Here is a 54,384-nt window from a genome sequence, read left to right as displayed (position 1 = left end):
CGGGTCGGCCGCGGGTGCGGGCTTGCGGCGTCGCCCGGTCAGGAGGGTGGCCAGGGGCTCGGTGTAGCGGGCGGTGAGGGGGCCGACGATGACCAGGATCAGCACGTACGCCGTGGCCAGGGGGCCGAGGGAGGGTTCGATGCCGGAGGTGACGGCGAGGCCGGCGATGACGATCGAGAACTCACCCCGGGCGACCAGCGTGCCGCCCGCTCGCCAGCGGCCCTTCACCGAGATCCCCGCGCGCCGGGCCGCCCAGTACCCCGTGGCGATCTTCGTGCCGGCGGTGACCACCGCCAGGGCCAGCGCGGGCAGCAGGACCGGCGGGATGCTCGCCGGGTCGGTGTGCAGGCCGAAGAAGACGAAGAACACGGCGGCGAACAGGTCCCGCAGCGGGGAGAGCAGGCTGTGCGCACCCTCCGCGGCCTCGCCGGACAGGGCGATGCCGACCAGGAACGCGCCCACGGCGGCGGACACCTGGAGCTGCTGGGCGAGACCGGCCACCAGCAGGGTCAGGCCCAGGACGACCAGCAGCAGCTTCTCGGGGTCGTCGCTGGAGACGAAGCGGGAGATGTGGCGGCCGTAGCGGACCGCGACCAGCAGGACGAGTGCCGCGGCGCCGAGCGCGACGGCCAGGGTGAGACTGCCCGCCGCGAGGCCCGTGCCGGCCAGCAGGGCGGTGATGATCGGCAGATAGACGGCCATGGAGAGGTCTTCCAGGACCAGGACGCTGAGGATGACGGGGGTCTCGCGGTTGCCGAGGCGGCCCAGGTCGCCGAGGACCTTGGCGATGACACCCGAGGAGGAGATCCAGGTGACCCCGGCCAGTACCACCGCGGCGACGGGTCCCCAGCCGAGCAGCAGCGCCATGGCGGCACCGGGCAGCGCGTTGAGGGTGGCGTCGACGAGACCGGCGGTGTACTGGGTCTTGAGGTTGGAGACGAGATCGCTGGCCGAGTACTCCAGGCCGAGCATCAACAGCAGCAGGACGACACCGATCTCGGCGCCGATGGCGACGAACTCCTCGCTCGTGCCCAACGGGAGCAGCCCGCCCTCGCCGAAGGCCAGTCCGGCCAGCAGGTAGAGCGGTATCGGGGAGAACTGGAAGCGCGCGGCGAACCGGCCCAGCAGTCCCAGGGCCAGGATGATCGCGCCGAACTCGATCAGGAACCGTGCGGATGAATGCATCGGGGTCACTCCCGCCCGAGTATCGCCGCGGCCGACTCGACGCCCTCGCGCGTGCCGATCACGATCAGGGTGTCCCCGCCGGCCAGCCGGAAGTCCGGCGTGGGAGACGGCACGGCCTCGGCCCGGCGCAGTACGGCCACGATCGAGACGCCGGTCTCCGTGCGCATCCGGGTCTCGCCCAGCACCCGGCCGTTCCAGTACGAGAGCGCCGACAGCGCGACGCGCTCCGCGACCAGCCCGAGTTCGGTCGTGGACAGCAGGTTCGGGCTGTGGTGCGAGGGCAGCAGGGCGTCGATGAGCGCCGTCGTCTCCCCCGCGGTCAGCCGTACCGACAGGGCGCAGGCGTCCGGATCGTCCGTGCGGTAGGCGTTCAGCGTGCGCTCGCCGTCCCTGTGCGCGACCACCGACACACGGCGCCGCTCACGCGTCGTCAGGTCGTACCGGACACCGATCCCCGGCAACGGCGTACTGCTCACGCGTGGAGTACCCATGTGTGTCTTCCTGTCCTCTGTCTTTGTCATCTCTGTCCGATGTCGGTGCGGTGGTCCTGTTCAGGCCAGGGCGAAGTAGCGCAGCCACACGTAGGCGAGCGAGATGGCCACGGTGACGGCGGTCACGACGAGGCCGTACTTGGTGAACTGCCAGAAGGTGATGGGCTGTTGGTTGCGTTCGGCGATGCCGAGGACGACGACGTTCGCGGAGGCGCCGATGGCGGTGGCGTTGCCGCCGAGGTCGGCGCCGAGGGCGAGGGCCCACCACATGACGTGGTCGCCGGCGCCGCCCATGTTGTGGACCAGGTCGCCGGTGATGGGCGCCATGGTGGCGACGTACGGGATGTTGTCGACGACGCCGGAGAGGACTGCGGAGGCGCCCAGCAGCGTGAGGGAGCCGCCGAGTTCGTTGGTGCCGATGGCGTCGGCGAGTGCTTTGGAGACCTCGTCGATGACGCCGGTGTCGATCAGGCCGCCGATCATGATGAACAGGCCGGCGAAGAAGGCGAGCGTGGGCCACTCGACCTCGGACAGGACCTCGCTCGTCTCGGCCGTGGAGACAGCGATGAGCAGTCCGGCGCCGAGCAGCGCGACGATGCTCGGCTCGTAGTGCAGTACCGGGTGCAGGACGAAACCGGCCACCACCAGGGCCAGGACCACCAGCCCCTGGACCAGCAGGCGCGGGTCCTTGATGGCCTCGCGTTCCTCCAGGGCCATGATCTCGGCGGCGCGGTCCTCGTCGTACACGAACGTCTTGCGGAACATCACCCGGCACAGCAGCAGGAGTACGACGACCAGAACCGCGGACAGCGGGGCGAGGTGGACCAGGAAGTCGTTGAAGGTGATCCCGGCCCGGCTGGCGATGATGATGTTGGGCGGGTCGCCGACCAGGGTCGCCGTGCCGCCGATGTTCGAGGCGAACACCTCCGCGATCAGGAACGGGGCCGCGGACAGGCCGAGGCGTTCGCAGACCAGCAACGTCACCGGGGCGATCAGTAGGACCGTGGTCACGTTGTCCAGCAGTGCCGAGGCAACCGCCGTGATGACGATCAGCATGGCCATCACCCGGAAGGGTTCGGCCTTCGCCTTCTTCACGGACCAGATAGCCAGGTACTCGAACATGCCGGTCTTCTTCAGCACGCCGACGATCATCATCATGCCCATGAGCAGGAAGATGACGTTCCAGTCGATGCCGGAGTCCTCGGAGTAGAACGCCGAGACGTCGTCGGTCGCCCCGATCGCGAGCATGAGGCCCGCGCCGCCCAGGGCAACGGCGACGCGGTGGATCTTCTCGCTGATGATCAGGGCGTAGGCGCCGACGAAGACGACGATCGCGGCCCAGCTGTGCCAGTCGTTCACGATCCTCCGAGGGGGTCTGCCAGGGGTTTCGGGATGGGCTGCGGGGCGGTGCCCCGGGTGACCACACCGTCCGGACGGGGGTCATCGCGGGCCGGGATGCCCGCGAGGTCGTCCACGTCGAAGGCGCGGGCGATCGGTACGTCCGTGGAACTGTGGGCGATGATCGAGAAGGCGATGCAGACCGAAATGAGGGTGAACGCCTTCTGGGCCTGCGGGATGCCGGACTGCAGCACCAGCAGGCCGTAGACCACCGACGCGAAGCCTTTCGGCCCGAACCAGGCCGCCACCAGCCTCTCCTTGCGGGAGATACGGGTGCCGAGCAGCGAGATCAGCAGCGACACCGGGCGGATCAGGACGATCGCCAGGACCACGGCCGCGTAGCCGCCCAGGGACAGATCACCGAACAGCTTCGGGGTCAGCAGCGCGCCGAAGACCAACAACGCGGCGAACTTGGCGAGTTCCGCCAGTGCCTCGCCGAGCGGCTCGAAGGACGCCTTCGCCTCCGGGGAGGTGTGCGCCAGCACGGCTCCTGCCGAGAACGCCGCCAGGTAGGGGTTGGCGTGGGTGAGGTGGCAGGCCGCGTACAGGATGATGCCGCTCGCCAGCGGCAGCAGGGGCTGCAGCTTGGGCTCGGCGCCCAGCAGCCGGAAGCGGACGAGGCCGTTGACGATCAGCGGCAGGACGATACCGAACGCAAGGCCGAGGAACAGCTCAAGAACGATCGTGGAGCCGGAGGATTCCGCACTGCCCGCGGTCGGGCCCGCGGCGGCGATCAGGACCAGCACGACCGGCAGAGCGAGCCCGTCGTTGATACCGCTCTCCACGTTCAGCAACTGCCGCAGCTTGGCCGGGACTTCCCTCCGTCCCACGATCGCCGAGGCGAACACCGGGTCCGTGGGAGCCAGCACCGCGCCCACCAGGAACGACGTCGTCCAGTCCAAGCCCACCAGATAGCGGGTGACCAGGGCCATGAAGACGAACGCGAGCGGCATACCCAGGCCCAGGGCGCGCGCCGGGTTCTTCCAGTGGGCGCGCAGCGTGGGCAGGGAAACGTGCATGCCGTCGGTGAACAGCACCGCGAACAGCGCCAGATCGGCCGTCACGGACACGATCTCGCTGTCCGGAGTGATGTGGATCAGGCCGAGAAACCCGTCACTGACGAGCGCTCCGCCGACGAGGAAGAGGAGGGAGGTGGAGAGCACCGTCCGCGCCGCCAGGCCCGACAACAGCACCGCCACCAGCAGTGCGGCCCCGAACACCACCACGAGCACCATGGCTTACGCCCCCGATCGGAAGAGAGAGTGATCCCCTACTCGCCGACCAGGCTTCCCGGCACACCACAGGGAACCTTACAGGTTCTTGACGCGTCTTTAACAGTTTATTGGTGTGCACAGTCGGGGCGGGAATTCTGCCGGGTTCCGGCAACCGAGCATCACCGTCTCTTCTCGGCCGGGGAACTCGATCAGTCCAGCCAGGAGCCTCTCGGACGGCGGCCGGGGCAATCTCTGTCTAGGGTGACGATCAGGTGCGCCGGGAAGTCTGGTCGGCAATAAGCTGTCCCCTGCCCTGGAGCCCCGGATGCCAGAGTCCTCTCCCGCCCGTAGGCCCCACGAGCACCGCCGACTGCCGGGAATGGGCAGCCGCATACGGCATCCGTTCCGCCGCAGCGCCGGCAGCAGGGCTTCGGACGCCGACCACGTCGTCGTCCGGCTCTCCGGGGAAATCACCTCCAAGAACGCCCGGGCCATCGGCGCGAGCCTGCGGGAAGCCCTCCGGGCGCCGCCCCGTGTCCTGGAGGTCGACCTCGACCGGGTGACCTACCTCAGTTCCGACGGCGGTGCGGCCTTCTTCATGGCCCTCCTCGCGGCACGGCCGCACGGCACCCGGATGATCGTCACCCACGCCGGTGCCCAGGCACGCGCCACCCTCATCCAGCTGGGCCTGCCCCTCGCCCTCGACATCTACGAGGGCGACGGCGACGACCCGGACAACACCTGACACCGCCGGTCAGGGTGTGGCGGCCAGCAGCCGTTCCAGCAGGTGCGAGGCCGTGATCACACCGAGCAGCCGGCCACCGGCCGTGTTCTTCTCCACGACCGCCACCAGGGGGCTGCGCACCTGCGCCATCTGCGCCGCCACCTCCAGCACGGTGTCGTCCGGGGCGGCGACCGGCGGCGCGGGCACGGTCTTCGACAGGCAGTCGCGCACCTTGCGGCCCTTCAGTGCCTGGCACAGCCGGTCGGCGTGACGTTCGTCGACCACCGCGGCGAGCGTCGGGTCCTCGATCACGTACACCGGCACCAGGATCTTGATCATCTGCGAGGCGGGCAGAATCGCCTTTGGCGTCCCCCGCTCGTCCACCACCAGCAGTGCCGGCAGCCGGTGTTCGGCCATCAGCCGCGCGGCGTCCATCGCGTCGCTGTCGAGGCCGACCGTCTCGTACTCCACCGCCAAGTCACGCGCACGCACGCCCGGCTCCCGTCTCGCTCTCCAAGTCCCGGCTGCCACCGTCATGCGGATGATGCAGATGCGCTGCCGGGACGGCACTTCGCACGATACAACCGGCCTGCCCTGCGGCCTACGACGCGGAGAGGAGACCGGTCGGGGGCACCCGCCGCGGACCGTGGCACGATGCGACAGTGACTCGGTCCCGGGCAGGAAACGGCTCCTTCGACGACGGCGCCCGCCTCGGATCCCGCGGGGCTCGCTCGGGCTCGGCCGCATACGCCCCTGGTCGGGGCGAGGAGCCGTCGTGACCAGCGCCCACGAACACGGACTCGGCGAACACCCCACTGAGCTGGTCGAGTTGGCCGCCGGGCCGGTCGAGTACCGCTTCGACCGACGTGGCCCCGTCACCGTCGTGGTTTTCTACGGCGGGCACATGCGCGCAGGGCTCTCACTGGGCGAGGAGGTGTTCGCCGAAGCCGGATGGTCGGTGCTCGTGCCGTCCCGCCCGGGGTACGGCCGCACGCCGGTCTCGACCGGAGGATCGGCCGGCGGGTTCGCCGGTGTCACCGCCGCACTCTGCGCACACCTGGGCATCACCGATGTCTCTGCCGTGGTCGGCGTATCGGGGGGCGGACCCACCGCGGTGGCGATGGCGGCACGCCACCCGGCCTTGGTGTGGAGGCTGATCCTGCAGAGCGCCGTCGGACCGCTGCCCTGGCCCGACCGCCGCACCCGCCTCGGCGCCCAGATCGTGTTCGCACCGCACACGGAACGCGTCTCCTGGGCACTCGTGCACTCCCTCGTGCGGTACGCGCCCAACGCCGGCCTGCGGATGCTGCTGCGCGACCTCACGCTCCTGCCCGTACGGGATGTGGTCTCGGGTCTTCGGCCGGAGGACCGGGCGAGGCTGGTCGCACTGTTCTCGCGGATGCGGTCGGGGCGCGGGTTCACGCGCGACCTCAAGGAGGTTGGGACCACCGGAGACTTGGCCGGTCATGCGGGCCAGGTCTCCCAGCCCGCTCTGGTGATCGCCACCCGCCAGGACGCGGCGGTACGGTTCGCGCACGCCCAGGCGCTCGCCGCCACCCTCCCGCACGCCGAACTGCTCGAAAGCCTCGCCGACAGCCACCTCATCTGGTTCGGCCGGGACTGGCCACTGATCGCCGAACAGATCCACGCCTTCCTCAAGGACGGTCCGTCACGAACTATGCAGCGGCACTGAGGGTTGACGAGCAAATGACGGGACGGTAGCTCGGGTGATCGCCCATTCGACGTCAGTGGCGACGCGGTCGACCAGTTGGCAAAGGGCGGCCACGGCGCGGGCGGGCCGATCGCCGCGCCCGCTGTCCCGTTGCCGGGCACCTGCTGATACCCGGCAACGGGATCATCCATCGTGCTCCCCTTGAGCCATCGTGCACGTCAGGCGCGTCCCCGCGCATTGCCCGTTCCCGGCAGTTTTCACTAGGGTCTGGATGCCGGTCGCCGCTAAGAAACCGTCGCTGGCGCGTCAAGAAAACGAGAGGTGCCGTGAAGGGGCAGGAGATACCTGAGCAGTATCTGGACGGCTATGCCCAACTCCTGGCGGACGTCTCCGCCACCGGCCGCCGCCTCACCCGGGCCGAGTTGGAGACCCGCCGCGCCCTGGGCGAACAGGCCGCCGAGGCCGGCCACGGACTCCGCTCTCTCGTCAACGGCCATCTCGCCGCGACCCGTGCCACCTGGCCCGAGACCCCCGGCTCGGCGGACAGTGCCCTGGCTGCGGTGCAGCAAGTCGTCGATGCCTTCGCCGAGGGCTACGAACGCGCCCAGCGCCTCGCCGTACGACAGGAAGAAGCCGCCCGGCGGGAGTTCATCGACGACCTCCTCCACGGCCGCAGCGACCTGGGCCACCTCGCCGAGCGTGCCGAACGCTTCGGCCTGCGCCTCTCCCACGCACACGCCGTCGCCGTGGCGCAGGGGCCGACGGCGTACGACGAGAGCGCCCCGGTGCCACGACAGGTCGAGCGCTCCCTCATCGCCCGCTTCGGCGACCGCAACATCCTGCTCACCACCAAAGACGGCCGGATGCTGTGCATCGCACCCGGTGACCAGGACGAGGTCCTCACCCATTTCGCCAGGCAGGCGTATGCCGCCACCGACGGCGGACACGTCGCGATCGGCCGCGCCCAGCCCGGCACGGGCGGGGTCGTCCAGTCGTACAAGGAGGCTCTCAACACCCTCGAACTGGCCGAGCGCCTGGACCTCGACGACCCGGTCCTGCGCGCCGCCGACCTGCTCGTCTACCCCGTTCTCACCCGCGACCGCCAGGCCATGGCCGACCTCGTCCTCGACACCCTCGGCCCGCTCACCGCTGCCCGCGGCGGCGTCCAGCCCCTCCTGGACACCCTCAGCGCGTACTTCGACTACGGCTGCGTCGCCGCCGAAGCCGCCCGCCAACTCTCACTCAGCGTGCGCGCCCTCACCTACCGCCTGGAACGCATCCACAAACTCACCAGCGCCAACCCCGCCGACCCGGCCCACCGCTACATGCTCCAAACCGCCGTCATCGGCGCCCGACTGCTGGACTGGCCCACCAAGGAACTCTGAGCAACCCGCACCGCAGTAGTCGCGGTCAGGACTCGCCGAATCAGGCAAACGGGTCACAGCCGACCGTCATCCGCCCCCCGACCGGCAAGAACACGGGTCTTTTCTGCTTCTGGTGGATCCGTCGCCGCGCCGCCTGACAAGCCCCCTGGGCAACCGACGAGCTGTCGTCCAACGAATGAGGAGATGACGGCCAAGACAACGAGAACTGCGAGAGCGGAGCCCCCAAGCCGACCCCGGTTAGCTGGCGAACTCTGTTCCATGGGCATAGGTCCGGATGGACATGCAGCGCGCTGATCTCCTCTAGGACCCGGACAGTCGCTCCACCTCGGCATGGGCACCGCTCAGCAGCCGCCCGAAGAGGGCCACGCTCGCCTCGCTGTCCTCCAGCAGAACGTGCCGCAGGTAGCCGCGCAGGACCGGATCGGCGCCGAAGACCTTGGCGGAGACCTCACCGAGCGAGGTCATCACGCCCTTCTCCGGGTCCAGGGTGCGGAGTTGCTCCCCGATGTGGTCCAGGACGTATTCGTCCACGGCCTCCCGCAGCCCCTGCTTGGAACCGAAGTGCCGGGTCACCAGCGCCGGCGAGAGCCCCGCCGCAGCCGCCACCGCCCGGGTCGAGGTCGCCTCGAACCCGTGCTCGGCGAACAGCTCCAGCGCAGCCTCACGCAGCCGTGCCCGCCCGGTCAGATCACTCTTCGCCACCGCCCGCACCATGGCCGCAGCGTAACCGCCCCCAGGACGAAGCCACGGTGGCCCTCATGGGTCACGATGCCGAGTCCTTCTTGCTGCTCGCCGCCGCGTAAGCCTGGGTCGGAGTCATCGCCACGCCGTTCAGTGACACGGTCTTGTAGGGGCTGACCTTGGCGCAGGTCTTGGACTCGTCGGCGGTCGAGGCGTTGGCGTTGGAGACAGCCGCGTGGGTGTCGGCGGGGGCGGCGGCGCTGCTGGAGTACGTCGTGCCGCTGGGCCAGTCGCTGCCGATGACGAGGGTCAGTCCGCTCTCGCTGCTCTGGGTGAAATGCGAGGCGGACAGCCCGAGGGCGGAGGCCACCGTCTGCGCCTCGGCCTTCTCGCCGGGGCCGTAGGTGAGCTTGGTGGTCGCCGACTGCTCGGGCGCGTTACCCGTGCTGGTGCCGGGGCTGAAGCCCTTGGCGATGAGCGCGTTGGCGATCACAGAGGCGCGTCCGCTGATGGTGGTGCCGTTCTCCACCCGTACGGCGACCTCGGCGGCCGGCACCGTGGCTGCCACGGACTCGGTCGCGGACGGCGAGGCGGAAGCTTTCTGCTTGCTGCTCTCGGCAGTCAGGGACTGGTCGTTGGCAATGGTCGCGAACAGGGACTTGGCACCTGCCGCCGGTACGACGCGGTTGGCGTTTGTCGGGTCGGCCCCGGTCTGCATGGTGGTGAAGGTCATCCGCTTGGACGGGACCTTGTTCAGGTCGGTCGCCAGGTCAACGAGCTTGCTGACGCTGCCCAGGCCGGTGTCGACGGTCAGGGCCTTGGTGGCGGCGTCGGCGAGCGAGTAGACCTTGGCGGGGTTGGCCAGGGTGCCCGCGCTCTTGAATTTGCGGATCATGGCGCTGAGGAAGAGGTGCTGGGAGACGGTACGGCCCAGGTCACTCCCGTCACCGAAGCCGTGCCGGGAGCGCACGAACTCCAGTGCCGCCTCGCCCTTGAGGGTGTGGGTGCCCTTGGCGAGCTTGAGGTGCGAGTAGGTGTCGTAGACGTTGTCGCTGACGCACACCGACACCCCGCCCACGGCGTCGGACATCTTCACCACGCCGGAGAAGTCGAGCATCACGAAGTGGTCGACGGTGATGCCGGTTAGCTCGTGGACGGTCTTGACCTGGCAGGCCGGGCCGTACTGCAGGGCGCTGTTGATCTGACCGTAGTAGCCGGACGTGGACTGGCTGCTGTCCGGGTCCTTGCAGGCGGGGACCTGGGTCATGGTGTCGCGCGGGACGCTCATCACGGTGGCGTTGGAGCGGTCGGCGGAGACGTGCATCACCATCTCCACGTCCGCGTTGTGCCCGACCGTCGAACTCGCGGAGCCGCAGCCGCCGCCCAGTTTGCAGTCGGCGGCGTTGTTCCGCCCGTCCGAACCGATCACCAGGATGTTGAGAGGGGTGCGGCCGAAGGCGTCGGCCTTCTCCTTGCCACCGGCCCCGTCGTCGATCGCGACACTCTTGATGTTGCCGTTGAGGTGCTGCCACAGCCAAGCTCCGGCCCCGGCGGTGACCAGGATCAGCGCCGACACGGTGATCAGGGCTATGCGGGTCAGCCGTTTGCGCCGGGCTACGGGTTTCGCCCGTCGGCCCGATTGGCGCCCCCTGGGTCGTGCGGCTTGGCGGGCGGCAGCCCTTCCGCCCGGCGGCCGGTGGGCCGACGCTCCGTCCGCTCTGGGTTGGTGGGGCACGGTGGAGCGATCTCGCGTGGCCGCACGGCCGGATGTCTCGCCCCACGGGTCGCTCATCCACCACTCCCTACACTGTCGCCGACACCAACCGCCGGCGCGACAATGAGACGGCAGAGAGCCAACCCGTACGTCAGGGCGCACCCCTCGGGCTGGATGATTGCGCAATATAGCAACTGTCGCCGTTTCCGCCGGTGACCTCTCCCACATCCGCAGTCCGCACTGCCGACTGAACGAGGTCCTGTTCGAGGTCGTCCAGTGCCCGGCGGGCCGTGGCAATGCGTGCCAGCAGCAGTCGGCGGCCCTCGTCCTCCGACGCCGGCAAAGTCTGCTGCTGCGGCTCGTCCCGCTCCGTCTCACGGGCATCGTCCAGGGACGTGAGGACCACGCCGATCAGGACATTGACCAGGACGAAGGAGGCGAGGAGCACGTACGAGGCGTAGTAGACGAGGCTCCAGCGGGAGATCTCCAGGCCGGCGTGGACGGCGTCGCCGATGCCGTCCAGGGTCATCAGCAGGAACAGGGTGAGGACCGCGCGGCCGATGAAGCCGTAGTGGTGGGGGTCCTGGTGGCCGAAGAAGACCCATCCGACCATGGCGTAGACGTACAGCACCAGCCCGCCGACGAGCAGGAAGCTCAGCGTGCCGGGCAGGCTGCGGGCCACGGCGACCAGGACGACCCGGAGTTGGGGCAGGAAGCGGGCAGTGCGCAGGACGCGGGCCAGACGCAACAGCCTTAGCACGGTGGTGTTCTCGCGTACGACGGGCAGGAAGGCGCACAGGACGACGGCCAGGTCGAAGAGGTTCCAGGGGTCCTTGACGAAGTCCCGGGGGCGGTCTGCGTGGGCGACCAGGCGCAGCAGGATCTCGACCGTGAAGGCGGCCAGGCAGGTGTGCTCGGCCAAGCGTAACCAGTGGTGCCAGTCGGCGGCCAGCCCCGGATAAGTCTCGACGCCGAGCAGGGCGGCGTTGGCGAGGATGACGGCGAAGACGGTGAGGGCGAACCAGCGGGCCTCGGTGACGGTGCGGCAGCGGCCCGCCAGTTCCTGGCGGGCGGATCGGGGTGTCGCCTCGGTTCCGTTGTCGTGCTGGTCTTGCATCCTGCTGTCTCCGCTCCCTAGCGCGGGCTCACGTCCCACCAACTGGGCTGGAAGGCGGGGTGGTTGAGCGATCACGCTTCGGGAGAGACTTCTACAGCACTGTGGATTGCAGGGTGTGGCCGGTACGCCGTAGCGGCCTGGTTCCCCGGGAGAAAGCAGACCTGATGTTCGGCTTGAGCGAACTGGCCGTGATCCTTCTCGTCGTCGTGGTCGTCCTCGGGATCAAGAAGCTTCCGGAGCTGACGCGTTCGGCGGGCAAGGCGACCCGTATCTTCAAGAGCGAGGCCAGGGCGCTCAAGGAGGACGACTCCCGGCGCCCCTGACGGCGCGGTGCACGACCGAGGTCGGGATGTGCCGGCCCGGCGATTGGCTGTTGGGCTCACTCGCATTCCGCGCCGCTAGTCCGGCTGGGCGGCGAACAGCTCCAGGTGCGCGCAGGTGGGGCAACGATAGGCGTCGATCTGCCAGCGCGGTCGGCCCATCCTCTTGGCATTGCCGAGCGGGCCTCGCTGAAGGGGGCCCGCGATCCACCGCGCGAACCCGCGAGCGCCTTGTCCGGAGTCCTCGACGAAGCCCGGCTCCAGCCCCACCGCACCGCATTGGGTGCACCGTATGTTGTTCACCGGGGGGAGTGTAGTGAGCGGCTGCGGGCGTTGGCCGTCCGGGCCGGTTCCCAACGTCCTGTCCGACGCCCGGAGTTGAGACGCCGGACAGGAGCACCGCCGTTATGCCGCCTGGGGATGCAGGAACGCGCGAGCAGGTCGTCGAGAGTGACCATGCCGGTGAGGTTGCCGATCTCGTCACGGACCACCGCGAGGGAGGCCCTGCGCCGGCGGAGTTGCTCGATGGCGTGGCTGATCGTGTCCTGCTCGGTCAGCTCCGGTATCGGACGGGCAAGGTCTCGGGCGGTGACCGTACGCCCGCGGGTACGGGCGATGAGCGCGTCACGGGCGTGCGCGGAATCGACGGTGAGCAGCTCCGAGTCGGTCTCGCTGATCAGGCCGGGGCGCTTCGACTCCTCGACGAGATGGGTGAGTTGCTCGCGGTTGTGGACCTCGGCCAGCTCGTCGCGCGGGGTGACCCGGCACAGCCGTACCGGCGCATTGCTCAACCTCACGACGACCATGGCGACGGCGAAGGAGACGCCGTAGCTCAGCCCGCTCGGCAGGCCCAGCTTGTGCAGCAGTGGGTCGAGTTCGTGCGAGATCGCGGGCTTGGACACCGAGCCGAGGCCCAACGTGCAGATCGTGATACCGAGTTGGGCGTCGGCCGGCATGAGGGACAGCCGCTCCAGCGCCTTCAGCGCGCGGGCGGCCTTCTTGTCCCCCGCCTCGGCTTCACGCGCGAGGGCGAGCCGGCCGGCGGAGACGTGGGCAAGCTCCTGGGCGACGAAGCAGCCGGTGCCGGCGGTCAGAGACCGTGCCCCGAGGGGTCCGTCGATCCGGCGGACCAGATCAGTGCTCCTCTGGTGACGGTGCGATCCGTAAAACGATTCCGGGCACATCCGGGTCCCCGGAGCCACCGGTGACCATCGCAGGTCACGCATCGAAGGCGACGATCGGACGACGCTTTCCACACCTTTCCCATAGGAAAGGTGTCTACGGTCGTGGACATGGATGTCTCCGCCCCGATCGTCGTCGCCGGAGCCCTGGTCGGGTTCGCCGTAGGACTCACCGGCATGGGCGGCGGGGCGCTGATGACCCCGATCATGGTGATGGTCTTCGGTGTGAACCCCACCGCGGCGATCGGCAGCGACCTGGCCGCCTCCGTGTTCATGAAGCCGTTCGGCGCGCTCGTGCACCAGCGGGCCGGCACCGTGCGCTGGGACATTGTGCGCCGGCTGCTGCCCACCGCCGTCCCGGCCGCGTTCGGCGGGGTCTTCCTGCTCCAGTTGTTCGGGGACGGGGACGCGCTGCAACAGCGGGTCAAGTACGTCATCGGTACGGCGCTGCTGCTCGCCGTCGCGGGCATGCTCGTACGTCTGTGGCTGGACCGCCGGCGCGGCACCATCGCCGACGAGGACGCCCACGTGCCCGTCCGGCCCGTCGCGACGCTGCTGGTCGGCCTGGTCGGCGGGGTCATCGTCGGCATGACCTCGGTCGGCTCGGGTTCCCTCATCATCGTCATGCTGATGCTGGCCCACCCCCGGCTGAAGGCCAACCACCTCGTGGGCACGGACCTCGTCCAGGCCATCCCCCTGGTGGCCGCCGCCGCACTGGGACACCTGCTGATCGGGGACGCCGACCTCGGCCTGGCCGCCACGCTGCTCATCGGCGCGATCCCCGGAGTGGTCCTGGGCGCCGTCGCCTCCACCCGCGTCACCGGACCCGCAGTGCGCTGGGCCCTCGTGGTGCTGCTGACCGGCTCCGGACTGTCCATGCTCAAGGCGTCGTCCCCCGTCATCGTGTGCGCGTGCCTGGGCATGGCGGCGATCGGCATCGTCGTCACCGCACGCGGCCGGCGCGCCACGCAGACCGCACCGAGCGCAGTCCACGAGCCGGAGCCCGAACACGCCGCCAGCTGACCCGCGCACCGCGCCGCCGCTCCCGGCGCGAGCCAGGTCATCGGCATCCCGCCGGAACGCTCAGGAGTTCGTGGTTCCATCGCAGGCGCGGAAGCGGAGTGGACCGCGAGCGCCCGGTCCAGGGGCGTGTTCGGTCCACCTCGCGGGGAAGGCGCCGGTGAGACGCTGTACACCGTCTCCGTGCGACGACGGCACTTGGCGCAGCGTCAGACGTTGACGCCGAAGTCGGACGCGATGCCTGCCAGTCCGGAGGCGTACCCCTGGCCGACCGCGCGGAACTTCCACTCGCCGCCGTGCCGGTACAGCTCGCCGAAGACCATCGCCGTCTCCGAGGAGGCGTCCTCGGAGAGGTCGTAGCGGGCGATCTCCCCGTTGTTCGCCTGGTTCACCACCCGGATGAAGGCGTTGCGGACCTGCCCGAAACTCTGTCCGCGCCTGTTCGCGTCGTGGATGGACACCGGGAACACGATCTTGTCGATCTCGGCGGGTACGCCGGCGAGGTTCACCTTGATGCTCTCGTCGTCGCCCTCGCCCTCACCGGTGAGGTTGTCGCCGGTGTGCTCCACCGAGCCGTCCGGGCTGCGGAGGTTGTTGTAGAAGACGAAGTGCTGGTCGGAGACGACCTTGCCCGACGTGTTCAGCAACAGTGCGGAAGCGTCCAGGTCGTAGTCCGCACCGGTCGTGGTGCGAACGTCCCAGCCCAGCCCGATCAGCACAGCGCTCAGCCCCGGCACCTCCTTGCTCAGCGACACGTTGCCACCCTTGCCCAGGGAAACTCCCACGGCTCTTTCCTCCCGACTGTGGGCCGTCCGCACGTCACTGGGTTCCAACGCGGAACCGACCACGACGGTTCCAACACTTGCGCAATAGTTGAAGTAATGTCATGGAGGCGGGCCCGGGCGACAGGCGAACCGGGCGGCAGGGACAGCGAGGAGCGGCTGATGTTCCCGGACGTAGGACTGCCGGAACTGGTCACCCTCGCGATCCTGGTCGTCCTCCTCTTCGGCCCGGACAAACTGCCGGAGATCATTCAGAACGCGGCGGAGTTCATCCGCAAGGTACGGGCGTTCTCCGACAGGGCCAAGGAGGACATCCGCTCCGAACTGGGCCCGGATTTCAAGGACTTCGAGTTCGAGGACCTGCACCCGAAGACGTTCGTACGCAAGCACGTCCTGGACGGCGACGGAATCGGCCTCGATCTGGGCCTGGACGAGATCCGCAGCGCCCTGGATCCCAGGAAGGACCTGGCGGAGGTGGCCGACGCCGTACGAGATGCCGCGCACGACACGGAACCACAGGCGGCGGCACCCCAAGTGACGCTCGAAAAGGCCCACCACCCCGAAGGGTCCGCGCGCTCCGTCTTCGACCCCGATGCCACCTGAGACACCTCGCCGTCACGTGATCCACTTCACGAAGATCAAGCAGTTGCGCAACCTTTAAACTTTCGGTGTGGAAAACAGCGGCACGACGAACTGGGAAAACGCGGTGCTGGACGGAGGTCCGGCGGACGGGTTGCGGACACGCGTCATCGACCGGCCTCGGGTGGTCCAGGTGACGTACCCCTGCCTCACGGACGGCCTGGAAGACGGTGTGCGCACGGAGGCCCTGTATCTCTACCGCCTCGACCCCGGGGTGACGAGCGAGCCTCTCCGCTACGGCTTCGATGTGGCGAGCCCCTGACGGCCTCGGGCCGCGCGATTCAGCCGGCAGCGGCACTCTCGGAGACCGGCCGGGCCGAGGTGGTTGAGGATGCGTATGGACTTGCCCGGTCCGCCGGTCAGCCATGATTGCTGCCTTGCGCAACTTTTCAACCATGGAGTGAGATCAGTCGTCCCCTTGATCCGCCGCAGAATGAACAGTTCCGTCGCCTGACTCCTGGGGTACATCTCCCTTCCGGGCATGTGGCGATGAGCATCAACCCGCGGGATCAAGCACAACCCTGTCCGCGCCCAGCGGGCCGATTCGAGAGAGGCAGCAGCCACTGAGCAGCGTCAGCAAGAGACTCGGGAAGGCCGAAGTGAGGCTCAAGTGGGACCCGAGTCCCTGGAGCCGGCCGCCTCACCATCTCGACATCATCGCCACCACCTACTCCGCGGACGCCCCCTACGGGCAGCCGGTGTACGTCGTCCACTACGACAGTCGCTCGCCGGACGGGACCATCAACATGCCCCGGCACAGCGAGACCGGGCTGGGTTTCGGCTACGTGGAGGTGATGGTCCTGGAACTCGACCGCCTGGCGCCTTCCTTCGTACGGGTGGTCGTAGGGGTGGCGATCCATCAGAACACCGGCCCCAAGACCTTCGGCGACATAACGAACGCGGGGGTGCTGGTGGTCGAGGGGTACCAGAAGCTGCTGGAGGACGACTTCGCTCAGGTCGCCGGGTCCACCGCTACGACGGTCGCGGAGTTCACCAGGGATTCCTCCGGTGCGTGGGAGTTCCACGCGATGGTCCGGGGATCCGACAGCGACCCGGTGGAGTTCACCGCGGAGATGGGCGGCGCAGGACAGCTCTGACCAGGAAGGAGCGGGACGACTGAAGGGATGATTCCGGCATCGGTCCGAGAAGGACGAGGGCCTCACCCGCCGACCGCTTTCCCCGCCTTGGCCCAGTTGGTGTGCAGCCGGTTCAGGTACGACTGCGCCTGGCTGCCCGGTGTCGCACCGCGCGCGAAGGCGAGCATGTTGCTCGCGCCGGTGTTGTAGCCGAGTGCCAGCAGTTCGTCCTTGCTGAGGGAGCCGTGCCAGGTCGGGGGCAGCTGTTCCGCCAGGTCGTGCAGATACCAGGCTTCGGCCTCGATGGCGAGGTCACGGTCTTCGGGCAGTTCGTCCCAACGCCGACCGGCGAAGTCCCGGCTCTTCTTGACCTCGTCGAAGGTCGCGCGATGCATGTTCGCGATGCCGAAGGCCGCGTCCGGCTTGTACTTCTGCCAGGCCCGCTCGAAGGCCGCGTCATGCGGCTTGTATGCCTCGTTGCAGAGGATCGCCATCACCAACTGGGCACTGGCGTGCGCCTGTTGGGCCCAAGTGCAGACCTGGGACGACGACCGCGAAGACCGCCGGCGCGAGCCACCGCCGCCGTGTCCGGGGTTCGGCCATCTCCCGCCTTCTCTCAGGACGGCGTGCACGTCCAGGACCCGAAAAGTACCGAGAAACCCTTCTACAGGAGGTGGACCAAGGGCTGTGTGAAGCATCGAACGCCCGGCCGCAGCGATCGGGTTCACGACTCTCACCGGTGATCGGTCAGGCGCCGTTCGTCCCGCGCCCTGACCGCCATCAACCCGGCGGTATAGAGGACGAGAACCGCGGCCAGCAGCAGGTAGTAGAGGGTCGGCAACGGTGTGAGGCCGAGCAGCGAGCCGAGTGGGGAGACCGGTAGCACCAGTCCTACGGCGGTCAGCGTGGCCGCCGCCCAGCCGATCGGCCCCGGTGTGCGGCCCTCGGCAGCGTGCCGTCCGGAGCGCAGCAGCGTCATCACCAGGGCCTGGGTGATCAGGTTCTCGGTGAACCAGCCGGAGTGGAACACCGCCGCGTCGTCCAGGCCGTCGGGTCCGTGCAGGGCGAGGGCGAGCACGCCGAAGGTGGCCAGGTCGGCGACGGCGTTGAGGACACCGAAGCCGGTGATGAAGCGCAGCAGGTCGCGGGGGCGCAGCACGGTCGGCCGGCGCAGCACCGACGGATGCGGCCGGTCGTAGGCGAAGGCGAGCTGGGCGGCGTCGAAGCACAGGTTCTGCGCGAGCACCTGGGCCGGGAGCATAGGCAGGAAGGGCAGGAGGAGGCCGGCGGCGAGCATCGCGATGACGTTGCCGAGGTTCGAGGAGAGCGTGATGCGCAGATACGTGGTGATGTTGCCGCCCGCGTACCGTCCCGCCGCGATGCTGTGGCCGATCGCGGTGAGGTCCTTCTCGGCGAGGACCACGTCGGCGCTCTCCCGGGCGACGGCCACGGCCTCGCGCGGGGCGATGCCGACGTCGGCGGTGCGCAGGGCGGGCAGGTCGTTGACGCCGTCGCCGAGGTAGCCGACGGTGTGGCCGCTCGCGCGCAGGGCGGCGGCGATACGGGCCTTGTGCTCGGGGGCGCAGCGGGCGAAGACGGTGGTGCGAGCGGCTACCGCGGCGAGTTCGGTGTCGTCGAGACGGTCGACGCGGTCGGCGGTCAGGACGCTGTCGGAGGGCGCGGCGATCCCCAGGTCGCGGCAGACCCGGGCGGCTGTGCCGGGGTGGTCGCCGGTGAGGATTTTGACGGTGACGCCCCGGTCGGCGAGGACCTTCAACGCGTCGGCGGCGGTGGGGACGAGGGCGTCCTTGAAGGTGACGAAACCCCGGAAGGACAGGCCGCGTTCGTCGGCCGGGGTGTAATCACGGGTGCGGGCGGGACGTTCCGCGACGGCGACCGCCAGCACCCGCAGGCCGTCGTCCGCCAGCTCGGCGGCGAGGGTGAGCAGCCGTTCGCGTTCCGCCCGCGCCGGCGCGCAGCGTTCCAGTACGGCCTCGGCGGCTCCCTTGACGACCAGCGTGTGCGCGCCGAGCCGGCCCGGTGTGCGGACGACGGCGGTGGCGAGGCGCCGTACCGGATCGAAGGGGAGGGCGGCCAGCCCGTCGTAGGCCATGAGGTCGTCCTCGTCGACGGCGTCCAGGATCGCTTCGTCGAGGGCGTCCGGTGTGGGCAGGTCGGCGAGTTGAAGGGTCCACCAGGCGTTCACCGCGGCCCAGCGGAGTGCCTCGGGATCGTCCTGTCCGTCCGGGCCGAGGGCACGGTGGAGGACCGGCCGATCCTGGGTGAGGGTGCCCGTCTTGTCCAGACACAGCACGTCGACCGCGCCGAGGTCGTGCAGCGCGGGCAGCCGCTTGACGATCACCCCGTGGGTGCGGGCCAGCAGCGAGGCGCCGCGTGCCAGGCAGGTGGTGACGATGACCGGCAGCATCTCCGGGGTCAGCCCGACGGCCACCGCGACGGCGAACGGCAGCGTCTCCAGGCCCCGGTCGCGCAGGGCCGCGTTGGCCATGAGGACCAGCGGCGGGGTCAGCAGCATGAACCGGATGAGGATCCAGGAGATGCCGTGCACCGAGCGGTCGAAGGCGCTCGCCTCGCGCCGGTCGCCCCCACCGCCGTGGACTGCGGCAAACCGTGTCCGCGCACCTGTGGCCACGATGACGGCGGTGGCGCTGCCGGAAGCAACACTGCTGCCCTGGAAGCAGAGTTGGGGCCGGTCGAAGTCTCCGTCGGCGGCCGCCGCATCGGCAGCGTCCTTCGCGACCGGCGCCGACTCGCCCGTGAGCACGGCCTGTTGCACCGTCAGGCCCTGCGTACGCAGCAGCCGTACGTCGGCCGGAACGAGATCGCCCGGGCCGAGACGGATCACGTCGCCGGGCACCAGCTCGTCCACGGGAATCTCCCGGGCGTCCGGCGGCGCGGCCTCGTCCGCGCGACGCAGGACGGTGGCCGTGGTGGCGACCAGGTCGCGCAGCGCGGCCATGGACCGGTCGGCCCGGCACTCCCCCGAGGCGCGCAGCACACAGCTCACCGCTACGAGCAGCAGGATCACGCAGGCGGTGCCCCAGGAGGCGACGGCCGCCGACACCAGCCCAAGACACAGCAGAACGGCAGTGAACGGATCGCGGAGACTGCGCAGCAGCACCCGCGCCCAGGAGGCGCCCCGGTGGCCCGGCAGGGTGTTCGTCCCGAAGCGGGCCTGGCGCTCCTCGGCCTCCGTCTCCGTCAGACCGCGCGGTCCGCTGTCCAGTCGCCGCAGTGTCTGCAGCACGGTCGGTACGCCCGGTTCCGGACCGGCGTCGCTGAGCACGGGCTCGGGAGCGATTGGTCCGGCGTCCGGTTCCGAGGCCGCGGTGGTGTCAGCCACCGGTCCCGCGCAGGGTGCGCACGGGTGCGTACGCCCCCTCGGCACGCGCGGCCAACTGGCCGACCATCACCCGGACCACGGTCACCACGTCGGGGTTGTCGACGAAGTAGATCTGGCGCCGGCCCTCCCTGCGAGAACGTACGAGGCCGGCGAGCTTCAGCTTCGCCAGGTGCTGGCTGACCGCGGGCAGGGCACCGCCCACCCGGTCCGCGAGGTGGGTGACATCGCTCTCGCCCTGTGCCAGCGCCCACATGAGGTGCAGCCGCGCGGCCGATGCCAGCAGCCCGAAGGAGGCTGCCGCCTCCGCCAGCACCTCGGCGGACGGATCCTCGAAGCCACCGATGCCCGCTGCCACAGCCCTCTCCCGTCCCGCCCCGATCGTCACGCGCCGTACCCGCGCGGCTTCAGTCTAGGTCTCCGGCCGCGTCCGTCCGGGCGCCCACGGGATGGAGCGGCCGGCGGAAGGACCGATGCAGTGGAGCCGCCGTCGCAAGGACGAAGAGTCCGAAGAACGTGATCGCCGACAGTCCGACCGGCTGGAGGTAGCCGAGCGGGTGGCACAGGACGTCGTCCCAGTTGTCCCACCAGTTCGCGGTCAGATCCGCCGTCATGATGGTTGCGCCGAGGGGCGGGGCCACCGGGTGCGCCAGGGCGACCCCCACGGCGGCGAGCAGGTCGAGCACGACCAGGGAGTGAAAGAGCAGTTGGCTCGGCAGGGGCCAGTAGCGATACGCGTGCAGCCCGCCCCTGATCACGTCGTAGGCGTGCGCCCCACTCCCTTCCACGAAGCCGATGACGTACACCGCCGCCACCCACCGCGCCCAGCGCGGCTGCATCCCCCATCGCATGCCGCCCACCCTAAACACATGATCCGACGCCTCGGGAGCGAGAGGCGTGGGCATCATCGGCGTCGCGGGCGCCTTCGTGGGCGGCTGGATCTCCGCCCGGTTCCTCGACCGCCCGGTGTTCGGCAACTCCCGGGACTGACCCCGCGGTCCGGCGCCACCGTCACAGGTGGGCGGCGACGGCGGGCAACAGATCCTGGAACGTCCGGCCGGCCGCGGGCTCGCCGATCGCCTTCAACTGCCAGCCGCCGCCGTCGCGGTACAGCTTCGCCATGATCTGCGCCGTGTACGTGCCACCGCCGCTGAGCGTGTAGCGGGCCAGTTCCTGCCCGGTGGTCTCGTCGATCAGACGGCAGAAGGCGTTCTGCACCTCGGCGAAGGTCTGCCCGGTGAACGAGTTGACCGTGAAGACGATCTGGTCGATGCGGGCGGGGACGCGACCGAGGTCCACCAGGATCGACTCGTCGTCACCACCGGCACCGGCACCGCCGACCAGGTTGTCCCCGGTGTGGCGGACGGATCCGTCGTCGCTCGTCAGATGCTGGAAGAAGACGACCTCGACCGGCTCACGGCCGGCGAAGAGCAGCGCCGAGGCGTCCAGGTCGATCTCGCGCGGGCCGGCCAGCTTGGCCAGGAAGCCCTTGCGTGGTGCGGCCTGCCAGCCGAGCCCCATACGTACCGAACTCAACATGCTGCCATCGGACTTGCTCAGGCTGATCTGCTGGCCCTTGCCCAGGTTGACCGACATACGTGACCTCTCCTCCTACTGGTTCTCAGACACCGACGCCGAAGTCGGTGGCGATCCCCGCCAACCCGGAGGCGTATCCCTGTCCGACGGCACGGAACTTCCACTCCGCACCGTTGCGGTACAGCTCGCCGAAGACCATCGCGGTCTCGGTCGACGCGTCCTCCGACAGGTCGTAGCGGGCGAGTTCGGCGCCGCCGGCCTGGTTGACGACGCGGATGAAGGCGTTGCGGACCTGGCCGAAGGACTGCCGGCGGTTCTCTCCGTCGTGGATCGAGACCGGGAAGACGATCTTGTCGACCGCGGCAGGTACGGCGGCGAGGTCCACCTTGATGGACTCGTCGTCACCCTCGCCCTCACCGGTGGTGTTGTCGCCGGTGTGCTCGACCGAACCCTCGGGGCTCTTGAGGTTGTTGTAGAAGACGAAGTGCTGGTCGGAGATGACCTTGCCCGAGGCGTCGAGCAGCAGTGCCGAGGCGTCCAGGTCGAAGTCGGTGCCGGTCGTGGTGCGCACGTCCCAGCCCAGGCCGACCAGCACCGCCGTAAGCCCCGGCGCCTCCTTGCTCAGCGAAACGTTGCCACCCTTGGACAGGGAAACACCCATGATTCGTCCCTCCACGCATGCCGACGGTTCGGGTCCGCGGCCCGGACCCGAACTGAAATCTACAACACTGTAGAAATAATCGACGGGGACGGCGCGGCCGTATGGCAACGCGTCGATACGATGGGACGATCACGACCCCGCAGCGGCAGTAGCGTCAGACCGGAGGGAGACGGACCGTGGCGAGACCGGATCCGCGCCCTCAGCGCCGGGCGCAGGGCGAGTTGGAGACCCAGGTGCTCACCGTCCTGCACACGGCCGACGCACCGGTGACCGCGGCCTGGGTGCAGGAGCGCCTGGACGCCGAGCTCGCGTACACGACGGTGATGACCGTGCTGAGCCGGCTGCTGGAGAAGCAGGCCGTGACCCGGGTGCGCGAGGGCCGCTCGTTCGTGTGGTCGCCGGCCGCGGACGAGGCGGGACTCGCCGCGCTGAAGATGCGCAAGGTGCTGGACCGCGAGCAGGACCGCCGGGCGGTGCTGGCCAGTTTCATCACCGCCCTTCCGGAGGACGACGAGCAGTTGCTGCGCGACCTGCTCGACCAGGCCACCGACGAGTCGGCGGGCTGACGTCCCGTGGGCGTCTTCGTCTTCCTGCCGCTCGTCCTGCCGTTGACGGCCTGGCCGATCGCCCACCTGGCCACCCAGCACCTTCATCCCCGCACCGCCACGGGCCTGTTGAGTGCCATGGCCGCCGTCATGGCCCTGTGCAGCACGCTGTGCCTGGGCCTGCTGATGGTGGTCGGCACCGCCCAACTGCCCGGTAACCCGCTGCCGGACGGCTGGTCCGACCCCGAGGTACGCGAGAGCGTGCCCCACGACGAGATCGTGGGGAGGGCCGCGATTCCCGTCCTGCTCGCCGTGGTCATGGGCTGCGGCCGAACTCTCTGGCGCCACTGCCGAGTTCGGCGACAGGCCCACGCGGCACTCGCCGGCCTACGTGCCACCTCGGTCGCGATCCTCCCCGACGACGAGCCGTACGCCTACGCCCTCCCCGCCGGCCCACGCGACCGCATCGTGGTGACCACCGCCCTGCTCGCCTGCCTCAACTCCCGTGAACGCCGAGCCCTGTTCGCCCACGAGCGGGCCCACCTCACCGCCCGGCACCACCGCCACCTGCTGATCGCCCAACTGGCCGCCCGCGCCAACCCGTTCCTGCTGCCGCTACGGACAGCCGTCTCCTACGTCACGGAGCGCTGGGCGGACGAAGAGGCCGCCCGGTCCGTCGGCAGCCGCAAAGCCGTCGCCCGCGCGATCGGCAAGGCCGCCCTCGTCTCCCGCGCCACGCCGACACCGACACTCGCGGCCCTCGCCGCGCCGGGCCCCCTCCCCCGCCGGGTCGCCGCCCTACTGGCCCCGCCACCCCCGGCACGCACCTGGCCACCGCTCTTCACCACCGTGAGCTTGGCGCTCTGGAGCGCGGCGGCGGGCGCCGCCCTGTCCGCCACGCTCTCCGCGAACTCGGCCGTGACCCTGCTGCTGCTCCTGCACGCGGCGACCCCGCTCTAGGCGGACGTTCCGCACGGCCGGCACGCGGTACGGAAGCAGGGCACCGCCGGGAGTCCGGCGCACCCGATGCGTGGCCGACAGGACTCAACCCCCGTCGGCCACAGTGCTGTTGATCTCAGCGACGGCACCGGATCACAGGTCGAACTCGTGCAGCGGCAGCCCCGGCGCGAAGCAGGCGTCGTGGACGACGGCCCGCTCTTCAGGTCGTTCTGGACGAGTTGCGGCTTACCGTGTACGTCTGAACACACCGTTGTTCGCCTGAACACACCGTCGCGGTGCAGAGGAATCGAGGAAGGTCATTGGACGCGGAACTGGTGACACTGGTCGGGACGGGAACCACGACGCTTGTCGGTCTCATGGTCACCGACCTCTGGGCGCAGACGAAGCAGCGCGTGGTTCGGCTCTTCTCGCGCGGCGGCGATGCCGACGCCGTGGCCGGGGAACTGGAGGAAACCCGCGCCGCGTTGATCGCGGCCACCGGTAGGTCCGATCAGGAAGATCTCACCTCCGATCTGACGGCGACGGTACGGCTCAGGCTCCGCCGGCTGCTTGAGCAGGACCGCGACACCGCCGTGGAACTCCGGCGCCTCGTCGACGAGTTCGCCCCCGCCGCCCCGTCCGGCACGGTGCACAACAGCATCACCGGCGGCACACAACACGGTCCGGTGATCCAGGGTCACACCTTCACCAACCTCACCTTTCACACGCGCGACGGCCGGCAGCCCTGACCCGCTGTGTTTGCGGTCCCGCAGCGAACCCCTCGCTCCACGGGGCCGCGCCCGTGAACGCCCGTCCGGACAGCCGAGGGCGACCGGATACAGTGCGCGAGACCGCAGCCTGGTGAGAGAGGGGAAGCGTGACCGACGCCAGCGACACCCGGCCCGCCGACGGTGAAGTGCAGGCTCCGCGGCGGAGCCGACTGAACCGCCTGATGCGCTACCTCCCCCTGATCGCGCCCGTCCTGCTGTGGGCCGTGCCCTGCGGGGTGCTCCTGTACACCGGCCAGCACTGGCCGCTGCCCGTCACCCTGGCCGGCACCGCCCTGTTCGTCCTCGGCCTCGTCGCCATGCCACTCGCGATGGGTCGTGGCCACGGCCGGCGTCAGCAGGACTGGGCGGCGATCATCGGTGACACGCTGCTGGGCGCCAGCTGGGTGCTGTTCACCTGGTCCCTCCTGCTCGGCGTCCTGCTGCGGCTCGCCCTGACCCTGGCCGGCGTCGGCGACGGCCAGGACCGGGCCCGCATCGTCACCTGGACGATCCTCGCCACCACCGCCGTACTCCTCTCCTGGGGCTACGCCGAAGCCCGCCGCGTACCGCGCGTGCGCCGCCTCGACGTACAACTCCCGCGGCTGGGCGCCGGGTTGGACGGCACCCGGGTCGCCCTCATCACCGACACCCACTACGGCCCGCTCGACCGCGCCCGCTGGTCGGCGCGGGTGTGCGACACGGTGAACACTCTGGAAGCCGACCTGGTCTGCCACACCGGCGACATCGCGGACGGCACGGCCGAACGCCGCCGCGCCCAGGCCCTCCCGCTCGGCACCGTGCGGGCCACCCAGGCCCGGGTCTACGTCACCGGCAACCACGAGTACTACAGCGAGGCCCAGGGCTGGGTCGACCTGATGGACGAGTTGGGCTGGGAGCCGCTGCGCAACCGCCACGTGCTGCTCGAACGCGGCGGCGACACCCTCGTGGTCGCCGGCGTGGACGACGTCACCGCGGAGTCCTCCGGCCTGCCGGGCCACCGCGCCCACCTCGCCGGAGCTCTGAACGGCGCCGACCCGGACCTGCCTGTCCTGCTCCTGGCGCACCAGCCCAAGTTCATCGACCGGGCGGCAGCCGCCGGCATCGACCTCCAGCTCTCCGGCCACACCCACGGCGGCCAGATCTGGCCCTTCCACCACCTGGTCCGCCTCGACCAGCCCGCCCTCGCCGGCCTGAGCCGGCACGGCACCCGCACCCTCCTCTACACCAGCCGCGGCACCGGTTTCTGGGGCCCGCCGTTCCGCGTCTTCGCCCCCAGCGAGATCACCCTGCTCGTGCTCCGCTCCCCCAACCCGCCCGCCTCGGCGTAGCACTGGTCACCGGCGGATCAAGAACCGCCCGGTGTCGTACCCCTCCCCCGAGGAATCCGGGCCTCTTCCAGGCCCCAGTCCGTCAAGCGGGCCACTTCCTCGATGCGGGTACGAGGGACGCCTATCCGGCGACCGAAATCGGGGAATCACAGGTGCCCCGGCCTTGATGTGACAGAAGATCCCCGTATGACTCAACATCAGAACGACCCGGCGCCGACGACCGGCGCGGCCGACTCCTACCTGGCCGGACTCCGCGAACGGCTCGCCGCCGACGGGTCGGTGGTGACCGGAACCACCTGGCACGACCGCCCGGTGACGATAGGCAGCAGATCGGACCGGAAGGCACGGTGGTTCGGCACCAAGGCGGAACTGTTCGTCCTCGCCGCCACGGTGCCCGAGGTCGACCAGGCCCTGCTGACCGAGTTCACCGGGTGGGCCCTGGACTACGCGAAGAACCTGCGGGGCGGACTGGCCGGCGCCCGCAACGCCGCGCTGATCCTGCCCGCCCTGGTCACCGGCAACGCCCAGCCGGCCGCGCGGACTTGGGCCGCCAAGGACGCCCGGGTCCTCGGAACGTCCCTGATAGGGCGGCCCGTCACGGTGGAGACGACGGGATCGGGAGTCACCCGCGTCACGATGTACCGGGGCAGGAGCATGTACGGCGGGATGTTCACGGGACACGTCCTGGAGAAAGCGGCGCTGTACTTCCCCTGACTTCCCCTGGCGACTCCCTCGCCCCGCCCTAGTAACTCCCTCGCCTCGTCAGCCAATGGGCTCCGGCATCGGCCGGACGTCGTAGGCGAGCCCGATGACGTCCCCGCCCGCCGGATCGGCCAGCTCGACGCGCCAGCTGTCGGCGAACTGGTCGACTCCGGGGGCCATGGGGATGGTGCCGGAGATCAGGACCGTCCCGGGGATCAGATCGCCTCGGGAGCGCAGGACGTCGACCCAGTAGCCCGGGGTGAGGAGTTCGGCCAGCGTGCCGGTCTGGATCTCGGTCTCCGCGCCGGCGTGACCGACCCACGCACGCAAGGTGATCTCGTCGAGGCGGGACTCCACATCGGCCAGCCGCCAGGCGCGGCGGGCGAGGACGTCGGGGCCGGCGTTCTTGCTCCACGCCACCCCGTGCACCTCCAGCTCACGGTCGGTGTGATCGCAGGCGGCGGTCAGCAGCAGCTCCCCGCCCTCCGCGACGACCAGCGCCCACTCCGCCTCGCCGGAAGTGCGCCCGTGCTGGACCGCGACGCGCTCGGTCTGCTGGGCGAGATACGGGGACACGGGATAGAGCGCGGGCGTCACGGACGGGCCCGGCACACCCAGCTCGGCGAGTTCCGCGACATGCGCGGCGACGTCGTCCTGGCTGCGCCCGGCGTACCCGGCGTTGAGGACCTGGACGACGTCGACCTCGCGCGTCGATCCGTCGGGCAGTTCGAAGGTCAGCACGGACATGAGGGCACTCCAGGGATCGGGGAACGGGAATCGGGCAGCGGAGAAGCAGGCCCGCGGAACCTGATTTCTCCACGGTTAACTTCCGGCGCAGGGCTTGCGCATACGACCTGTATACAAGAAGTATGCCGGAAGGTCGATGTCCCCGAGCAAGGATGGGCCCCATGCACGACACCCCGAAGAGCGACGCCGTCGCCCCGCGGAGCGACACCGACGCCGCGCGAAGCAGCACCGCGGCGAAGCGCTCCGGCGTCCGCCGCGCCTTCGTCGCCAGCCTCACCGGCACGGCCCTGGAGTGGTACGACTTCGCCGTCTACTCCGCCGCCGCGGCCCTCGTCTTCGGCGATCTCTTCTTCCCCTCCGAGGACCCGCTCACAGGCACCCTCCTCGCGTTCTCCACCTACGCGGTCGGCTACCTCTCCCGCCCCCTCGGCGGCTTCGTCTTCGGCCGGCTCGGCGATGTGATCGGCCGCAAGAAGGTGCTGATCGCCACCCTCGTCCTGATCGGCGTGGCCACTTTCCTGATCGGCCTGCTGCCCGCCTACGGCACGATCGGCGTGGCCGCTCCGATCGCACTGGTCGTGCTGCGCTTCGCCCAGGGCGTCGGCGTGGGCGGCGAGTGGGGCGGCGCCGTACTGCTGTCCAGCGAGTTCGGCGACTCCCGCCGCCGGGGCTTCTACGCCTCCGCCGCCCAGGTGGGCCCGCCCGCCGGCAACCTGCTCGCCAACGGTGTGCTGGCCGCCCTCGGCGCGCTACTGACCGAGGCGCAGTTCGAGTCGTGGGGCTGGCGGGTGGCGTTCCTGCTGTCCGGCGTACTGGTCGGCTTCGGGCTGTGGATCCGGGCCAAGCTGGAGGAGACCCCGGTCTTCAAGGCGATGGAGGCCGAACAGTCCCGCCCCCAGACGCCGATCCGCGAGGTCTTCACCACCCAGCCCCGCGCCCTCACCGCCGCGATCCTGTGCCGCGTCGGCCCCGACGTCCTGTACGCGATGTTCACCGTCTTCGTGCTGACGTACGCCACCCAGGAACTCGACATGTCCCGCGGCTCCGCCCTCGCCGCCGTCCTCATCGGTTCCTCGGTCCAGGTCTTCCTGATGCCCTTGGCAGGCGCCCTCTCCGACCACGTCAACCGCCGCCTGCTGTACGGCATTTCGGCGATCGCCGCCGCGGTGTGGCCGTTCGTGTTCTTCCCGATGACCGCAGGCGGCTCCTGGCTGCCGCTCGCCGCCGGAGTCCTCGTCGCCCTGGTGATCCACTGCTGTCTCTACGGCCCGCAGGCCGCCTTCATCGCCGAACAGTTCTCGCCCCGGCTGCGCTACACCGGCTCCTCGCTGGCCTACACCCTGGCCGGGCTCATCGGCGGCGCCATCGCCCCGCTCCTCTTCACCACCCTGCTGAGCGCCTACGACAGCTGGGTACCGCTGGCCCTGTACATCGCCCTCGCCTCCGCGATCTCCCTGGTGGGCGTCACGCTGGGCCGCAACCCCAAGGCCGCCGTGGACGAGGACACACAACTCGCCGCACCGAAGACCCCGGCCACGGCGGACGCTCCCCTGTCCCACTGACAACACCCACACCACCCCACCCCGGACAAGGAGTCACCGCCCCATGCGGATCGCCCTCAGCCAACTCACCACCGGCCCCGACCCCGACAAGAACCTTCGCCTCGTCGAGGAGTGGACGCGCCGCGCCGCCGACGCCGGAGCCCGCGTCGTCGTCTTCCCCGAGGCGTCGATGGCCTGCTTCGGCACACCGCTGACCCCGCTCGCCCAGCCCCTCGACGGACCCTGGGCCGACGGGATCCGCGAGATCGCCCGGTCGACCGGCACGATCGTCGTCGCCGGCATGTTCACCCCGGCCGACGAGGGCCGGGTGACCAACACCCTGCTGGCGACCGGCCCCGGCGTCGAGGAGTCGTACGACAAGATCCATCTCTACGATGCCTTCGGCTTCCGCGAGTCCGAGAGCGTGGCCCCGGGTTCGCGCCCCGCCGTGATCGACGTGGACGGTGTCCGGCTGGGCCTGGCCACCTGCTACGACGTCCGGTTCCCCGAGCTGTTTCGGGCGCATGCCGACGCCGGGGCGGTGGGGACGCTGCTGGCGGCCTCCTGGGGTGCCGGGCCCGGCAAGCTCGACCAGTGGGAGCTGCTGGTGCGGGCGCGGGCGCTGGACGCCACCGTGTGGGTCGCCGCCGTCGGCCAGGCCGACCCCGGCACCCCTCCGGGCCCCGCGCCGACCGGCATCGGGCACAGCCTGCTGGTCGGCCCGGACGGGACCGTACGGGCCTCTCTCGGCGCCGAGCCGGAGCTGCTGGTGACCGACCTGGACGTCGAGGAGGTCGGCGCGGTCCGCGAGAAGACGTCCGTACTGGCGAACCGGCGGCCGGAGATGTGGCGATGAGCGGACCCGAGCTGGAGTTCCACCGCCCCGACGGGCCCTGGGTCGGCGCGGGACCCGGTGTCGAGGAGTGCGTGCTGGCCGAGGACCCCGAGCGCGGCAGACGCACCGCGCTCGTCCGGTGGGCGCCGGGCACGGACTCCTCGGTCGCGGGCGTGGCCCGGCACGACGTTTGGGAGGAGGTGTATCTCGTCGAGGGAGCGATGCACGATCTGACGCTGGACCGCACCTTCACGGCGGGCATGTACGCCTGCCGTCCCCCTGGCATGCCGCACGGGCCGTGGACCTCGGCGGACGGCGTGACGATGCTCGTGATCACCTACCCCTGACCGCCGAGGGGTGGCTTCAGCCGTCGAGAAGCACCTTGAGGGTCGACTGCAGGTGGTGGTCGATGGCCGCGCACGCCGCCTGCGCGTCACCGGCGGCGAGGGCGTCCACGATGGCCTCGTGCTCGTCGAGCACGGCCTTCTGCCGGCCCTGCTGGTTGAAGACGGCGACCACTCCGGCGCGGACCTGGCGGCTGCGCAGACCGTCGTAGTGCCGGTCCAGAAGGGTGTTTCCCACGGCCGACACGAGGGACGCGTGGAACCGGTGGTCCACGGCGATGAACTCGTGGGCCTCCTCGGCGCCGGTGAGCGCGCGCTGCCGTTCCAGCAGGGAGCGCAGCTCCTCCAGGGGCACCCGCTCGGCCGCGACGAGCCGTTCGGCCGCGTACCGCTCGACCAGGCCGCGCAGCTCCATCAGCTCCCGGACCTCGCGCCCCGTCAGGGGGGCGACCCGGGCGCCGCGCTTGGGCACGAGCTCGACCAGATCCTCCGCGGCGAGCATCAGCAGCGCCTCGCGGATGGGAGTGCGGGAGACACCGATACGATCGGCGAGCTCCTGCTCCGACAGGAACGCCCCCTGCATCTCGGGGTCCGTCAGCACGGTGTCCTTGAGATACGCGTAGGCCTTCTCCCGACCGGACGCCACGGCAACCCCCAGACATCGCATACAGTTTGTATACAGACGCTATCACGCGCGTTCCCGCCCGGCAGAGCCGGAAGGCGCCGCCCGGCACCCCGCCGCCGGAGGCCGGCGCCGACACAAGAGCTCTGCTCTGTGGATAGAGTTCGACGGACTGGACTCCGATCAGAGCCCTTTGACGTAACGGCCTGGCGTACGGCACACGGCCACGCCGGGCAGAGGGTGCAACACACCGAAAGTGACAGAATTGACCATGAGCAACGTCTACTTCGACATCACCATCGACGGTGCCCCCGCAGGCCGCATCGTCTTCAACCTCTTCGACGAGGTCGTCCCGAAGACCGCCCGGAACTTCCGCGAGCTGGCCACCGGGCAGAACGGTTTCGGCTACGCCGGTTCCGGCTTCCACCGCGTCATCCCGCAGTTCATGCTGCAGGGCGGTGACTTCACCAACCACAACGGCACCGGTGGCAAGAGCATCTACGGCGAGAAGTTCGCGGACGAGAACTTCGACCTGAAGCACGACCGCCCGTACCTGCTGTCGATGGCGAACGCCGGCCGCAACACCAACGGCTCGCAGTTCTTCGTCACCACCGTCGTCACCTCGTGGCTCGACGGCAAGCACGTCGTCTTCGGCGAGGCCGTCGAGGGCACGGAGATCATCGACAAGATCGAGTCCCTGGGCTCGCAGTCGGGCTCCACGAAGGCCAAGATCGAGATCGCCGCGTCCGGCGTCGTCGAGAGCTGAACCCGACCCGTTTCCGGTCGTGACGGCGGGCCCCAGGGATGTTGTGTCATCCCCGGGGCCCGCGGTATGTCCGGGTCCCGGCGCACGCCCTCAGCCGTGCAGGGTCCGGCGCAGGAAGTCCGTGATCAGGTCCATCGTGCGGCGGGTCGACCAGGGCAGCCCGACCTCCTCGTCGTCGAGGACGGCCATGTCGCCGTGGCCGGCGCCGAGGAGGACGACGCGGGTCGAGTCGGCGCCGTGCGCGCGCAGGGCCTCGTGCAGGATCAGGGTCTGGCTGGGCGAGACGATCGGGTCGGCGGTGCCGTGCAGGAGCAGGAAGGCGGGCAGCGCGGGCGCGGAGTCGAGGTGGCTGATCGGGTTCGCCTCGGCGGCGGCCTGCGGGGCGTCGGCCAAAGAGGCGCCGCTGGTACGGCCGTTGACGAACATGGCGGCGATGTTGTCCGCCCCTTCGAACGACGCCTGGGTCGCCGGGTCGAAGTCGGCCGCGATCCTGGTCAGATCCGAGGCACCGAAGTTGTCCACTACGGCCTGGACGGCGGCGTCGGGGTCCGTCGTCGCGGGATCGAGCAGCGACCGCCCGCCGAGCACTCCCGCCATCGCGACCAGATAGCCCCCGGCCGACTCGCCCCACAGCGCGACGCGCCCCGTGTCGATGCCGTACTCCTCGGCATGGGCGCGCAGGTGGCGCAGCGCGTTCTGCACATCGGCGACGGCCTCGCGGAAAGTGGTGCCCTGGGGGATGGTGCGGTACTCGATGCTGGCGACCGCGAATCCCGCCTCCGCGACATAGGCCCTGGTCTCCGGGGCCAGTTCCTTCCTGGAGATCATGAACCCGCCGCCGGGGACGTAGAGCACGAGCGGCGCGGGTTCGTCCGTGTCGGGAACCAGCAGATCCATCCGTAGCGGGACCGGGTTGCCGTCGGCGTCCTGCGGGGTCGCGTACACGATGTCGTGCAGCTCGGAGAGCTTTCGTGCGCCCAGCGTGATCTGAGGTTCACCCGTGGGGTCTACGACAACGCTGGTGCTGGTGTCGCTCGCCGCCACCGACGTGGCGAACGCGAGGACGTCCCGGGGCTGCGGCGGGGCCGGTGAGGTGGGGTCGGCGGTGAACTCGGGGCGCGGGGTGGTGGGTTCGGGCATGGTGTCACGTCCTTGAGGGGGGTCGGGAAGGTCTGGAGTGGGGATCCGTGGGGCGCCGTCAGCTGGTCAGGAAGGCGTCCAGGAGGCTGTTGACCAGCTCCGGGCGAGTGGCGAAGGCGAAGTGGTCCGCGCCGGGCAGCTCGGCCAGCCGGGCGCGGGCGATGGTGGTGCGCAGGTACAGGGAGACTCCGCTGGGCACCTCCTGCCCGATGGTGCTCGTCATCAGGAGGGTCGGCGCCTCGATGGCCGGGAGCAGGGCCCGGTCGTCGTCCAGGGAGATGTCCTCGAAGAAACCGAGCAGGGTTCGTACGCCCGCGTCGCGGCTCATCTCCCGGAACCAGGCGCCGAGTTCGGCCGCTCGGGCGGCGTCCACGTCGGCGAAGACGACCTCAGGATCGAGCACGGCGTCGGTGATGCCTTCGATGCCGCCCTCGGCCGCCGCGTCGGTGAAGTGGGCGATGCCCTTCTCGTCGAAGCCGTAGGGCCAGTCGGCGGAGCGGCGGAACTTGGGCGAGCCGTTGATGACCGCCAACTTGCCCACGAGGTCCGGGTGTTCGGCGGCGAAGCGCAGCGCGACGTGCCCCGCGGAGGCGAAGCCGACGAGCAACGGGGCCGTGAGTCCCAGGTGTTGGATCAGCGCCGCGAGGTCGGCGACGTACAGGGCGGTGACGCCGGATACGTCGGGCGGAAGCTTGCTGGAGGCGCCGTAGCCGCGCAGGTCGAGGAAGACGTTGCGGGCGCGGGTGTCGAAGAACTCCCGCTGTGCCGCCCAGGATCGGGAGTCGAGCGGCAGGCCGTGCACCCAGACGATCACCGGCGCGGCGGGATCGGTCAGGCCGGTCTCGTAGTACGCGATACGGCCGTCCGGTACGTCGAGGTGGCGGGCTCGGTCGAGGCTGAGAGGGGTCGCGGGCATGACGGGGTCGCTCCCGGAAGGTGTGCGCGGGTCGGCGGGGTCTACAGGCCGGTGGGATACGTGACGCCGTCCAGGCCGGGGACGACGACCTTGGCGGGGTCGTTGCCGGCCTCGACGAGTTGGCGTACGGCGAAGTCGGTGACGCAGCCGGAGAGCAGTTGGCGTGGGTCCTCCAGGACCATGCGCAGCCGGGTGGTCATGGCCCGCCAGTCGTCGGGGCCGTGGATCACCGGCATCTCGCTGATCTCCGTGACGGCGGGGTCCGCCACGTCGGGGGCCGTCAACTGCCCGGCGGCGTAACGGGGATAGCCGTCGAACATCACCTCGCCCAGTTCCACGGTGGCGCGGGTGTTGAACCAGATCCGGCGCAACGGCTCCTCCAGCGCGGCGACTTCCGTCAGGTCGCCGTCGACGGGGGTGGCGAAGGAGGGGGCGTGCGGCGCCATGTAGAGCCGCTCCAGGGGCAGTTGGTATTCGGAGGCGCCCAGGATCATGGTGGCGACGCTGGAGGTGTTCCAGGTGACGCCCGCGGTGGGGCGGCCCTGCCGGCCGGCGATCACGACCATCGCGCGAGTCCAGTCGATCTTCTGGGTGCTGAACCAGCGCAGGATGCGGTGGGAGATGTCCAGGCCGGCGAGGAAGAACGTCGCGATCATCATCCGGTTGACCGGGACGGGCAGCTGGCCGCAGGGGCCGCCTTCCAGGTAATCCTCGCGCAGGGTACGGGAGTTGAGATACGACTCGTCGGCCAGCGCGGCGCGCAGATAGCGGGCGGTGACCGCGCACGCGTAGTCGACCATGTCGGCGATCGCCTGCTCGCGGCCCCGGTACGCCTCGACGGCGATGGTCTCGCGCCACAACTCGGCACTGTTGGCGGTGCGGGAGCGCTCGACCTCGCGCAGCAGCCGCTCGGCCTCGGCGCGCCAGCCGAAGTCGGCGTATTTCTCACGGAGTTGTACGAGGGTGGCAACAGCCGGGCCGAGGTGCGAGACGCCGGCCAGTTCCTTGAAGCCGCGGGTGGAGAGGCGGAAGCCTTCGACGGTGGGCGGCTTGCCATCACCGGCGTAGAAGGCGAAGTCGGCGCTGGTGGCCACGATCAGCGGGTCGGCGCTGCCGTGCTCGACGGCGGCCCGGGTCAAGTGCGAGCCGATGCTGCCGGGCCCGGCGGTGTAGGTGGTGAACAGGTCGACGAGTTCGGGGCTTTGGTGGGACGGCATCGGCGGTTCCTTTCTCCGGAGCGGGTAGAGCAGGGCCCCGGACTACTCCAAGCGATACAGAACAGTCCGGGCCGCGAAACGGACGTCCGCGCTGAGGCTGTTGCTGACGGCGACCAGCAGGCCGCCGTCGTGGCCGCGCAGCACGGCGGCATCGGTGGCGCCTGTGGTCGGGAAGGACTGCACCGGCGTGAGGCGTCCCTCCGAGAACCGGTGAAGCTCGGAGTCCAGCGCGGTGACGGGCTCGGCCTGGGTGCCGAGGATGAAGTTGACGCGGACGACGTACAGCCCGTGCTCGGTGTCGAGGACGGCGAACTCGCGCGCCCCGAGCCCGTCGAGCAACTGGTGTTCGGCGAAGCGTTCCCCGTCCCAGCGCAGCAGCCGGGACGGGCTCGCCAGACAGGCGACCAGCAGATACGTCTCGCCCCGCGCGTCGGTGAAGTGGGCGAAGGCGCGGCCGTGTTGGGGCGCGAGGTCCTGGACGTGCTCGAACTTCTCGCCGTTCCAGCGCAGCAGCACCGAGGGGCGCACATGGTCGGCGTAGGCGAGGAAGTGCTCGCCGCCGAGTTCGAAGGCGTGCCAGTTGTAGCCCCAGAGCGCGTCGACGTCCTGCAGCGCGGTGAAGCGGGTTCCGTCCCAGGTGTAGATGCGGGAGGGTTGGTTCTCGTCCTCGTGGCCCGGGACGGTCACGCCCTGGGCCAGGGCGAGGAAGTGCCGCTCACCGATGGCGAAGTGGCGCCACTGCTTGGCCGCGAAGCCCAAGATGCTCTGGAAGGGCGTGAATTGGGTCCCGTCCCACTCGAAGACCGTGGAGTCGGTGGTGTATTCGTAGGGCCCTTTGCCCGAGCGGATGTCGGCCACGGCCAGGAAGGCGCGCTCACCGATCCGGAAGAACTCCGCGTCCTCGCCGCCGGGCGCCGGCAGGGTCTGAAAGGGCTCGTAGGTGTCGCTGCCCTCGGCCCGGCGCAGCAGGAGCAGTTCGGTGTCGCTGTCCCCGCCGTTCATGCCGGCCGGGGTCCTGGGGATGTCGTAGGCGAGTTGGGGAATCGCCAGCAGGTGCATGCCGTCGAGTTCGAAGGGCTCCACGGCCCGCGCCCCGGATGTGGGCAGCGCGCCTACCTCCGTCAGGCGGGGTGTGTGGGTGGCGGACATGTGGTTCCTCAATTCCGTTTCCGTGTACGTCCGTGTACGTCCGTTTCTGTGTACGGCGGCGGGGGCGCGTCCTGACTAGCGAGGCGGGTCGGGCGGCAGCAGGCCGTGCGCCGCCAGCCGGGTCAGCGCCTCGACCGCCGCGTCGCCCTCGGCCTCGGTCTCCGGCGGGGCCACGACCTGGCAGAAGCGCTCGATCATGGAGACGACCGCGAGCGCGGTCAGCCGTGCGTCCACATCCGGAGCGGCGAGCCGACGTGCCTCCGCCACATGTGCGGTCCAGACAGTGACGTGGCGTGCCCGCATGCCGTCCCAGTGCGCGGCGAACTCCGCGCTGACCAGCGAGGCCTCGTATATGGCGGTCATCTCCGCGCGGTGGTCGCAGTAGATGTCCCAGTAGGCGCGCACGTGCCTGCGGATGTCGTCGATCCCGTCGAGGACATGCCCTTCCCCGGACTGCTCGACCACGCGCTCACGCAGGGCAGCGGCGAAGTCGTCCGCTATCGAGCGCAGCAGGTCGTCCTTGTCGGTGAAGTACCGGTAGAAGATCCCGGCCGACTTGCCCGCCTCGGCGGTGATGTCGCCGATCTTCGTCGACAGGTAACCCTGGCGCGCTATCACCCTCAGGGCGGCGGCCTTGAGCTCGGCCGCGGAGCGCTCGCCCTTGGACGTGGCGGTTGCGGGCATGGGTCCTCCGACGCTCTCGGCAGTCTCATCAGCAGAAAAGTGAATCTGAATTCAGCTTCAGTTATGCCAACGCACTTGTCAACCCGACGAGAGACGCAACCCTCTCGCAACCTTGCGCATGATGTGCTGCCTCACCGCTGGTGCGCCGGGTCATCACACCCCGCGCACCACCCGCATCCGGCTCCCTGGGACGGCTGACATGGACGATTCCACCCCGCGCGTCGAACTCACCCCCGCCGCGGCCGACCTGCTGCGGCAACTCCACGCGGTGCACGGCCCGTTGATGTTCCATCAGTCCGGCGGCTGCTGCGACGGCAGCGCGCCGATGTGCTACCCGGAGGGCGAGTTCCGCACCGGCGGATCCGACGTACTGCTCGCCGAGTTGGAGGTCGAGGGCGTGCCGGAGCCCGTGACGTTCTGGATCTCGCGCAGCCAGAACGAGGTGTGGAGTCATACGCGGCTGATCGTGGACGTCGTAGCGGGTCGCGGCAGTGGTTTCTCGTTGGAGGCACCCGAGGGGGTGCGTTTTCTCACTCGTTCCCGTGTAGTCGGCGCCTAGCGGCCCCGCCGGTCGTCTTCGTCTGATGCACTTCCCCTGAGTCCAGAGAGAGTTGACGAGACATCAGGGGACACTGTGACGCATCGTCAAAGGCCTTTCAGAGCAGGCAGATTCGCACTCACTTATCTCACGGCACTCGGCGCGCTGGCCGGTGCGGCCCTGGTGGGGGCGGCACCGGCCGACGCCGTGCCGGGCACCACTCAGCTCGCGCCGGGCGTCACCTACCGGCAGTTCGACATCACGGCGGCCAAGGGTGTGACCCACGCCCATGTGGTCGTCGTGGACCTGCGCACCGCCCATGTGCGCGTCAACCTGCTGTACCCGGGTGCGGTGGCGGCCCGGGAGCCCGTCTCCGAGCTGGCCGACTCGGCGGGCGCCGTCGCGGGCGTCAACGGTGACTTCTTCAACATCACCGAGACCCAGCACCCGGGCGTCGAGGCGACGGGCTCCACCGACGGACCGGCGATCGCGAGCGGTGTCGCGCTCAAGGCGGCGGTGCCGGACGGCCAGCGCTTCGGGCCCGAACTGCCTCCCGGCACGAACACCCGGAACGTGCTCGGTGTGGGTGTCGACCGCGTGGCCCGGCTGGACAGCCTCACCCTCAAGGGGACGGTCGGTACCCCGCAGGGCCGGCTGCCGCTCGGCGGGTTCAACCAGTACGCGCTGCCGGAGAACTCCGTCGGTGCGTTCACCACACAGTGGGGCAACGTCTCCCGGATGCGTGCCACATGCGGCACGGACCTGAACCGGGCCGGCGCCTGTAGCGCGGACACCTACGAAGTCACCATCCGCCACGCACGAGTCGTGTCGGTGTCCAACACTCCCGGCCGCGGTGCCATCGCCGCGGGCACCACCGTCCTCGTCGGCCGTGAGGCGGGTGCGAAGCAGCTGCGGAGGCTGTCCGTCGGCCAGCGGGTGCAGGTGCTGCACCGTCTGGTGGCGTCGAAGTCCCGGATCGCCTACCGCTTCGCCCTGGGCGGCTACCCGGTCCTGCGCGGGCGCCTGCCGCTGCCGGGCCTCGACAACACGACCTCCGCTGTGCGCACCGCCGTGGGGATCGCCGACCGCGGCCACCGTCTGCTGCTGTTCGCGACGGACGGCGCGGTCGCCTACCGCAGCGGTCTGACGATCGCCGAAGTCGCCACTCAGATGCGGAAGTTGGGCTCGACCGACGCCTTCAGTCTGGACGGCGGCGGCTCGACGACCTTGGTCGCCCGCGCACCCGGCGCGAGCGCCGTCACGGTACGGAACCATCCCAGCGGCGGCGCCGAGCGTCCCGTACCGAACGGCATCGGGGTCTTCTCAACCCGCTGACCTCATGGATGCAGTCCGCTCACCAGATCCGCGGTGGCCGTCAGGCCACTGTGGATCGTGGGCGCCATGCTGGTGCTCGCCATGAAGAACCCGAGCAGTGCGCAGACCAGCGCGTGGGAGAGCTTCAGCCCGCCGCTGCGCATGAAGATCACCGCAAGGATCAGGAGCAGCAGCACCACAGAGATGGAAATGGCCATCGTCACCCTCCTCCGCCACGCCGCCATGTCTGGTTCGCGGCGTTCGGCCGCAAGTGTGGCGTAGCGGAGGGTTCGTCCGGGCTACTGACGTGTCCCCCGAACGGGTGTCACACCGAGCGGTGCGTGTCCAGGAACGCTTCCAGTCCTGCCAGGTCGTCGGTGTTGAGGAAGTCCACACCGGCGGCCAGCAGTTCACTCCACAGCGCGTCCCGGGCCGGGCCCGCCAGGTCCGGGGTGTTCCAGAACCGCACGGTCTGCCCGGCCGCGTGCGCCTGCGCGACGATCGAGCGCAGCTTCTGCCGTTCGGCGTCGGGGAAGGTGCCTTCGCCGAGCCAGGTGAAGTTGAGCGCCCAGTTGTCGCTGATGAGCGAGATGAAGGAGGCGGGCGCCGAGCTGCCGAGGTCGGTGAGCCGACCGTCGTAGAAGGCACGGCGTACGGTCTGCGCCTCCATCGGTGTACGGGCCGCGCGGTCGCCGGAGATGACGTTGGTGACGGCGCCCGGGTGGACGCGTCCGTGGGCGTAGGTCGTGAACAGGTGCTTGTAGCGCTGGAGATGGCGGTCGAGTTCGAGGTAGGTCGAGGAGCCCTCGGTCTTGATGTCGATCAGGAGTTGGAGCGGATGGCGCCAACCCCGGTACACCGAGCCGTGGTTGGCCTTCACGAGGGCGGCGAGCGGGTCGAGGTAGAGGGATTCGAGGGTGCGGCTCGGGTCGAGTTCGGAGGCGTCGTGACCGATGAGGAGCTGGTCGCCGACGAGGAAGATGTCGGCCTCGACGCTGCCGAAGCGGTGGTCGAGGGCGTCGAAGAGCGGGCGAGGATGCTCGTAGTCGTTGTGGGCGTGGGCGCGCCACAACGGCCGCTTGCGGCGCCCTTGTTCGCCGGCGAACGCGCTGCCCGCGGGCGGGGCGAGGACAGCCGCGAGGGTGGCGCCGAGCCCGGTGAGAGCTCTGCGACGGGTGATGAGGGCCATGGTGTTCCTCCGTGTGGGGCGGGCTAGAACCACAGGGAGTATGAGGCTGTGGGGACTCCAACGAACCTGCACATGACAGGAGTTGGTCGGACTGCCCTCGCTTGTTCACTCCTTCGGCGGGGGCGCACGGAAAAGCCCGCCCCAGGTGGGACGGGCTTTCCGCGGACTTCACCTCATGGCGCTCAGGGTGCGCGCAGGTCGACCAGTTCGGCCAGTGCCTCGCGGTGGGCACCCGCCGTGCCGTAGGCGATCGAGTCGGCCTTGGCCCGCTTCAGGTAGAGGTGGGCGGGGTGCTCCCACGTCATGCCGATGCCGCCGTGCAACTGCACGGCCTCCTCGGCCGCGTGGACGGCGACGGCCGCCGCGTAGGCCTGCGCGACGGCAACAGCCACATCGGCGTCCTCGCCCGTCGCGAGGGCGTCGGCCGCGTTGCGCGCGGCGGCCCGCAGACTGACGACCTCCAGCCACAGCTGCGCGAGCCGGTGCTTGAGCGCCTGGAACCCGCCGACGGGCCGGTTGAACTGCTTGCGCTCCTTGAGATACCGGACCGTCTCCGTCAACGTCCAGTCGGCGACGCCCAGTTGCTCGGACGCGAGCAGCCCGGCCCCGGCCCGCAGCGCACGCCGTACCGCGGGTTCGGCATCCCCGATCCGCCGCGCCGCGGCCCCCTCGAGCACCACACGCGCCAACGGCCGCGTCAGGTCCAGCGACACCTGCGGTACGACGGTCACGGCGCCCGCGTCGACGGCGTACAGCCCGCCGTCCTCGCCCGGCACCAGCAGCACATCGGCGGCGGCAGCGTCCGCGATCCCGGTCAACTCCCCGTACAGGGAACCGTTTTCGTGCCGTACGGCCTTGTAGGCACCGCCCGGAGCGACGCTCAGGGAGACGGCGAGGGCGCCGATCCTCCGCCCCGACGCCAGCTCGGCGAGGAGATCCTCGGCATCGCACGCGAGGAGTGCCTCGGTGGCGACGACGGCGCTGGTGAGGTACGGGACGGGGGCGACCGCGCGGCCCAACTCCTCCAGCACGACGGCGACTTCGCGGTGTGTGGCGCCCTGGCCGCCCTGTGCCTCGGGCACCAGGAGGCCGGCGAGGCCCATGCCGTCGGCGAGGGACTTCCACAGCGAGAGGTCGTGCGGGGCGTCAGACTCGGCGCGCACGATGACACCCGCCGCGGCACAGCGGTCGGTGAGCAGGTCCCGAACGGCGGCGCGCAGCGCCTCTTCCTCCTCCGAGTACAGCAGATCCGTCATCGGGCGAGGTCCTTCCAGGCGGCGTCCTTGTCGGTGCGCGGCTCGGCCGGGAGGCCCAGGACGCGCTCGGCGACGATGTTCAGCAGGACCTCGCTGGTCCCGCCCTCGATGCTGTTGCCCTTGGAGCGGAGGTAGCGGTAGCCGGCGTCGCGGCCGGTGAAGTCCACCAGTTCTGGGCGCCGCATGGTCCAGTCGTCGTACAACAGGCCTTCCTCGCCCCGGAGTTCGACCTCCAGACCGCTGATCTCCTGGTTGAGGCGGGCGAAGGCGAGCTTCATGCCGGAGCCTTCGTGACCGGGCTGGCCCGCGACGAGCTGCTGGCGCAGCCGCTCGCCGGAGAGCCGGGCGACCTCGGCCTCGACCCAGAGCTTGAGGAGGCGCTGGTGGAGGTCGTGGGTGCGCAACTCCGGGCGTTCGCGCCAGGTTTGGCTGATCGGGCCGATCATGCCGCCCTCGCGCGGGATGCGCATGCCGCCGATGGAGACGCGCTCGTTCATCAGCGTGGTCTGCGCGACCCGCCAGCCGTCGCCGATCTCGCCGAGGCGATGGGCGTCGGGGATGCGGACGTTGGTGAGGAAGACCTCGTTGAACTCGGCCTCGCCGGTGATCTGGCGCAGCGGCCTGACCTCGACGCCGGGGTCGGTCATGTCGCAGATGAAGTAGGTGATGCCCGCGTGCTTGGGCACGTCCGGGTCGGTGCGCGCGATGAGGATGGCCCAGCGGGCGAGGTGGGCGCTGGAGGTCCACACCTTCTGCCCGTTGACGACCCACTCGTCGCCCTCGCGGACGGCGCGCGTACCGAGCGCGGCCAGGTCGGACCCGGCACCCGGCTCGCTGAAGAGCTGGCACCAGACCTCCTCACCCACCCAGAGCGGCCTGAGGAAGCGCTGCTTCTGCTCCTCGGTACCGAAGCGGAGAACGGTCGGCGCGGCCATGCCGAGGCCGATACCGATCCGGCGCGGGTCGTTGTCAGGGGCGCCCGCAGCCTCCAACTCGGCGTCCACGACGGCCTGGAGAGCACGCGGGGCACCGAGACCCCCGAGGCCCTCGGGGTAGTGCACCCACGCGAGCCCCGCGTCGAAACGGGCCTTGAGGAAGTCGAGCGGATCGGTCTCCAGCGGTGGATGCGCGGCCAGCAACTCCTGGGTGCGGCGGCGCAGTTCGGCCGCGGCCGAGTCCGCTCCCGTGGTCTCCTCGCTCATACGGCGGCTCCGTTCTCCAAGGACGGTACGACGACGACCCGGCCGGTGGTGACACCGTCGCCGACCCGCTGTACGGCGGCGGCAGCGCCGCTCAACGGCACGCGCTCGCTCACCAGCGGCTTGATGGCACCGCGTGCGGCCAGTTCGGTCAACTGCTCGTGGCAGTCCAGGATCAGCTTCGGGTTCTTGATGGCGTACAGGCCCCAATGCAGGCCCAGGATCGAGTAGTTCTTCACCAGGGCGTGGTTGAGGCCGGGGCTGGGGATCGTCCCGCTCGCGAAGCCCACGACCACGATCCGGCCCTCGAAGGCGACGACCTTCGTGGACTGCGTGTAGGCGTCGCCGCCGACCGGGTCGAAGATCACGTCGGCACCGCGTCCGCCGGTGGCCGCCTTGACGGCCGCGACGACGTCCTCGGTACGCCGGTCGATCACGACGTCGCAGCCCAACTCCCGCGCCACGACCGCCTTTTCGGCACCGCCGACGACACCGATGACGGTGGCACCGGCCGCCTTGCCGAGCTGTACGGCCGCGCTGCCGACACCGCCTGCGGCGGCGTGTACGAGCAGGGTCTCGCCCGCCTCCAGGTGGGCGCGCTGGTGGAGGGCGAACCAGCCCGTCTGGTAGCCGATGTGGAGTGCGGCGGCCTCGGCGTCGTCCAGCGAGTCGGGGGCGGGCAGCAGGCCGGCGGCATCCGCGACGGCGTATTCGGCGAAACCGCCGTACGGCAGTGCGGGGTTGGCGATCACGCGGCGGCCGTCCTCGGTCTCGCCGCAGATCTCGACACCCGGGGTGAACGGGAGCGGGGGCTTGACCTGGTAGTGGCCTCGGCACATCAGGACGTCCGGGAAGTTGATGTTCGCGGCGCGTACCTTCAGCAGGAGCTGGCCCGCACCGGGTGTCGGCTGCTGCACCTCCTCCAGGCGCATCGCCTCACTCGGCTCGCCGTTCTGGTGCACTTGCCATGCCTGCATGCGGGGCCTCCACGGGACTGCTCTGTCTGACCGGGGTCGATTGCATACTAAGCGGTCGCTTGCCGATCAGGGAACCGTCGGGTTCGTCACGGTCCGGTGGGTGCGGGTCGTTCTTTGGCCGCAGGTCGGTGGGGGCTGGTCGCGCAGTTCCCCGCGCCCCTTAAGGGGCGCTCCAGGGGGCGGCGATTCTCACTGGCCGCGCTTTGGTCTTGCCCTTACGTGCATCCGCTCCCCCTGTGGGCCGAACAGGCTCAGGAATTCCACCGGGCCCTCGCCCGTCGAGCCGAACCAGTGCGGGACCCGCGTGTCGAATTCGGCGGCCTCCCCCGGGCCCAGCACCACGTCGTGTTCGCCCAGCAGGAGGCGTAGTCGGCCGGACATGACGTACAGCCACTCGTAGCCCTCGTGGGTGCGCAGGTCAGGCTCGACCTTTCGCTGGGGTTCGAGGACCTTGTACGCCTGGAGGCCGCCCGGCTGGCGGGTCAGCGGCCAGTGGGTGCGGCCGCCGCGCACGATCGGCTCGGCGCGTACGCGGGGATCCCGCACCGCCGGTGCGCCCACCAGCTCGTCCAACGGCACCTGATGGGCCCGCGCGATCGGCAGCAGCAGCTCCAGGCTGGGCTTGCGGAGGCCGGACTCCAGGCGGGACAGGGTGCTGACCGAGATGCCGGTCGCCTCCGAGAGGCCGGCGAGCGTCGCGCCCTTCTCCTTGCGGATCCGTCGCAGCCTCGGGCCGACCTCCGCGAGTACGTCGTCCATGTCGTCATCCATGACCGATATTGCAGTTTCGGCAAACGTGTTTGTCAATACGGCAGTGAAGGGGCGACCTTCGGGGGTGGAGGTGGTCACCGTGACCGAGACAAGTACGGAGACAGATACCGGGACATGCACCGGGACCTACGAAGTGGTCGTCATCGGCGGCGGCGCGGCCGGGCTCTCCGCCGCGCTGGTCCTGGGCCGGTCCCGACGCCGCACGCTCGTCGTCGACGCCGGCGAACCGCGCAACACGCCCGCCGCGCACATGCAGGGCTATCTGACCCGGGACGGCATGTCGCCCGCCGAGTTCCTCGCCCTGGGCCGCGAGGAGATCGCACGCTACGGCGTCGACCTGGTCCGGGACCGCGCGGTGGACGTCACGAAGGGCGAGGACGAGAGCGCGGGCTTCGCCGTAGCGCTTGCCGGTGGGGAGACCGTGCACGCACGCCGACTCGTGATCGCCACCGGACTCAAGGACGAGCTGCCCACCGTCCCCGGAGTCGCCGAGCGCTTCGGGCGGGATGTGATCCACTGCCCGTACTGCCACGGCTGGGAGGTCCGTGACCAGGCATTCGGTGTGCTCGCGACGACTCCGATGAGTGTGCACCAGGCGCTGATGGTCTCGCAGTGGTCGAAGGACGTGACCCTGTTCCTGCACACGGTCGCCGAGTCCGAGCTGGCCGACGACGACCTGCGCAGGCTGGCCGCCGCCGGGGTCGCCGTGATTCCTGGCGAGGTCGCGGAACTGGCCGTCGAGGACGACCGGCTCACCGGCGTCCGCCTCACGGACGGCACCACGCACCCCCGCGAGGCCCTGTTCGTGGCCCCACGGCCCGTCCCGCAGACCGGCCTCCTGGAGAAGCTGGGCGCCGAGCTCCAGGAGACCCCGTTCGGCGCGTACCCCGTGGTCGACCCGACGGGCCTGACGTCCGTGCCCGGGGTGTGGGCGGTCGGCAACGCGATGGGCTTCGGGGAACAGGTCGTGAACGCGGCCTCCGCCGGTTACCGCGCGGGCGCCACGATCAACGGGGAGCTGCTCATGACCGACCTCGACGCCGTCGTCCGGGTGTAGACCGCCCGGCTCCGTTGCACGATGGCTGCATGCTGCTGACCCGGCTCGCGCATGTGTCCCAGGAGGTCGCCGCCACCTCGGCGCGGTCCCGGAAGATCGCCCTGCTCGCGGAGCTCTTCCGGGACGCGGAGGCGGACGACGTCCCGATCGTCATCCCGTATCTCGCGGGCCGACTGCCACAGGGGCGGCTCGGTATCGGCTGGAAGGTGCTGAGCCGGCCTGTCGAACCGGCCCCCGAGCCCACCCTGACCGTGCGCGAGGTGGATGCCCGCCTCACCGCCCTCGGCAAGGTGTCGGGCCCCGGTTCGCAGGCCGAACGCGCCCGTCTGGTCGGCGAGTTGATGGGCGCGGCCACCGCCGACGAGCAGCGTTTCCTGTTCGGTCTGATCACCGGCGAGGTCCGGCAGGGCGCGCTGGACGCGGTCGCCGTGGAGGGACTGGCCGAGGCAACTGGCGTGCCCGCGACGGATGTTCGGCGGGCCGTGATGCTGGCGGGTTCGCTCCGGACGGTGGCCGAGTCCCTGCTCGCCGAGGGCCCCGCTTCCCTCGACCGCTTCCAACTGACCGTAGGCCGCCCGGTCCTGCCGATGCTCGCGCACAGCGCCTCCTCCGTCGCCGAGGCGGTCGAGAAGCTGGGTGCCTGCGCGGTCGAGGAGAAGCTCGACGGCATCCGCGTCCAGGTCCACCGCGACGGCAATGTCGTGCGGCTCTACACCCGCACCCTCGACGACATCACCGACCGCCTGCCCGAACTCACCGCCGCAGCCCTGGAGTTGAGAGGCGACCGGTTCATCCTGGACGGTGAGGTCATCTCCTTCGACGAGGACGGACGGCCGCGTTCCTTCCAGGAGACGGCCGGTCGGGTCGGGTCCCGGGTGGACGTGGCCACGGCCGCCGAGACCGTCCCCGTCTCCCCCGTATTCTTCGACGCGCTGTCCGTCGACGGTCGCGACCTGCTCGACCTCCCGTTCGCCGAACGGCACGCGGAACTGGCCCAGTTGGTGCCTGAACCGATGCGCGTCCGCCGGACTCTCGTGTCCGGCCCCGAGGACATCCCGGCGGCGGAGGCCTTCCTCGCCGAGACGTTGAAGCGCGGCCACGAAGGGGTCGTGGTCAAAGGGCTCGACGCCCCCTACAACGCGGGCCGCAGGGGCGCCTCTTGGCTGAAGGTGAAGCCCGTCCACACCCTGGACCTGGTCGTCCTGGCCGCGGAGTGGGGCCACGGCCGCCGCACCGGCAAGCTCTCCAACCTCCACCTCGGCGCCCGCAACCCTGACGGCTCCTTCGCGATGCTCGGCAAGACCTTCAAGGGCATGACCGACGCCCTGCTGACCTGGCAGACCGAGCGCCTCCAGGAGCTGGCCGTGGAGAGCGACGGCCACGTGGTGACGGTACGGCCCGAACTCGTCGTAGAAATCGCGTATGACGGTCTGCAGAGGTCGACCCGCTATCCGGCCGGTGTCACTCTGCGGTTCGCGCGGGTCGTGCGGTATCGGGAGGACAAGCGGGCGGAGGAGGCGGACTCGGTGGAGACGTTGCTGGCGGCGCATCCGGAGGTGAAGGCGTGAGTGGGAGTGGGAAGCGGAGTGCCGGGCTGTTGTTGTTCCGGCACACCGATCGGGGGCTGGAGGTGTTGCTCGGCCATATGGGCGGACCGTTCTTCGCTCGGCGGGACGCCGGGGCGTGGGGTGTGCCCAAGGGTGAGTACGAACCCGACGAGACCGCCTGGGACGCGGCCCGACGGGAATTCCAGGAGGAGTTGGGGCTCGCGCCGCCCGAGGGCGAGGCCATCGCGCTCGGCGAGGTGCGGCAGACCAACGGGAAGGTCGTCACCGCGTGGGCGATCGAGGCGGATCTGGACCCGGCGGCCATGGTTCCGGGCACCTTCCGGATGGAGTGGCCGCCGAAGTCGGGGCAGTTCCAGGAGTTCCCTGAGCTGGACCGGGTGGAGTGGCTGAGCCTCGAACGGGCGCGGGAGGTCATCATCACGGCGCAGACCACGTTTCTCGACCGGCTGGTGGAGCACTCGGGCTGAGCGAGCGCGAAATGCGTACGCGTTGCGGTCCCCCGCGCCGCGCGGGAAGGTCGAAGCACAGCCCGCTCCAGGAGGTCAGCCATGCCCATCGCGACGGTCAACCCGGCCAACGGCGAGACGCTCAAGACGTACGAGGCCATGGGTGACGAGGAGATCGAGCGCCGGCTCCAGCTCGCGGAGGCCACGTTCCGCACCTACCGGACGTCCACCTTCGCCGAGCGCGCCCGGCTCATGCACCGGGCCGCCGATCTGCTCGACGAGGACCAGCAGGACATCGGCCGGATCATGACCACCGAGATGGGCAAGCCGGTCAAGCAGGCCCGCGCGGAGGCCGCCAAGTGCGCGAAGTCGATGCGCTGGTACGCCGACCACGCGCAGGAGCTGCTCGCCGACGAGGAACCCGCCGCGTCCGACGTGACGGACTCCGGCGGCTCACGGGCCCTGGTGCGCTACCGGCCACTCGGCCCGGTGCTCGCGGTGATGCCGTGGAACTTCCCGCTCTGGCAGGTGATCCGCTTCGCCGCGCCCGCACTGCTGGCGGGCAACGTCGGCCTGCTCAAGCACGCGTCGAACGTCCCGCAGACCGCCCTCTACCTGGAGGACCTGTTCCACCGCGCGGGCTTCCCGGAAGGCGCCTTCCAGACCCTCCTCGTCGGCTCCGGCGCGATCGAGGAGATCCTGCGCAACGAGCGGGTGAAAGCGGCCACCCTCACCGGCAGCGAACCCGCCGGGCGCGCGGTCGCGTCCGTCGCCGGGGACATGGTCAAGAAGACGGTGCTGGAACTGGGCGGCAGCGACCCGTACGTCGTCATGCCGTCCGCCGACGTCGACCGGGCCGCGCAGATCGCGGTGACCGCGCGGGTGCAGAACAACGGGCAGTCGTGCATCGCCGCGAAGCGGTTCATCGTCCACACGGACGTCTTCGACGCGTTCACCGAGCGGTTCGTGGCGGGCATGAAGGCGCTCACGGTCGGTGATCCGCTGGAGGAGGAGACCGAGGTCGGACCGCTCGCGAGCGAAGCGGGCCGTAGCGATCTGGAGGAGCTCGTCGACGACGCGGTGGAGAGCGGCGCGACCGTGCTGTGCGGTGGTGAGCGGCCCGATGGGCCCGGCTGGTTCTACCCGCCGACCGTCCTCACAGACCTCACGCGCGAGATGCGCATCCACCGCGAGGAGGCGTTCGGACCCGTCGCCACGCTGTACCGGGTCGCCGACCTCGACGAGGCGGTCCTCCTCGCCAACGACACGCCCTTCGGGCTGAGTTCCAGTGTGTGGACGCGGGACGAGGCGGAGGTCGAGCGGTTCGTACGGGACCTGGAGGCCGGTGGGGTGTTCTTCAACGGGATGACCGCGTCGCATCCGGCGTTCCCGTTCGGCGGGGTGAAGCGGTCCGGGTACGGGCGGGAGCTGTCGGGGCACGGAATCCGCGAGTTCTGCAACATCACCACGGTATGGCACGGAGCGTGAGCGTTCCGCGGCTACGATCCCCTCTGTGAACCGCGAAGTGACTCTGCCTCTGATCGTCGACGACCGCGGGACCTTGCAGGTGGCTGCCGCCGATGTCAGCAAGCTTTTGCGTACCGTGGGTGGGCGGTGGCTGCATCTTGTCGAGGCCGGGGATGAAGGGCTCGACGAGGATACGGTTGCCGCTTTGACCATTGAGCTGGCGAAGCTTGCCGACCGGATTGACGTTGCTTGCATTGCGCACAGCAGTGGGGGCGCCTCGTAGTTTGGCGAGTGCGGGTGCGTTGTGGCTGGTCGCGCAGTTCCCCGCGCCCCTGAGGGGGTGGCGCCGAGCCTTGGCCGAGAAGTCGCCCTCCCTTCAGCTTTCACAGGATTTACTGATCCGGTCTTTATTGGCGTGTCCCTGAATTGGAGTAGTCCACCGCGAGATCGTCGTCCTCCCGGGTGATCGTGGGTGCACCACCCTCTGAGGTGAACCACCTTCTGACCGGCGGGCGAAGGCCTTCCGGAAGGCGAAAGCAGGGACGGTTCATGGCGACTTTGTGCAAGCCCTCGGTGTCGGTTCCCGAGTACGTGATCACGATGGAGGAGACGCTGGAGCTGGCGCGCTCCCGTCACGCGGACCACCCCAACCTGCCGCTGGCCCTCCGGCTGATCGAGAACACCGGTGTGCGCACCCGGCACATCGTGCAGCCCATCGAGGAGACGCTGAAGCACCCCGGGTTCGAGGACCGCAACAGGATCTACACGGCCGAGGCGAAGGCCCGGGTCCCGTCGGTCGTGCAGCGCGCGCTCGACGAGGCGGAGCTCCTCACCACCGACATCGACGTGATCATCTACGTCTCCTGCACGGGCTTCATGATGCCCTCGCTCACGGCCTGGCTGATCAACGAGATGGCGTTCGACGCCACCACCCGCCAGATCCCCATAGCCCAGCTGGGCTGCGCGGCCGGCGGCGCCGCCATCAACCGGGCGCACGACTTCTGCACGGCCTACCCGGAGGCCAACGCGCTCATCGTCGCCTGCGAGTTCTGCTCGCTGTGCTACCAGCCGACCGACCTCGGCATCGGCTCCCTGCTCTCCAACGGGCTGTTCGGCGACGGCATCGCCGCGGCGGTCGTGCGCGGGCGGGGCGGCACGGGCATCCAGCTGGAGCGCAACGGGTCGTACCTGATCCCCAAGACCGAAGAGTGGATCATGTACGACGTCCGGGCCACCGGCTTCCACTTCCTGCTGGACAAGCGGGTGCCGGCCACCATGGAGCCCCTCGCGCCGGCGCTCCAGGACCTCGCGGGACTGCACGGCTGGGACGCGGCCGACCTGGACTTCTACATAGTCCACGCGGGCGGGCCCCGAATACTGGACGACCTGAGCAAGTTCCTGCAGGTCGACCCGCACGCGTTCCGGTTCAGCCGGGCCACCCTCACCGAGTACGGCAACATCGCCAGCGCCGTCGTCCTGGACGCGCTGCGCCGGCTCTTCGACGAGGGCGGCGCCGAGCACCGGGCGCGCGGGCTGCTCGCCGGGTTCGGACCCGGTATCACCGCCGAGATGGCCCTGGGCCGCTGGCACAGCGACGACCGAGAGACGGCTTGAGTACGGCATGACTGAAGAGACGCTCACCGAGACCCTGCCCCCGGTCCGGCCCTGGCCGGCCCTCGATCTGACCGGGGTGGACTTCGACCCGGTCCTCGCCAAGCTGATGCGGGAGGGTCCGGTCAACCGGATCAAACTGCCCAACGGCGAGGGCTGGGCGTGGCTGGTCACCCGGCACGACGACGTGCGGATGGTCACCAACGACCCCCGGTTCAGCCGCGAGGCGGTGATGGACCAGCCGGTGACCCGGCTCGCCCCGCACTTCATCCCGGCCCGCGGCGCGGTCGGGTTCCTCGACCCACCGGACCACACCCGGCTACGGCGCTCGGTCGCCCCGGCGTTCACGGCGCGCGGGGTGGAGCGGGTGCGGGAGCAATCCCGGCTGCTGCTCGACGAGTTGATCGACGAACTGCTCCAGCAGGGGCCGCCCGCCGATCTCACCGAGACGGTGCTGAGCCCCTTCCCCATCGCGGTGATCTGCGAGCTGATGGGCGTACCGGCCGCCGACCGGCACGGCATGCACACCTGGACCCAGCTCATCCTGTCCTCCTCGCACGGCGCCAAGGTCAGTGAGAAGGCCAAGGAGGAGATGGGCGCCTACTTCGGCGATCTCATCGGTCTGCGGGAGGGCAGCGACGGCGAGGACGTCGCCTCGCTGCTCGGTGCCGCGGTGGGCCGGGAAGAGATCACGCTGGAGGAGGCGGTGGGCCTCGCGGTGCTGTTGCAGATCGGCGGCGAGGCGGTCACCAACAACAGCGGGCAGATGTTCTACCTGCTGCTGACCCGCCCGGATCTCGTCGAACGGCTGCGCGCGGAGCCGGAGTTGAGGCCCCAGGCCATCGACGAGCTGCTGCGCTACATCCCGCACCGCAACGCGGTCGGGCTGTCCCGGATCGCCATGGAGGACGTGGAGATCCGCGGCGTACGGATGCGGGCGGGCGACCCGGTGTACGTGTCGTACCTGGCCGCGAACCGGGACCCGGACGTGTTCCCGGACCCGGACCGGATCGACTTCTCGCGCAGCTCGAACCCACACGTCTCCTTCGGCTTCGGACCGCACTTCTGCCCCGGCAACATGCTGGCGCGGCTGGAGTCCGAACTGCTGGTGGACGCCCTGCTGGACCGGTTGCCCGGGCTGCGGCTCGCGGTCCCGGCCGACGAAGTCCCGTTCAAGAAGGGCGCGTTGATCCGCGGTCCCGAGGCGCTGCCGGTGACGTGGTGAGGTGTCGATGACGGCGACAGAGGGGTTGCTGGTGCCACCGGGTCACGGCCGGGTCGTACAAACACCCGCGCAGCACGTGACGTTCAAGGTGACCGGCTCGCACTCCCGGACCGCGTCGACCTTCGAGGTGGTGGTGCCGCCGGGGTTCGATGTCGGGGCCCATGTGCACACCCGCAGCGAGGAGTTGTTCTACGTGCTCGAAGGCGAGCTGGATGTCCTCGCCTTCGAGCCGCGGATCCGGACCCCGGACAACTGGCAGCGCTGGGAGTCGAGTTCGGGTTCCCGGGTGGTACGGGCGACGCCGGGGACGGTGATCGTCGTACCGCCCGGGTGTCCGCACGCGTTCTCGAACCCGACGGAGACGGCGGCGAAGATGTTCTTCCAGGCGTCTCCGCCGCCGGATCATGAGCGGTATTTCGAGGAGCTGTTGGAGATTCTCGGGGGCGGGGGGCCGCCGGATCATGCGGCTATCGAGGAGTTGCGGGGGCGGTACGACATCGAGCAGCTGACGCCCCTCAAGCACCGTTGACCCTTCGACGCGGCCGGTAATCGAGTTGATCGACGCCGAGCGGGTCGACTAAGAACAGGCCATGCTACGAGGAACCAAGATCGCGCTCCGGGCCCGGCACGAGTCGGATGTCCCGGTCCTGCACGCCGAGTTGTACGACGACGTGGCGACGAGATCGCGCGTGGACTCACGGCCCTGGCGCCCCGTCTCACCGGGCACCGAGGCCTCACCCTTCGCGGTCACCGAACCTGACGACGATGCCGCCCCCTTCGCTGTCATTTCCCTCGACAACGACGAGTTGGCGGGGACCGCGGGGTTGTGGGGCATCGACAGCCACAACAGGAGCGCCCACCTGGGCATCTCGCTGCGACCGGGTTTCCGTGGCCGCGGACTCGCCGTGGACGTCGTCGAGGTGCTGTGCACCTACGGATTCACCGTCCGCGGCCTCCACCGGCTCCAGTTGGAGACCCTGGCCGACAACACGGCGATGATCCGGGCGGCCTCCCGCGCCGGGTTCGTCCAGGAGGGGAGGCTCCGCCGTGCGGCGTGGGTCAACGGCGAGTTCATCGACGAGGTGATCCTTGGGTTGCTCGCCGAGGAGTGGAATTCCGGTGCGCAGCGGCGCCCCTGAAGGGGCGCGGGGCTGTATCGACTTGCGGCTCCGCCGCGTGGGCGCGACCAGCCCCCACCGACCCGCACCCGAATCTCAACGAATCGGCATTCCCGACAACGTCCTCGCGATCACCAGCCGCTGAATCTCACTCGTGCCCTCGAAGATCGTGTAGATCGCCGCGTCCCGATGCATCCGCTCGACCGGATACTCACGGGTGTAGCCGTTGCCGCCCAGGATCTGAATCGCCTGCCCGGTGACCTTCTTCGCCGTCTCGCTCGCGAACAGCTTCGACATCGACCCCTCGGCCGCCGTGAACTGCTTGCCGTTGACCGCCATCCAGGATGCCCGCCACACCAGCAACCGCGCCGCGTCGATGGACGTACGCATGTCGGCGAGCTGGAAGGCGACGCCCTGGTTGTCGATGATCGGGCGGCCGAACTGCTCGCGGGTCATCGCGTAGTCGAGGGCGACCTCGTACGCGGCGCGGGCCGTGCCCACCGCCATTGCGCCGACCGCAGGGCGGGACGCCTCGAACGTGGCCATCGCCGCGTTCTTCACCCGCTCGCCGCCGACCGCCTTGGCACGCTCACGGGCGCGGGCGAGGCGCTCGTCCAGCTTCTCCTTGCCGCCGAGCAGGCAGGAACCGGGGATGCGCACGTTCTCCAGGACGACCTCGGCGGTGTGCGAGGCGCGGATGCCGTGCTTCTTGAACTTCTGGCCCTGGGACAGGCCCGGCGTGCCCGACGGAACGATGAAGGAGGCGTGGCCCTTGGAGCCGAGGTCCGCGTCGACGACCGCGACGACGACGTGGACGTTGGCGATACCGCCGTTGGTCGCCCAGGTCTTGGTGCCGTTGAGCACCCACTCGTCCTTGGCCTCGTCGTACACGGCACGCGTGCGCATGGAGGCCACGTCGGAACCGGCGTCGGGCTCGGAGGAGCAGAAGGCGGCGACCTTCACGTCGTTGGCGTCGCCGTACATCTGGGGAATCCAGGTGCCGATCTGCTCCTCGGTGCCGTTGGCGAGGACGCCGACCGCGGCCAGACCGGTGCCGACTATGGAGAGGGCTATGCCCGCGTCGCCCCAGAACAGCTCCTCCATGGCCATCGGGATGCCGAGGCCGGTGGGGTCGAAGTACTGCTGGGCGTAGAAGTCCAGGGAGTAGATGCCGACCTTCGCGGCCTCCTGGATGACCGGCCAGGGAGTCTCCTCACGCTCGTCCCATTCGGCGGCGGCGGGGCGGATGACGTCGGCGGCGAAGCCGTGCAGCCAGTCCCGCACCTCCTTCTGTTCGTCGTTGAGTTCCATGGTGAACTCGGCCATGACTCCTCCAGCAGCGCACTAGCATGTTACTTGCGGTAACGACAGAGTCTGTTACCGACGGGTAGGAAAAGTCAACTCCCGATGACCACTCGGCAGCCCGTTCGAGGTGTTGGGACCATTGAGTGTTAGTTTGCGCAGGCGTCACCGATTCAGCACGGGCGGGGAGAGACCATGAACACCACGCAGCGGACCGATCAACAGCGGTCCGCCGACCGCCGACGGCGCGAGTTGTTGGAGGCCGCGGACAGAGTGGTGCTGCGTGATGGTCCGCAGGCCTCGATGAACGCGATCGCCGCGGAAGCGGGTATTACGAAGCCGATTCTGTACCGGCACTTCGGGGACAAGGGGGGACTCTACGCGGCCCTTGCCAAGCGGCATACCGATGCCCTGTTGTCGTCGTTGCGGGCGGCGTTGGATGCGCCTGCGGAGCGGCGGGAGCGGGTTGAGGCGACGCTCGATACGTATCTCGCCGCGATTGAGGCTCTTCCTCAGGTGTATCGGTTTCTGATGCATCCCGTGGAGGGTGGGCAGACCGCGGATCAGGGGTTCGACACGGGGAATCACTCGGTTCCGCTGCTTCGGCGTATGGGCGAGGAGTTGGCTCAGGTCATCGAGGAGCGGGTTGATCTCGGGCCCAACAGTCAGCAACTGGCTCGGGTGTGGGGGCATGGGATTGTCGGGATGATGCACGCGGCCGGGGACTGGTGGCTGGGTGAACGGCCCTGTTCTCGGGCTGAGTTGGTGCGGAGTTTGGCTGATCTGTTGTGGGGGCGGTTGGCTGCCGCCGGGGACAAGGTTGGTGGGCCGGGGTTTTAGGGGTCGCATTTCGGCTGCGGGTGCGTGGGGGCTGGTCGCGCAGTTCCCCGCGCCCCTAAAAAACCTTCGCTCACCGGTGCTGAGAGGTGGTCGCGCCCACGCGG

60 protein-coding genes and 1 pseudogene (1 of these 61 only partly in view) are annotated in these 54,384 nt (G+C 69.9%); 30 read left to right on the top strand and 31 right to left on the bottom strand.

Going from position 1 to position 54,384, the window contains the following annotated elements; all coding sequences use genetic code 11:
* The 4 genes in view from SPR02S_RS24350 to SPR02S_RS24335 are tightly spaced (at most 60 nt apart) and all read right to left on the bottom strand, a layout consistent with a single transcriptional unit that may run on beyond the window.
* Positions 1-1,185, bottom strand: the 5' portion of a protein-coding gene (locus tag SPR02S_RS24350; RefSeq protein ID WP_019059619.1) for a cation:proton antiporter. The gene continues 48 nt to the left of window position 1, outside the view; only the first 1,185 of its 1,233 coding nucleotides appear in the window; it begins with the start codon at positions 1,183-1,185; its stop codon lies beyond the left edge, outside the window.
* Positions 1,186-1,190: 5 nt separating this feature from the next.
* Positions 1,191-1,676 (bottom strand): cation:proton antiporter regulatory subunit, encoded by a 486-nt coding sequence (locus tag SPR02S_RS24345; RefSeq protein ID WP_019059618.1) that lies wholly within the window; start codon positions 1,674-1,676, stop codon positions 1,191-1,193.
* A gap of 60 nt (positions 1,677-1,736) precedes the next feature.
* Complete coding sequence (locus SPR02S_RS24340) at positions 1,737-3,035, bottom strand: ArsB/NhaD family transporter (RefSeq protein ID WP_019059617.1); 1,299 nt, start codon at positions 3,033-3,035, stop codon at positions 1,737-1,739.
* Complete coding sequence (locus SPR02S_RS24335) at positions 3,032-4,309, bottom strand: cation:proton antiporter (RefSeq protein ID WP_019059616.1); 1,278 nt, start codon at positions 4,307-4,309, stop codon at positions 3,032-3,034. The genes SPR02S_RS24340 and SPR02S_RS24335 overlap by 4 nt, the downstream gene beginning before the upstream one ends.
* A 304-nt stretch (positions 4,310-4,613) precedes the next feature.
* Here SPR02S_RS24335 and SPR02S_RS24330 point away from each other — a divergent pair, with 304 nt between their 5' ends.
* Entirely contained in the window at positions 4,614-5,033 is a 420-nt protein-coding gene (locus SPR02S_RS24330) for an STAS domain-containing protein (RefSeq protein ID WP_245607609.1), read from the top strand.
* 9 nt (positions 5,034-5,042) lie between these two features.
* On the opposite strand, the gene SPR02S_RS24325 is transcribed toward SPR02S_RS24330, so the two are convergent.
* On the bottom strand, positions 5,043-5,504 hold the full coding sequence (locus SPR02S_RS24325; protein ID WP_019059614.1) for a CBS domain-containing protein: 462 nt from the start codon (positions 5,502-5,504) through the stop codon (positions 5,043-5,045).
* Between the two features lie 283 nt (positions 5,505-5,787).
* Here SPR02S_RS24325 and SPR02S_RS24320 point away from each other — a divergent pair, with 283 nt between their 5' ends.
* Both SPR02S_RS24320 and SPR02S_RS24315 read left to right on the top strand, forming a co-directional pair.
* Positions 5,788-6,705 carry an alpha/beta hydrolase gene (locus SPR02S_RS24320; protein WP_019059613.1) on the top strand — a complete coding sequence of 306 codons (918 nt, stop codon included), beginning with the start codon at positions 5,788-5,790 and terminating at the stop codon, positions 6,703-6,705.
* A 305-nt stretch (positions 6,706-7,010) separates the two neighbouring features.
* Positions 7,011-8,069, top strand: a complete 1,059-nt coding sequence (locus tag SPR02S_RS24315) for a PucR family transcriptional regulator (RefSeq protein WP_019059612.1) — start codon at positions 7,011-7,013, stop codon at positions 8,067-8,069.
* Positions 8,070-8,369: 300 nt separating this feature from the next.
* Here SPR02S_RS24315 and SPR02S_RS56225 read toward each other — a convergent pair whose 3' ends face one another.
* From SPR02S_RS56225 to SPR02S_RS24300, 3 genes are all read right to left on the bottom strand, one after another.
* Complete coding sequence (locus SPR02S_RS56225; protein WP_019059611.1) at positions 8,370-8,783, bottom strand: TetR/AcrR family transcriptional regulator; 414 nt, start codon at positions 8,781-8,783, stop codon at positions 8,370-8,372.
* A 49-nt stretch (positions 8,784-8,832) separates the two neighbouring features.
* Entirely contained in the window at positions 8,833-10,542 is a 1,710-nt protein-coding gene (locus tag SPR02S_RS24305; protein ID WP_245607608.1) for an LCP family protein, read from the bottom strand.
* Positions 10,543-10,615: 73 nt separating this feature from the next.
* Positions 10,616-11,581 carry an ion transporter gene (locus tag SPR02S_RS24300; RefSeq protein ID WP_019059609.1) on the bottom strand — a complete coding sequence of 322 codons (966 nt, stop codon included), beginning with the start codon at positions 11,579-11,581 and terminating at the stop codon, positions 10,616-10,618.
* Between the two features lie 164 nt (positions 11,582-11,745).
* On the opposite strand from SPR02S_RS24300, the gene SPR02S_RS56220 reads away from it, so the two are divergent.
* Positions 11,746-11,904 (top strand): twin-arginine translocase TatA/TatE family subunit, encoded by a 159-nt coding sequence (locus SPR02S_RS56220; protein WP_019059608.1) that lies wholly within the window; start codon positions 11,746-11,748, stop codon positions 11,902-11,904.
* Between the two features lie 75 nt (positions 11,905-11,979).
* Here SPR02S_RS56220 and SPR02S_RS24290 read toward each other — a convergent pair whose 3' ends face one another.
* Positions 11,980-12,171, bottom strand: coding sequence for a hypothetical protein (locus tag SPR02S_RS24290; protein ID WP_019059607.1), 192 nt, complete (start codon positions 12,169-12,171; stop codon positions 11,980-11,982).
* A 29-nt stretch (positions 12,172-12,200) separates the two neighbouring features.
* The gene (locus tag SPR02S_RS56215; protein WP_245607607.1) at positions 12,201-13,127 is read right to left on the bottom strand and encodes a CNNM domain-containing protein; all 927 of its coding nucleotides are present in this window, start codon (positions 13,125-13,127) and stop codon (positions 12,201-12,203) included.
* Between the two features lie 66 nt (positions 13,128-13,193).
* Between SPR02S_RS56215 and SPR02S_RS24280 the strand changes: the two genes are divergently transcribed.
* The gene (locus SPR02S_RS24280) at positions 13,194-14,105 is read left to right on the top strand and encodes a sulfite exporter TauE/SafE family protein (protein ID WP_052347043.1); all 912 of its coding nucleotides are present in this window, start codon (positions 13,194-13,196) and stop codon (positions 14,103-14,105) included.
* A gap of 206 nt (positions 14,106-14,311) precedes the next feature.
* On the opposite strand, the gene SPR02S_RS24275 is transcribed toward SPR02S_RS24280, so the two are convergent.
* Entirely contained in the window at positions 14,312-14,887 is a 576-nt protein-coding gene (locus tag SPR02S_RS24275; protein ID WP_019059604.1) for a TerD family protein, read from the bottom strand.
* A 159-nt stretch (positions 14,888-15,046) separates the two neighbouring features.
* On the opposite strand from SPR02S_RS24275, the gene SPR02S_RS24270 reads away from it, so the two are divergent.
* From SPR02S_RS24270 to SPR02S_RS24260, 3 genes are all read left to right on the top strand, one after another.
* Entirely contained in the window at positions 15,047-15,487 is a 441-nt protein-coding gene (locus SPR02S_RS24270; protein ID WP_019059603.1) for a sec-independent translocase, read from the top strand.
* Between the two features lie 67 nt (positions 15,488-15,554).
* The gene (locus SPR02S_RS24265; protein ID WP_019059602.1) at positions 15,555-15,785 is read left to right on the top strand and encodes a hypothetical protein; all 231 of its coding nucleotides are present in this window, start codon (positions 15,555-15,557) and stop codon (positions 15,783-15,785) included.
* Positions 15,786-16,086: 301 nt separating this feature from the next.
* Complete coding sequence (locus tag SPR02S_RS24260) at positions 16,087-16,620, top strand: TerD family protein (protein WP_026150826.1); 534 nt, start codon at positions 16,087-16,089, stop codon at positions 16,618-16,620.
* Positions 16,621-16,682: 62 nt separating this feature from the next.
* Here SPR02S_RS24260 and SPR02S_RS56210 read toward each other — a convergent pair whose 3' ends face one another.
* The 4 genes from SPR02S_RS56210 to SPR02S_RS56205 all read right to left on the bottom strand — a co-directional run bounded on the left by SPR02S_RS56210 (position 16,683) and on the right by SPR02S_RS56205 (position 20,811).
* Positions 16,683-17,093 carry a hypothetical protein gene (locus tag SPR02S_RS56210; protein WP_019059600.1) on the bottom strand — a complete coding sequence of 137 codons (411 nt, stop codon included), beginning with the start codon at positions 17,091-17,093 and terminating at the stop codon, positions 16,683-16,685.
* A 239-nt stretch (positions 17,094-17,332) separates the two neighbouring features.
* On the bottom strand, positions 17,333-19,963 hold the full coding sequence (mgtA, locus tag SPR02S_RS24250; protein ID WP_019059599.1) for a magnesium-translocating P-type ATPase: 2,631 nt from the start codon (positions 19,961-19,963) through the stop codon (positions 17,333-17,335).
* Positions 19,956-20,318: an ArsR/SmtB family transcription factor gene (locus SPR02S_RS24245; RefSeq protein ID WP_019059598.1), complete on the bottom strand. Its 363-nt coding sequence runs from the start codon at positions 20,316-20,318 to the stop codon at positions 19,956-19,958. The genes mgtA and SPR02S_RS24245 overlap by 8 nt, the downstream gene beginning before the upstream one ends.
* A gap of 49 nt (positions 20,319-20,367) precedes the next feature.
* Entirely contained in the window at positions 20,368-20,811 is a 444-nt protein-coding gene (locus SPR02S_RS56205; RefSeq protein ID WP_052347040.1) for a hypothetical protein, read from the bottom strand.
* Between the two features lie 49 nt (positions 20,812-20,860).
* Between SPR02S_RS56205 and SPR02S_RS66170 the strand changes: the two are divergent.
* Positions 20,861-20,929 (top strand): annotated as a pseudogene (locus tag SPR02S_RS66170) (GlsB/YeaQ/YmgE family stress response membrane protein); the annotation flags it as partial.
* A 42-nt stretch (positions 20,930-20,971) separates the two neighbouring features.
* Here the strand turns inward: SPR02S_RS66170 and SPR02S_RS24230 are convergent.
* A complete protein-coding gene (locus SPR02S_RS24230) occupies positions 20,972-21,556 on the bottom strand; it encodes a TerD family protein (RefSeq protein WP_019059595.1) in 585 nt (194 codons plus the stop codon).
* 25 nt (positions 21,557-21,581) lie between these two features.
* Entirely contained in the window at positions 21,582-22,157 is a 576-nt protein-coding gene (locus SPR02S_RS24225; protein WP_019059594.1) for a TerD family protein, read from the bottom strand.
* 176 nt (positions 22,158-22,333) lie between these two features.
* On the opposite strand from SPR02S_RS24225, the gene SPR02S_RS24220 reads away from it, so the two are divergent.
* The 5 genes from SPR02S_RS24220 (at position 22,334) to SPR02S_RS24200 (ending at position 26,453) form a co-directional block, all read left to right on the top strand.
* Positions 22,334-22,723, top strand: coding sequence for a BlaI/MecI/CopY family transcriptional regulator (locus SPR02S_RS24220; protein ID WP_019059593.1), 390 nt, complete (start codon positions 22,334-22,336; stop codon positions 22,721-22,723).
* Between the two features lie 6 nt (positions 22,724-22,729).
* The gene (locus tag SPR02S_RS24215) at positions 22,730-23,662 is read left to right on the top strand and encodes a M56 family metallopeptidase (RefSeq protein WP_019059592.1); all 933 of its coding nucleotides are present in this window, start codon (positions 22,730-22,732) and stop codon (positions 23,660-23,662) included.
* A gap of 299 nt (positions 23,663-23,961) precedes the next feature.
* A complete protein-coding gene (locus tag SPR02S_RS24210) occupies positions 23,962-24,390 on the top strand; it encodes a hypothetical protein (protein WP_019059591.1) in 429 nt (142 codons plus the stop codon).
* A 128-nt stretch (positions 24,391-24,518) separates the two neighbouring features.
* Entirely contained in the window at positions 24,519-25,739 is a 1,221-nt protein-coding gene (locus tag SPR02S_RS24205) for a metallophosphoesterase (protein ID WP_019059590.1), read from the top strand.
* Between the two features lie 186 nt (positions 25,740-25,925).
* Entirely contained in the window at positions 25,926-26,453 is a 528-nt protein-coding gene (locus SPR02S_RS24200; RefSeq protein WP_019059589.1) for a hypothetical protein, read from the top strand.
* 48 nt (positions 26,454-26,501) lie between these two features.
* On the opposite strand, the gene SPR02S_RS24195 is transcribed toward SPR02S_RS24200, so the two are convergent.
* Positions 26,502-27,188, bottom strand: a complete 687-nt coding sequence (locus tag SPR02S_RS24195) for a DUF2848 domain-containing protein (RefSeq protein WP_019059588.1) — start codon at positions 27,186-27,188, stop codon at positions 26,502-26,504.
* 161 nt (positions 27,189-27,349) lie between these two features.
* On the opposite strand from SPR02S_RS24195, the gene SPR02S_RS24190 reads away from it, so the two are divergent.
* Genes SPR02S_RS24190 through SPR02S_RS24180 form a run of 3 tightly spaced genes read left to right on the top strand, consistent with a single transcriptional unit; the run spans position 27,350 to position 29,911 of the window.
* Complete coding sequence (locus SPR02S_RS24190; protein WP_019059587.1) at positions 27,350-28,750, top strand: MFS transporter; 1,401 nt, start codon at positions 27,350-27,352, stop codon at positions 28,748-28,750.
* 43 nt (positions 28,751-28,793) lie between these two features.
* Positions 28,794-29,585, top strand: coding sequence for a carbon-nitrogen hydrolase family protein (locus tag SPR02S_RS24185; protein ID WP_019059586.1), 792 nt, complete (start codon positions 28,794-28,796; stop codon positions 29,583-29,585).
* Entirely contained in the window at positions 29,582-29,911 is a 330-nt protein-coding gene (locus SPR02S_RS24180; RefSeq protein WP_019059585.1) for a cupin domain-containing protein, read from the top strand. The genes SPR02S_RS24185 and SPR02S_RS24180 overlap by 4 nt, the downstream gene beginning before the upstream one ends.
* Before the next feature lie 16 nt (positions 29,912-29,927).
* Here the strand turns inward: SPR02S_RS24180 and SPR02S_RS24175 are convergent, their stop codons facing one another.
* Positions 29,928-30,554: a GntR family transcriptional regulator gene (locus SPR02S_RS24175; protein WP_019059584.1), complete on the bottom strand. Its 627-nt coding sequence runs from the start codon at positions 30,552-30,554 to the stop codon at positions 29,928-29,930.
* A 247-nt stretch (positions 30,555-30,801) separates the two neighbouring features.
* Between SPR02S_RS24175 and SPR02S_RS24170 the strand changes: the two genes are divergently transcribed.
* A complete protein-coding gene (locus SPR02S_RS24170) occupies positions 30,802-31,296 on the top strand; it encodes a peptidylprolyl isomerase (protein ID WP_019059583.1) in 495 nt (164 codons plus the stop codon).
* A gap of 90 nt (positions 31,297-31,386) precedes the next feature.
* On the opposite strand, the gene SPR02S_RS56200 is transcribed toward SPR02S_RS24170, so the two are convergent.
* The 5 genes from SPR02S_RS56200 to SPR02S_RS58990 form a co-directional block, all read right to left on the bottom strand.
* Positions 31,387-32,436, bottom strand: a complete 1,050-nt coding sequence (locus tag SPR02S_RS56200; RefSeq protein WP_019059582.1) for an alpha/beta hydrolase — start codon at positions 32,434-32,436, stop codon at positions 31,387-31,389.
* Positions 32,437-32,494: 58 nt separating this feature from the next.
* Positions 32,495-33,352, bottom strand: a complete 858-nt coding sequence (locus tag SPR02S_RS24160; RefSeq protein WP_019059581.1) for an alpha/beta fold hydrolase — start codon at positions 33,350-33,352, stop codon at positions 32,495-32,497.
* A 41-nt stretch (positions 33,353-33,393) separates the two neighbouring features.
* The gene (locus tag SPR02S_RS24155; RefSeq protein ID WP_019059580.1) at positions 33,394-34,569 is read right to left on the bottom strand and encodes a DUF5624 domain-containing protein; all 1,176 of its coding nucleotides are present in this window, start codon (positions 34,567-34,569) and stop codon (positions 33,394-33,396) included.
* Positions 34,570-34,611: 42 nt separating this feature from the next.
* Positions 34,612-35,718, bottom strand: coding sequence for a hypothetical protein (locus SPR02S_RS24150; RefSeq protein WP_019059579.1), 1,107 nt, complete (start codon positions 35,716-35,718; stop codon positions 34,612-34,614).
* Positions 35,719-35,793: 75 nt separating this feature from the next.
* Positions 35,794-36,402, bottom strand: a complete 609-nt coding sequence (locus SPR02S_RS58990) for a TetR/AcrR family transcriptional regulator (RefSeq protein ID WP_019059578.1) — start codon at positions 36,400-36,402, stop codon at positions 35,794-35,796.
* A 199-nt stretch (positions 36,403-36,601) separates the two neighbouring features.
* Between SPR02S_RS58990 and SPR02S_RS24140 the strand changes: the two genes are divergently transcribed.
* The gene (locus SPR02S_RS24140; RefSeq protein WP_019059577.1) at positions 36,602-36,961 is read left to right on the top strand and encodes a DUF779 domain-containing protein; all 360 of its coding nucleotides are present in this window, start codon (positions 36,602-36,604) and stop codon (positions 36,959-36,961) included.
* 162 nt (positions 36,962-37,123) lie between these two features.
* Positions 37,124-38,275 (top strand): phosphodiester glycosidase family protein, encoded by a 1,152-nt coding sequence (locus SPR02S_RS24135; RefSeq protein WP_019059576.1) that lies wholly within the window; start codon positions 37,124-37,126, stop codon positions 38,273-38,275.
* Between the two features lie 2 nt (positions 38,276-38,277).
* Here the strand turns inward: SPR02S_RS24135 and SPR02S_RS24130 are convergent, their stop codons facing one another.
* From SPR02S_RS24130 to SPR02S_RS24105, 6 genes are all read right to left on the bottom strand, one after another.
* Complete coding sequence (locus tag SPR02S_RS24130; RefSeq protein WP_026150825.1) at positions 38,278-38,472, bottom strand: hypothetical protein; 195 nt, start codon at positions 38,470-38,472, stop codon at positions 38,278-38,280.
* 107 nt (positions 38,473-38,579) lie between these two features.
* Entirely contained in the window at positions 38,580-39,443 is an 864-nt protein-coding gene (locus SPR02S_RS24125; protein WP_019059574.1) for a phosphatidylinositol-specific phospholipase C/glycerophosphodiester phosphodiesterase family protein, read from the bottom strand.
* Between the two features lie 182 nt (positions 39,444-39,625).
* Positions 39,626-40,699 (bottom strand): acyl-CoA dehydrogenase family protein, encoded by a 1,074-nt coding sequence (locus SPR02S_RS24120; RefSeq protein ID WP_019059573.1) that lies wholly within the window; start codon positions 40,697-40,699, stop codon positions 39,626-39,628.
* Entirely contained in the window at positions 40,696-41,901 is a 1,206-nt protein-coding gene (locus SPR02S_RS24115; protein WP_019059572.1) for an acyl-CoA dehydrogenase family protein, read from the bottom strand. The genes SPR02S_RS24120 and SPR02S_RS24115 overlap by 4 nt, the downstream gene beginning before the upstream one ends.
* On the bottom strand, positions 41,898-42,875 hold the full coding sequence (locus SPR02S_RS24110) for an NADPH:quinone oxidoreductase family protein (RefSeq protein ID WP_019059571.1): 978 nt from the start codon (positions 42,873-42,875) through the stop codon (positions 41,898-41,900). Before SPR02S_RS24110 ends, SPR02S_RS24115 begins: the two co-directional genes overlap by 4 nt.
* Positions 42,876-43,064: 189 nt before the next feature.
* On the bottom strand, positions 43,065-43,646 hold the full coding sequence (locus SPR02S_RS24105; RefSeq protein ID WP_026150824.1) for a helix-turn-helix domain-containing protein: 582 nt from the start codon (positions 43,644-43,646) through the stop codon (positions 43,065-43,067).
* Positions 43,647-43,710: 64 nt separating this feature from the next.
* On the opposite strand from SPR02S_RS24105, the gene SPR02S_RS24100 reads away from it, so the two are divergent.
* The 9 genes from SPR02S_RS24100 (at position 43,711) to SPR02S_RS24060 (ending at position 52,159) form a co-directional block, all read left to right on the top strand.
* Entirely contained in the window at positions 43,711-44,703 is a 993-nt protein-coding gene (locus SPR02S_RS24100) for an NAD(P)/FAD-dependent oxidoreductase (protein WP_019059569.1), read from the top strand.
* Positions 44,704-44,732: 29 nt separating this feature from the next.
* On the top strand, positions 44,733-46,271 hold the full coding sequence (locus tag SPR02S_RS24095; RefSeq protein WP_019059568.1) for an ATP-dependent DNA ligase: 1,539 nt from the start codon (positions 44,733-44,735) through the stop codon (positions 46,269-46,271).
* Positions 46,268-46,738 (top strand): NUDIX hydrolase, encoded by a 471-nt coding sequence (locus SPR02S_RS24090; RefSeq protein ID WP_020684202.1) that lies wholly within the window; start codon positions 46,268-46,270, stop codon positions 46,736-46,738. The genes SPR02S_RS24095 and SPR02S_RS24090 overlap by 4 nt, the downstream gene beginning before the upstream one ends.
* An 81-nt stretch (positions 46,739-46,819) precedes the next feature.
* On the top strand, positions 46,820-48,205 hold the full coding sequence (locus SPR02S_RS24085; RefSeq protein WP_019059566.1) for an NADP-dependent succinic semialdehyde dehydrogenase: 1,386 nt from the start codon (positions 46,820-46,822) through the stop codon (positions 48,203-48,205).
* A gap of 25 nt (positions 48,206-48,230) precedes the next feature.
* On the top strand, positions 48,231-48,467 hold the full coding sequence (locus tag SPR02S_RS24080) for a DUF6213 family protein (RefSeq protein ID WP_019059565.1): 237 nt from the start codon (positions 48,231-48,233) through the stop codon (positions 48,465-48,467).
* A gap of 266 nt (positions 48,468-48,733) precedes the next feature.
* Positions 48,734-49,798 carry a type III polyketide synthase gene (locus SPR02S_RS24075; RefSeq protein WP_019059564.1) on the top strand — a complete coding sequence of 355 codons (1,065 nt, stop codon included), beginning with the start codon at positions 48,734-48,736 and terminating at the stop codon, positions 49,796-49,798.
* Positions 49,799-49,805: 7 nt separating this feature from the next.
* Entirely contained in the window at positions 49,806-51,020 is a 1,215-nt protein-coding gene (locus SPR02S_RS24070) for a cytochrome P450 (RefSeq protein ID WP_019059563.1), read from the top strand.
* Positions 51,021-51,027: 7 nt separating this feature from the next.
* Complete coding sequence (locus SPR02S_RS24065; protein WP_019059562.1) at positions 51,028-51,549, top strand: cupin domain-containing protein; 522 nt, start codon at positions 51,028-51,030, stop codon at positions 51,547-51,549.
* A gap of 61 nt (positions 51,550-51,610) precedes the next feature.
* On the top strand, positions 51,611-52,159 hold the full coding sequence (locus SPR02S_RS24060) for a GNAT family N-acetyltransferase (protein ID WP_019059561.1): 549 nt from the start codon (positions 51,611-51,613) through the stop codon (positions 52,157-52,159).
* A 75-nt stretch (positions 52,160-52,234) separates the two neighbouring features.
* On the opposite strand, the gene SPR02S_RS24055 is transcribed toward SPR02S_RS24060, so the two are convergent.
* Complete coding sequence (locus tag SPR02S_RS24055; RefSeq protein WP_019059560.1) at positions 52,235-53,464, bottom strand: acyl-CoA dehydrogenase family protein; 1,230 nt, start codon at positions 53,462-53,464, stop codon at positions 52,235-52,237.
* Between the two features lie 171 nt (positions 53,465-53,635).
* Here SPR02S_RS24055 and SPR02S_RS24050 point away from each other — a divergent pair, with 171 nt between their 5' ends.
* Entirely contained in the window at positions 53,636-54,280 is a 645-nt protein-coding gene (locus SPR02S_RS24050) for a TetR/AcrR family transcriptional regulator (RefSeq protein ID WP_019059559.1), read from the top strand.
* The last annotated feature ends 104 nt before the right edge of the window (positions 54,281-54,384 follow it).

It is taken from the genome of Streptomyces prunicolor NBRC 13075 (assembly GCF_000367365.1).
GTDB lineage: Bacteria > Actinomycetota > Actinomycetes > Streptomycetales > Streptomycetaceae > Streptomyces > Streptomyces prunicolor.
This window is presented reverse-complemented; position numbering and strand designations above follow the sequence as displayed.

Coding starts and splice junctions, on each gene's coding strand:
- SPR02S_RS24345 (WP_019059618.1), bottom strand. CDS start 1,676: ATGGGTACTCCACGCGTGAGCAGTACGCCGTTGCCGGGGATCGGTGTC.
- SPR02S_RS24335 (WP_019059616.1), bottom strand. CDS start 4,309: ATGGTGCTCGTGGTGGTGTTCGGGGCCGCACTGCTGGTGGCGGTGCTG.
- SPR02S_RS24330 (WP_245607609.1), top strand. CDS start 4,614: ATGCCAGAGTCCTCTCCCGCCCGTAGGCCCCACGAGCACCGCCGACTG.
- SPR02S_RS56225 (WP_019059611.1), bottom strand. CDS start 8,783: ATGGTGCGGGCGGTGGCGAAGAGTGATCTGACCGGGCGGGCACGGCTG.
- SPR02S_RS24305 (WP_245607608.1), bottom strand. CDS start 10,542: ATGAGCGACCCGTGGGGCGAGACATCCGGCCGTGCGGCCACGCGAGAT.
- SPR02S_RS24300 (WP_019059609.1), bottom strand. CDS start 11,581: ATGCAAGACCAGCACGACAACGGAACCGAGGCGACACCCCGATCCGCC.
- SPR02S_RS56220 (WP_019059608.1), top strand. CDS start 11,746: ATGTTCGGCTTGAGCGAACTGGCCGTGATCCTTCTCGTCGTCGTGGTC.
- SPR02S_RS56215 (WP_245607607.1), bottom strand. CDS start 13,127: ATGCGTGACCTGCGATGGTCACCGGTGGCTCCGGGGACCCGGATGTGC.
- SPR02S_RS24280 (WP_052347043.1), top strand. CDS start 13,194: ATGGATGTCTCCGCCCCGATCGTCGTCGCCGGAGCCCTGGTCGGGTTC.
- SPR02S_RS24270 (WP_019059603.1), top strand. CDS start 15,047: ATGTTCCCGGACGTAGGACTGCCGGAACTGGTCACCCTCGCGATCCTG.
- SPR02S_RS56210 (WP_019059600.1), bottom strand. CDS start 17,093: ATGGCGATCCTCTGCAACGAGGCATACAAGCCGCATGACGCGGCCTTC.
- SPR02S_RS56205 (WP_052347040.1), bottom strand. CDS start 20,811: ATGCGATGGGGGATGCAGCCGCGCTGGGCGCGGTGGGTGGCGGCGGTG.
- SPR02S_RS24230 (WP_019059595.1), bottom strand. CDS start 21,556: ATGTCGGTCAACCTGGGCAAGGGCCAGCAGATCAGCCTGAGCAAGTCC.
- SPR02S_RS24225 (WP_019059594.1), bottom strand. CDS start 22,157: ATGGGTGTTTCCCTGTCCAAGGGTGGCAACGTTTCGCTGAGCAAGGAG.
- SPR02S_RS24200 (WP_019059589.1), top strand. CDS start 25,926: ATGACTCAACATCAGAACGACCCGGCGCCGACGACCGGCGCGGCCGAC.
- SPR02S_RS24195 (WP_019059588.1), bottom strand. CDS start 27,188: ATGTCCGTGCTGACCTTCGAACTGCCCGACGGATCGACGCGCGAGGTC.
- SPR02S_RS24190 (WP_019059587.1), top strand. CDS start 27,350: ATGCACGACACCCCGAAGAGCGACGCCGTCGCCCCGCGGAGCGACACC.
- SPR02S_RS24185 (WP_019059586.1), top strand. CDS start 28,794: ATGCGGATCGCCCTCAGCCAACTCACCACCGGCCCCGACCCCGACAAG.
- SPR02S_RS24180 (WP_019059585.1), top strand. CDS start 29,582: ATGAGCGGACCCGAGCTGGAGTTCCACCGCCCCGACGGGCCCTGGGTC.
- SPR02S_RS24170 (WP_019059583.1), top strand. CDS start 30,802: ATGAGCAACGTCTACTTCGACATCACCATCGACGGTGCCCCCGCAGGC.
- SPR02S_RS56200 (WP_019059582.1), bottom strand. CDS start 32,436: ATGCCCGAACCCACCACCCCGCGCCCCGAGTTCACCGCCGACCCCACC.
- SPR02S_RS24160 (WP_019059581.1), bottom strand. CDS start 33,352: ATGCCCGCGACCCCTCTCAGCCTCGACCGAGCCCGCCACCTCGACGTA.
- SPR02S_RS24155 (WP_019059580.1), bottom strand. CDS start 34,569: ATGCCGTCCCACCAAAGCCCCGAACTCGTCGACCTGTTCACCACCTAC.
- SPR02S_RS24150 (WP_019059579.1), bottom strand. CDS start 35,718: ATGTCCGCCACCCACACACCCCGCCTGACGGAGGTAGGCGCGCTGCCC.
- SPR02S_RS58990 (WP_019059578.1), bottom strand. CDS start 36,402: ATGCCCGCAACCGCCACGTCCAAGGGCGAGCGCTCCGCGGCCGAGCTC.
- SPR02S_RS24140 (WP_019059577.1), top strand. CDS start 36,602: ATGGACGATTCCACCCCGCGCGTCGAACTCACCCCCGCCGCGGCCGAC.
- SPR02S_RS24130 (WP_026150825.1), bottom strand. CDS start 38,472: ATGGCCATTTCCATCTCTGTGGTGCTGCTGCTCCTGATCCTTGCGGTG.
- SPR02S_RS24125 (WP_019059574.1), bottom strand. CDS start 39,443: ATGGCCCTCATCACCCGTCGCAGAGCTCTCACCGGGCTCGGCGCCACC.
- SPR02S_RS24120 (WP_019059573.1), bottom strand. CDS start 40,699: ATGACGGATCTGCTGTACTCGGAGGAGGAAGAGGCGCTGCGCGCCGCC.
- SPR02S_RS24115 (WP_019059572.1), bottom strand. CDS start 41,901: ATGAGCGAGGAGACCACGGGAGCGGACTCGGCCGCGGCCGAACTGCGC.
- SPR02S_RS24110 (WP_019059571.1), bottom strand. CDS start 42,875: ATGCAGGCATGGCAAGTGCACCAGAACGGCGAGCCGAGTGAGGCGATG.
- SPR02S_RS24105 (WP_026150824.1), bottom strand. CDS start 43,646: ATGGATGACGACATGGACGACGTACTCGCGGAGGTCGGCCCGAGGCTG.
- SPR02S_RS24095 (WP_019059568.1), top strand. CDS start 44,733: ATGCTGCTGACCCGGCTCGCGCATGTGTCCCAGGAGGTCGCCGCCACC.
- SPR02S_RS24085 (WP_019059566.1), top strand. CDS start 46,820: ATGCCCATCGCGACGGTCAACCCGGCCAACGGCGAGACGCTCAAGACG.
- SPR02S_RS24075 (WP_019059564.1), top strand. CDS start 48,734: ATGGCGACTTTGTGCAAGCCCTCGGTGTCGGTTCCCGAGTACGTGATC.
- SPR02S_RS24070 (WP_019059563.1), top strand. CDS start 49,806: ATGACTGAAGAGACGCTCACCGAGACCCTGCCCCCGGTCCGGCCCTGG.
- SPR02S_RS24065 (WP_019059562.1), top strand. CDS start 51,028: ATGACGGCGACAGAGGGGTTGCTGGTGCCACCGGGTCACGGCCGGGTC.
- SPR02S_RS24060 (WP_019059561.1), top strand. CDS start 51,611: ATGCTACGAGGAACCAAGATCGCGCTCCGGGCCCGGCACGAGTCGGAT.
- SPR02S_RS24055 (WP_019059560.1), bottom strand. CDS start 53,464: ATGGCCGAGTTCACCATGGAACTCAACGACGAACAGAAGGAGGTGCGG.
- SPR02S_RS24050 (WP_019059559.1), top strand. CDS start 53,636: ATGAACACCACGCAGCGGACCGATCAACAGCGGTCCGCCGACCGCCGA.